The 47,405-nt window shown below is 39.3% G+C and carries 36 protein-coding genes and 1 pseudogene; 4 read left to right on the forward strand and 33 right to left on the reverse strand.

Annotation, left to right across the window (positions count from 1 at the left end; genetic code table 11):
• Window positions 1-235: 235 nt before the first annotated feature.
• Complete coding sequence (ychF, locus tag P9M13_05030) at window positions 236-1,330, forward strand: redox-regulated ATPase YchF (protein MDP8262648.1); 1,095 nt, start codon at window positions 236-238, stop codon at window positions 1,328-1,330.
• A 3-nt stretch (window positions 1,331-1,333) separates the two neighbouring features.
• On the opposite strand, the gene mtaB is transcribed toward ychF, so the two are convergent.
• The 29 genes from mtaB to P9M13_05175 form a co-directional block, all read right to left on the reverse strand.
• Entirely contained in the window at window positions 1,334-2,611 is a 1,278-nt protein-coding gene (gene mtaB / locus P9M13_05035; GenBank protein MDP8262649.1) for a tRNA (N(6)-L-threonylcarbamoyladenosine(37)-C(2))-methylthiotransferase MtaB, read from the reverse strand.
• A 2-nt stretch (window positions 2,612-2,613) separates the two neighbouring features.
• Window positions 2,614-3,360, reverse strand: a complete 747-nt coding sequence (locus tag P9M13_05040) for a 16S rRNA (uracil(1498)-N(3))-methyltransferase (GenBank protein MDP8262650.1) — start codon at window positions 3,358-3,360, stop codon at window positions 2,614-2,616.
• 86 nt (window positions 3,361-3,446) lie between these two features.
• Entirely contained in the window at window positions 3,447-4,622 is a 1,176-nt protein-coding gene (dnaJ, locus tag P9M13_05045; GenBank protein MDP8262651.1) for a molecular chaperone DnaJ, read from the reverse strand.
• An 88-nt stretch (window positions 4,623-4,710) separates the two neighbouring features.
• Window positions 4,711-6,660 (reverse strand): molecular chaperone DnaK, encoded by a 1,950-nt coding sequence (dnaK, locus tag P9M13_05050; GenBank protein ID MDP8262652.1) that lies wholly within the window; start codon window positions 6,658-6,660, stop codon window positions 4,711-4,713.
• Between the two features lie 162 nt (window positions 6,661-6,822).
• A complete protein-coding gene (gene grpE / locus P9M13_05055; GenBank protein MDP8262653.1) occupies window positions 6,823-7,422 on the reverse strand; it encodes a nucleotide exchange factor GrpE in 600 nt (199 codons plus the stop codon).
• A 68-nt stretch (window positions 7,423-7,490) separates the two neighbouring features.
• On the reverse strand, window positions 7,491-8,204 hold the full coding sequence (pyrF, locus tag P9M13_05060; protein ID MDP8262654.1) for an orotidine-5'-phosphate decarboxylase: 714 nt from the start codon (window positions 8,202-8,204) through the stop codon (window positions 7,491-7,493).
• Window positions 8,205-8,348: 144 nt separating this feature from the next.
• Complete coding sequence (locus tag P9M13_05065; GenBank protein MDP8262655.1) at window positions 8,349-9,266, reverse strand: dihydroorotate dehydrogenase; 918 nt, start codon at window positions 9,264-9,266, stop codon at window positions 8,349-8,351.
• Window positions 9,267-9,269: 3 nt separating this feature from the next.
• The gene (locus tag P9M13_05070) at window positions 9,270-10,052 is read right to left on the reverse strand and encodes a dihydroorotate dehydrogenase electron transfer subunit (GenBank protein ID MDP8262656.1); all 783 of its coding nucleotides are present in this window, start codon (window positions 10,050-10,052) and stop codon (window positions 9,270-9,272) included.
• Window positions 10,052-13,345 carry a carbamoyl-phosphate synthase large subunit gene (gene carB, locus P9M13_05075; protein MDP8262657.1) on the reverse strand — a complete coding sequence of 1,098 codons (3,294 nt, stop codon included), beginning with the start codon at window positions 13,343-13,345 and terminating at the stop codon, window positions 10,052-10,054. Before carB ends, P9M13_05070 begins: the two co-directional genes overlap by 1 nt.
• A gap of 23 nt (window positions 13,346-13,368) precedes the next feature.
• Window positions 13,369-14,514 (reverse strand): glutamine-hydrolyzing carbamoyl-phosphate synthase small subunit, encoded by a 1,146-nt coding sequence (carA, locus tag P9M13_05080; GenBank protein ID MDP8262658.1) that lies wholly within the window; start codon window positions 14,512-14,514, stop codon window positions 13,369-13,371.
• A gap of 98 nt (window positions 14,515-14,612) precedes the next feature.
• Entirely contained in the window at window positions 14,613-15,899 is a 1,287-nt protein-coding gene (locus P9M13_05085; protein MDP8262659.1) for a dihydroorotase, read from the reverse strand.
• 11 nt (window positions 15,900-15,910) lie between these two features.
• A complete protein-coding gene (locus tag P9M13_05090; protein ID MDP8262660.1) occupies window positions 15,911-16,864 on the reverse strand; it encodes an aspartate carbamoyltransferase catalytic subunit in 954 nt (317 codons plus the stop codon).
• Window positions 16,865-16,875: 11 nt separating this feature from the next.
• Complete coding sequence (gene pyrR, locus P9M13_05095; protein MDP8262661.1) at window positions 16,876-17,409, reverse strand: bifunctional pyr operon transcriptional regulator/uracil phosphoribosyltransferase PyrR; 534 nt, start codon at window positions 17,407-17,409, stop codon at window positions 16,876-16,878.
• Between the two features lie 217 nt (window positions 17,410-17,626).
• Entirely contained in the window at window positions 17,627-19,339 is a 1,713-nt protein-coding gene (locus tag P9M13_05100) for a proline--tRNA ligase (GenBank protein MDP8262662.1), read from the reverse strand.
• Window positions 19,336-20,388: a flavodoxin-dependent (E)-4-hydroxy-3-methylbut-2-enyl-diphosphate synthase gene (gene ispG, locus P9M13_05105; GenBank protein MDP8262663.1), complete on the reverse strand. Its 1,053-nt coding sequence runs from the start codon at window positions 20,386-20,388 to the stop codon at window positions 19,336-19,338. The genes P9M13_05100 and ispG overlap by 4 nt, the downstream gene beginning before the upstream one ends.
• A gap of 106 nt (window positions 20,389-20,494) precedes the next feature.
• Window positions 20,495-21,556, reverse strand: a complete 1,062-nt coding sequence (gene rseP, locus P9M13_05110; protein ID MDP8262664.1) for an RIP metalloprotease RseP — start codon at window positions 21,554-21,556, stop codon at window positions 20,495-20,497.
• A 52-nt stretch (window positions 21,557-21,608) separates the two neighbouring features.
• The gene (locus tag P9M13_05115) at window positions 21,609-22,811 is read right to left on the reverse strand and encodes a 1-deoxy-D-xylulose-5-phosphate reductoisomerase (GenBank protein ID MDP8262665.1); all 1,203 of its coding nucleotides are present in this window, start codon (window positions 22,809-22,811) and stop codon (window positions 21,609-21,611) included.
• A gap of 17 nt (window positions 22,812-22,828) precedes the next feature.
• On the reverse strand, window positions 22,829-23,653 hold the full coding sequence (locus P9M13_05120; protein ID MDP8262666.1) for a phosphatidate cytidylyltransferase: 825 nt from the start codon (window positions 23,651-23,653) through the stop codon (window positions 22,829-22,831).
• Between the two features lie 84 nt (window positions 23,654-23,737).
• Entirely contained in the window at window positions 23,738-24,502 is a 765-nt protein-coding gene (locus P9M13_05125) for an isoprenyl transferase (GenBank protein ID MDP8262667.1), read from the reverse strand.
• A gap of 80 nt (window positions 24,503-24,582) precedes the next feature.
• Entirely contained in the window at window positions 24,583-25,869 is a 1,287-nt protein-coding gene (locus P9M13_05130) for an adenylosuccinate synthase (GenBank protein MDP8262668.1), read from the reverse strand.
• Between the two features lie 122 nt (window positions 25,870-25,991).
• Window positions 25,992-28,340, reverse strand: coding sequence for an endopeptidase La (gene lon, locus P9M13_05135; protein MDP8262669.1), 2,349 nt, complete (start codon window positions 28,338-28,340; stop codon window positions 25,992-25,994).
• 16 nt (window positions 28,341-28,356) lie between these two features.
• On the reverse strand, window positions 28,357-29,613 hold the full coding sequence (gene clpX, locus P9M13_05140; protein ID MDP8262670.1) for an ATP-dependent Clp protease ATP-binding subunit ClpX: 1,257 nt from the start codon (window positions 29,611-29,613) through the stop codon (window positions 28,357-28,359).
• Between the two features lie 40 nt (window positions 29,614-29,653).
• Window positions 29,654-30,238 carry an ATP-dependent Clp endopeptidase proteolytic subunit ClpP gene (gene clpP, locus P9M13_05145; protein ID MDP8262671.1) on the reverse strand — a complete coding sequence of 195 codons (585 nt, stop codon included), beginning with the start codon at window positions 30,236-30,238 and terminating at the stop codon, window positions 29,654-29,656.
• A 23-nt stretch (window positions 30,239-30,261) separates the two neighbouring features.
• Entirely contained in the window at window positions 30,262-31,530 is a 1,269-nt protein-coding gene (gene tig, locus P9M13_05150; protein MDP8262672.1) for a trigger factor, read from the reverse strand.
• A gap of 228 nt (window positions 31,531-31,758) precedes the next feature.
• Window positions 31,759-33,339 carry a type II secretion system protein GspK gene (locus P9M13_05155; GenBank protein MDP8262673.1) on the reverse strand — a complete coding sequence of 527 codons (1,581 nt, stop codon included), beginning with the start codon at window positions 33,337-33,339 and terminating at the stop codon, window positions 31,759-31,761.
• Window position 33,340: 1 nt separating this feature from the next.
• Window positions 33,341-33,847 (reverse strand): hypothetical protein, encoded by a 507-nt coding sequence (locus P9M13_05160; protein ID MDP8262674.1) that lies wholly within the window; start codon window positions 33,845-33,847, stop codon window positions 33,341-33,343.
• A gap of 17 nt (window positions 33,848-33,864) precedes the next feature.
• A complete protein-coding gene (locus P9M13_05165) occupies window positions 33,865-34,275 on the reverse strand; it encodes a hypothetical protein (GenBank protein MDP8262675.1) in 411 nt (136 codons plus the stop codon).
• Entirely contained in the window at window positions 34,265-34,783 is a 519-nt protein-coding gene (locus P9M13_05170) for a GspH/FimT family protein (protein ID MDP8262676.1), read from the reverse strand. The genes P9M13_05165 and P9M13_05170 overlap by 11 nt, the downstream gene beginning before the upstream one ends.
• Before the next feature lie 11 nt (window positions 34,784-34,794).
• Window positions 34,795-35,172 (reverse strand): hypothetical protein, encoded by a 378-nt coding sequence (locus P9M13_05175; protein ID MDP8262677.1) that lies wholly within the window; start codon window positions 35,170-35,172, stop codon window positions 34,795-34,797.
• Between the two features lie 140 nt (window positions 35,173-35,312).
• On the opposite strand from P9M13_05175, the gene P9M13_05180 reads away from it, so the two are divergent.
• Both P9M13_05180 and P9M13_05185 read left to right on the forward strand, forming a co-directional pair.
• On the forward strand, window positions 35,313-36,239 hold the full coding sequence (locus P9M13_05180; GenBank protein MDP8262678.1) for a DUF362 domain-containing protein: 927 nt from the start codon (window positions 35,313-35,315) through the stop codon (window positions 36,237-36,239).
• 8 nt (window positions 36,240-36,247) lie between these two features.
• On the forward strand, window positions 36,248-37,801 hold the full coding sequence (locus P9M13_05185; protein MDP8262679.1) for a 4Fe-4S binding protein: 1,554 nt from the start codon (window positions 36,248-36,250) through the stop codon (window positions 37,799-37,801).
• 24 nt (window positions 37,802-37,825) lie between these two features.
• On the opposite strand, the gene P9M13_05190 is transcribed toward P9M13_05185, so the two are convergent.
• The 4 genes from P9M13_05190 to P9M13_05205 all read right to left on the reverse strand — a co-directional run bounded on the left by P9M13_05190 (window position 37,826) and on the right by P9M13_05205 (window position 44,848).
• Window positions 37,826-38,728 carry a hypothetical protein gene (locus tag P9M13_05190; GenBank protein MDP8262680.1) on the reverse strand — a complete coding sequence of 301 codons (903 nt, stop codon included), beginning with the start codon at window positions 38,726-38,728 and terminating at the stop codon, window positions 37,826-37,828.
• A 108-nt stretch (window positions 38,729-38,836) separates the two neighbouring features.
• Complete coding sequence (locus tag P9M13_05195; protein MDP8262681.1) at window positions 38,837-40,804, reverse strand: hypothetical protein; 1,968 nt, start codon at window positions 40,802-40,804, stop codon at window positions 38,837-38,839.
• 50 nt (window positions 40,805-40,854) lie between these two features.
• Window positions 40,855-41,133, reverse strand: coding sequence for a hypothetical protein (locus P9M13_05200; protein MDP8262682.1), 279 nt, complete (start codon window positions 41,131-41,133; stop codon window positions 40,855-40,857).
• Window positions 41,134-41,314: 181 nt separating this feature from the next.
• Window positions 41,315-44,848 (reverse strand): HD domain-containing protein, encoded by a 3,534-nt coding sequence (locus P9M13_05205; GenBank protein MDP8262683.1) that lies wholly within the window; start codon window positions 44,846-44,848, stop codon window positions 41,315-41,317.
• 1,400 nt (window positions 44,849-46,248) lie between these two features.
• Here P9M13_05205 and P9M13_05210 point away from each other — a divergent pair.
• A pseudogene (locus tag P9M13_05210) lies at window positions 46,249-47,271 on the forward strand (IS4 family transposase).
• Window positions 47,272-47,405 lie beyond the last annotated feature (134 nt).

Below are 47,405 nucleotides of genomic sequence, written 5' to 3' on the forward strand. Positions count from 1 at the left end.
CTTCTCTCAGGCTTCGCATAATTCGTTGCCTTACTATGCGCTGAGTTCTGTACCGACCTGCTGGTTAGGCTTTAGTCGGGCTGGTTTTCCAGCTTGCTTACATTAGCTTTCTTGGCGCACGGGACAGTATACTTAATTATTTGGTATAGCATTCAATACTTAATGATATAAAATTAAGTATACTGTCCCCTTAATTTTAACTATACTTCTGGGTAACAAAACAAAAAGGATTCCCATGGCTTTGCAATGCGGTATTGTTGGATTACCAAACGTCGGAAAATCTACGCTTTTTAATGCACTCACAAATGCACATGCGGACGTGTCGAATTACCCGTTTTGCACAATTGATCCTAATGTGGGTGTTGTCCACGTTCCCGATACAAGACTTTCACAAATCTTTGAACTCATTAAAACAGATAAAATAATTCCCACAACATTAGGGTTTATTGATATTGCCGGCCTCGTAAAAGATGCTCATAAAGGTGAAGGCCTGGGAAATCAGTTTTTGTCACATATCCGTGAAGTCGATGCACTTCTTCATATTGTCCGTTGTTTTAAGGATGATAATATTGCACATTCTTCCGGATCAATTGATCCAGTGCGTGACATAGATATCGTCTCAACTGAACTCATCTTAGCTGATTTACAAACTATAGAAAAAGTTATTGCGCGTATTGCGCGACTCGCTAAGACCGGAGACAAACATGCACTAGAAGAGCACAAATGTGCAGATAAAATATTACATCACTTAGAAGAAAATAAGCCCGCGTACACGCTTCCTACATCAAAAGAAGAGGACAAAACAGTAAAACAGTTTAATCTATTAACGTCTAAGCGTGTTTTGTATGTTGCAAATGTCAGTGAAGAACAACTTGCTTCTGATGATGATATTGTAACATCATTAAAAACGTATTTAGCAACACAAAACGCCATGCCCGTTAAGATGTGTACAAAAATAGAGGCTGAATTACTTGAACTATCACCTGAAGAACAGTGTCAGTATCGTGAAGAACTTGGTTTATCTTCTTCGGGGCTTGATATCATAATAAAAGAAAGCTACGATTTACTTCATCTGATAAGCTTCTTTACCCACAATGAAAAAGAGCTTCGTTCGTGGACAATACTGAATGGGACGAAAGCGCCACAAGCTGCAGGAAAAATCCACACTGATTTTGAACGAGGGTTTATTCGTGCGGAAGTAACACGCTTTGAGGATTTTATCTCATGCGGAGGTGAACAGAATGCAAAAGCTAAAGGTCTTGGCCGCATCGAAGGAAAAGAATATTGTGTTACCGATGGCGATATAATCTTGTTCAGGTTTAACAGATAGTCACTATTGTTGCAACTCTCCATAAAAGCAATCTACATCATAATCAGTCAGCTTCACTGAAGCAAAAGTGTTTAAGAGCTCGCTTGTCCCCTTCACCTTGACCCGCTGATAATTTTCGGTAAAACCGCTATAGACACCTTCTTCACACTCTTCTTCAAAGAGCACCTGTTTCACTAAACCCAGCTGAGTACGCCTAAACATAAATGCTGTATCATTGGTTATAAAATCAAGAATAAACTCCCTGCTTTGCATCTCTTCCGGAGATACCCTATCCGGGTAATCGCACGCTTTTGTTCCCTTCCGTGCACTAAAGGGAAAAACATGTACTTTTGAAAATAGATTCTCACCTATAGCTTTAACTGAATGGTCAAAATGTTCCATTGTTTCACCGGGAAACCCAATTATGAGGTCAGTACTAATAGCACACTGAGGGAAATATTTCTTAAAGCAATCAATGATCTCTTTGTACTCACTATAGGTATAGTGCCTGCCCATTTTCTGAAGAATTTTATCATCACCGCTTTGAATTGGAATATGAAAATGCGGGCATAGTTTTTGTATCGTTGATAACTGCTCGATAAGAGACGGTGTAATATTCATAGGTTCTATCGAGCTCAAACGTATACGAAAGTCTCCTTCAATATCGGATAATGCTTTTAACACCTCAATGAGAGAGCAGTTTTTATCTGACTCAGCACCATAACTTCCCAGATGTATTCCTGTTAAGACGATCTCTTTATAGCCATTATTTATTATCGCTTGTGCTTCACGGACAACAGCTGATACATCTTTACTCTCAACTTTTCCTCTGACATAGGGCACCTTACAATACGTGCAAAACTCGTTACACCCATCCTGAATTTTTAGAAATGCGCGTGTACGACCCTCAAAACGAGTAATACCGCTTACTCCATCATACTCTTTATCCTTATTAATATATTTTAAGATGTTTGTTTTATACTCATTTTCAGCAATATAATCAACCCCATCTATATCTTCAATTGCCACTCTGTCACCATCAACATAACATCCGGTAACAACAACTTTTGCACTTCCTTTTTGTTTGATCATTTTACGAATCGTGTTACGGCACTTTTGATCCGTTTTACCTGTTACCGTACAGGTGTTTATCACTATAAGACTGCCATCTCCAGCAGGAACATCATTCCCCGAACATTCTTTATACCCGTTCTTTAAAAGCTGTTCACGGATAAGCTGGCTGTCATACTGGTTTACTTTACAGCCAAGTGTTTCAATGCGAAAATACTTAGTGGTTTCCATAGTTAAAACCCCGTTTCATATTTTATAATGAGGGCAGCTGCAATAGCTGCTGTTTCTGTACGAAGAATTGTTTCACCAAATGAGAATTCCTGAAATCCATTTTCCTGCGCCTGCGCAATTTCACTTTTCTCAAATCCCCCTTCAGGACCAACAACGACACAAACGGATCCCGCCACTAAGACCTGCTTCTCTTGCATAATTGATTTGAGCAACGTTTTCCCGCTTTCATATGCAATAAGCTTCATCCCTCCAGCATGTTTGTTATGTACGTAATCACTAAACTCCATTATTTCTGTAATAGCCGGAATATCCGCGCGACCGCACTGTTTGGCAGCCTCTATTGCTACTTTTTTCCATTTTTCTTTTTTTACTTCATCATCCTTAACCTGCACCACGGTTCTTTTCGTAACTAATGGAACAATAACATCCACTCCGATTTCGGTAAGTTTTTGCACTATGAGAGACATCTTCTTGCCCTTAGCTAATGCAACAGCAACAGTGATGTATACCGACTCAGCATTAGTCTCACACTCTCTTTTCTTTACTATTTTCGCGGCAACCGCATTGTCTCCACATTCATCAATATACGCATCGTATTCACAACCTTCTCCATCAAAGACAGTGATACTATCACCCTGCTTTAAACGAAGAACATTAATAAGATAATTTACCTGAGTCGCATCAAGTGGGACCACGAGGGGATGTTCAGAAATAATATCAGCTGGAATGTGAATTCGTTTATGTGACATACTCTTGGCGTAATCTATATTATTAAAATGAATCGATCAACACAAACTCACGTGGCGCTGACCGTAAAACGTCTTTACCATACATATCAATCACTGCAAAACTTAAACCACTTCTTTGCTTTTTTGATAAAGGATTGGCTTATAGGGTGCACTTCCTCACCGCTGATTTCAGCAAACTGAGTTAAAAGAGATTTCTGTTCAGAAGTAAGATTCGTCGGTGTCTCAACAACCACGCGCACAATTTGATCTCCTCTACCATAACCGCGTAAATCGGTAATACCCTTACCTTTTAAACGGAATAATTTTCCTGTTTGTGTCCCTTCAGGGACTTTCAAGGTTGTTTTGCCTTCAAGTGCCGGTATTTCTACAGCGCTCCCTAAAGCTGCTTGCGTAAAACTGATAGGCATTTCACATAAAATATCGTCTCCATGCCGTTCAAATATTTCGTGTTTTTTAACATGTATGACAATATACAGGTCCCCGGCTTCTCCACCGCGAGCTCCATCCTCACCCGCACTGGTCATACGCAAACGAGACCCGGACTCTACACCAGCAGGTACTTGTACTGACAATTCTTTCTTTATATGAATACGGCCATCTCCACGGCACTTTTTACAGGGGTTTTCAATGACTGAACCGATACCGCCACATTTTCCGCATGTTCTCAGAATATTAATAAAACCGGCATTGCTTGTTACTTGCCCTGAACCACCACAACTTTTACAGGTCGTTTTTTCCGTCCCTGGCTCGGCCCCCTCACCTTTACAGCTCTGACAGGTTGTTAGTTTCGGTATTTCAATCGTCTTTTCAGTACCAAATGCGGCTTCTTCAAAATCTATCTCAAGATCATAGCGTATGTCCGAGCCATGTATCGCACCCCTTTTACCTGGTGCCTGCGTATCATCACCAAAGAATGCATCAAAAATCGAACCACCGCCGCCACCACCGCCAAAGTTACCCATAAAAGTACGGAGAGCTTCTTCAAGATCAATCCCAAAACCCCCGCCGCCGCCAAAACCGCCGGCACCACCGCTCACGTACGCATCGTGACCAAACTGGTCATAACGCATTCTTTTTTCAGGATCTCCCAGAACCTCATAGGCAACGGTTATTTCCTTAAACGTTTCTTCTGCTTGATGATCTCCCGGATTCTTATCAGGATGATATTGAACGGCAAGTCTTCGGTATGATTTTTTTATTTCACCATCTGTCGCTTCTGTTGTTACTTCTAAAATCTTATAATATGATCTCTTTATCTGCATAATCTCGATCCTTTACATAAATAAAAATGCAGGAATATATCGATTAGCCTTACGTGTTAAAAGATATATCCCTACACTTGTTTACAACTTATTTTTTATCGCCTTCACCGACATCTTCATAGTCTGCATCAACGACATCATCATCTTTCTTCTTCCCAGCATCCGGACCGGCACCTGCTGCACCTGCACCTTCAGGACCTTGCTGTCCTGGATTTGCCTGCTGGTATTTTTCACTCGCTTCTTTATACATTATTTCAGATATTTTATGTGAAGCTTGCGTCACTTCTTCCATTGCTTTTTTGATATTTTCAACGGAACCGCTTCCCAGAATCGACTTAAGGCTCTCTATCGCCTTTTCTACTTTTTCTTTTTCTTCAGCTTCTACTTTATCTCCGCATTCTTTCACTGTTTTCTCTGTAGTGTAGACAAGCGTATCGGCTTGATTGCGGGTCTCAACTTCTTCTTTCTTTTTCTTGTCTTCATCAGCATGCGATTCAGCTTCTTTAACCATCTTCTGAATCTCCTCATCTGAAAGCCCGCTGGACGCTTCAATCTTAATCTTCTGCTCCTTACCTGTTGCAAGGTCCTTTGCAGACACGTGGACAATGCCATTTGCATCGATATCAAACGTTACCTCAATTTGAGGAACGCCACGCGGTGCGGCAGGAATACCAACAAGATCAAATTTACCAAGTGTTCTGTTATCACCAGCCATTTCGCGTTCACCCTGTAAAACATGAATACTTACTGCAGTTTGACTATCCGCCGCAGTAGAAAAGATCTGGCTTTTGCGTGTCGGAATAGTAGTATTTTTCTCAATGAGACGTGTGCTTACATTGCCGAGTGTTTCGATCCCAAGTGAAAGCGGTGTCACATCAAGAAGCAATACATCTTTTACATGACCGCCTAAAACTGCGCCTTGTATTGCAGCACCGATTGCAACAACTTCATCAGGATTAACACCCCTGTGCGGCTCTTTGCCTTTAAAGATGTCTTTTACGATTTGTTGAACAGCCGGCATACGTGTCATACCACCAACAAGAACCACTTCATCTACATCTTCAGGTTTAAATTTACCGTCTTTCAACACTTGATAAACAGGACCTTTTATCCTTTCAAGCAAATCTTCCGTTAACTGCTCAAGCTTTGCTCGTGATAAAGACATGTTTAAATGTTTTGGTCCGCTTGCATCAGCAGTTACAAACGGCAAACTGATTTCAGTTTGCATAGTAGATGAAAGCTCGATCTTTGCCTTCTCAGCACCTTCTTTTAATCTTTGAAGAGCCATTTTATCACTTCTCAGATCGATTCCCTGTTCCTTTTTAAACTCAGCAGCAAGCCAATCAATAATTTTTTGATCAAAATCATCTCCACCAAGATGAGTATCACCGTTTGTTGCCTTTACCTCAAAAACACCCTCACCCAATTCAAGAACAGAAATATCAAATGTACCGCCACCGAGATCAAATACTGCTATCTTCTCATCTTTTTTCTTTTCAAGCCCGTATGCAAGAGATGCCGCAGTCGGCTCATTGATAATACGTAATACCTCAAGACCAGCAATCTTTCCGGCATCTTTTGTTGCCTGTCTCTGGCTATCATTAAAATACGCAGGAACAGTAACAATTGCTTTATTTACTTTTGTTCCAAGAAAATCTTCAGCAGTTTGTCTCATCTTCTGCAAAATTATCGCAGAAATTTCAGGCGGGGTATACGTCTTACCAGCTGCTTCAATTACCGCATCACCATCGGCCGACGCAACGACTTTATACGGAACAATCTTTTCTTCAGCTTTCACTTCAGATTCTTTGCGCCCCATAAAACGTTTGATCGAGTAAACAGTATTATCCGGATTAGTTACCGCTTGACGTTTTGCTGCAGCACCAACAAGTCTTTCACCAGCCTTAGTGAATGCAACGGTAGAAGGTGTCGTTCTTCCGCCTTCAGCGTTGGGAATAACCACCGGTTCACCGTTTTCAACGATTGCAACACATGAATTTGTAGTTCCTAAATCGATACCAATAATTTTTTCAGACATAGTATTGTCCTCCTTTTTCTTTTATGTTTATAAAAGCAAGTAATATGCCAATAATATCCCAGACCAAAATTTGCATAAACAATTAATAATTAAGCGGATAGGAATAACGGTAATTTGGGATAAACGGCACACAAGAGACATTATGTCTCAACGTTAAGTTTATTACTCGTCTTTGACACTATCTTGAGTAGCAGCTTCCTCTGAAGATGACAGTGGTTTTGCCACTTTTACCATAGAAGGGCGAATCAGTCGATCATTCAGCAAATACCCTTTTTGCATTTCCTCAACAACAACATTTTCAGGATACTCATCGGTTTCTTCGCTCATAACAGCTTCGTGTTTATGCGGATCAAATTCCTCACCAACCGATGTTATAGTCTTCAACCCCACACTTTCCAAATATTTGTGGAATTGCCCATCGATTAGCCCAATGCCTTCTTTAACCTTGAGAACATCAGACGTATCGGTAATATTCATAACTGTACGATCAAAATTATCGAGTATTGGGAATAACCCTTTTATAAAATCTGTATTAGCAAATTTTAAAATATCGCTTTTATCTTTTTGTACACGTTTACGGTAATTTTCAATATCAGCCAAAGATCTCATAAACTTGTCATGATTTTCATCTGCCTTATCGGCTTTATCTTTTAGCGCAGTATACTCATCATGAGTTAAGGTTACATCTTTTTTCTCAGCCTTTTTGTCTTTTATCTCGTCCGGTGCTTTTTCTTCTTCATGTTTTTTCTTATGCTTCATCATTATCATCCCTCAAAAATTGTTAATGTATCGATATTGGAATTGAAATAATAACAGAGGTTATTAATTTGTCAAATAGTTTCAATTTCTGCTATGATCATCTTGAGCGCTTTTTTAGGATCGCTGTGTGCAAGAACAGGGCGCCCGATAACTAGGTAATCGCTCCCTGCCCGTATTGCTTCAATCGGCGTCATGGTTCTTTTCTGATCACCGCTTTGCGACCATTCAGGCCTGATCCCAGGAGTTAAGATAATAAAATCTTTTCCGCATGCACGCCTTATTGTCCGTATCTCTTGAGCGGATGCAACAACACCGTTTAGCCCGGCATTCTTTGCGAGTTTTGCAAGATGAACAACCTGTTTTTTAATTTGTCTTCTTATATTAAGTTCATTCTTTAATATTTCATCATTAAGACTGGTGAGACACGTTACTCCTAAAATGCTCGGCATGGTAACACCCTTTTTGAGTGAAACTATTTCAGCACCGCTTACCGCCTCTCTCATCATGGCAGTGCCACCTGATGTATGAACATTAAATATATCAACACCGAGTGCAGTTGCAGACTCCGAAGCCTTTCTCACGGTATGAGGAATATCATGAAATTTGAGATCGAGAAAAACCTTACAACCATTGTCTTTTACCATCTTAACAACATCCGCTCCCTCTGAAGTAAAGAGCTGACTACCAATCTTAAAGAAAGAAACATCACCTTTAAGCATCTTCACATACTTCTGTGCCGAGCTAATATCCTCAACATCCAGCGCTATAATTATCTCACCCTTCATATTTATCTCCATTTATTACTACTTATTAATCTTTATTATCTTTTATCCCCCCGTTATATCCACCGCGTAGGTGGAACAGAGGCTGTTCCACCTACGCGGTGGATATAAAAAAAAAGGGGGGGGGAGGTGGCGTAGCACAAGTTTTTAGTTGAGTTTTGTTTTTAGTTGGTTGATGTCTTCAATGTCTTTGTCTTGCAAGTACTCTTCCAATCCTTTTATTATTTCATATGGTGCCTTCGGATTATAAAAGTTTGCTGTACCGACGCTAACTGCTGTTGCTCCCGCTAGTAAAAACTCTAATGCACTTTCAGTATCTTCAATACCACCCATACCTATTATTGGTATATCATATTTTTGCGCTAACTGCCATACCATTCTTACCGCGACAGGTCGTACGGCAGGACCACTCAACCCACCGGTAATATTTCCGATCTTTGGTTTCATTGTATTTACATCAATAGACATCCCAAGCAAGGTATTTATTAGACTCACTGCATCCGTTCCGGCTTGAATCGCAACTTTTGCAAATACTTTAATATCTGTTACATTCGGTGAGAGCTTTGTAATAATCGGAAGCTCGGTTACTTTACGAACTCTGTGCACTACATCAAACGTCGCTTTAGGATCCACACCAAATGCTATACCGCCTTTTTTTACATTTGGACACGATATATTAATCTCAAATGCTGATGCGATACCGGTTTCAGCGATCTTCTCAGTGAGTTCAGCATATTCACGTGGCGAGTCACCGGCAATATTTACAATGATCGGCATTCTAAGGGTTTTTAAAAACGGCAGTTTGTTTTTAACAAACATATCAAACCCGGGATTCTGGAGCCCAATAGCATTTAAAATACCTGAGGGTGTTTCAACAATGCGTTGTGGCGGATTTCCTTTTCTCGGATTGAGCGTTATCGTCTTAGTAACTAAAGCACCAAGTTTTTCTATATCAACACATTTAGCATATTCTTCGCCAAACCCGTACGTTCCAGAACTCACCAGTACCGGGTTTTTTAAACTCAGTGACCCAATATTAACTTCCGTGTACGGTTTTCTTGTCATATGCTATTCCCAAATAATTGTGCTGGCCTCAAAAACTGGGCCCTCTTTACAAACTCTCTGATACTCATACCCATCAGGCGCTTCATCGCTGACTACCTTAACAACACATCCCATGCATGCACCAATACCACAGGCCATATATTCTTCAAGTGATACCTGGCACAACACATCGCTATCCTTAGCAATCTCTGATACCGCTTTGAGCATACCTTTAGGGCCGCATGTATATATCACCTTACCGTCACTACCCTCAGCGAGCTCATTTTTTAGCAACTCTGTTACCAATCCTTTTTCACCAATCGAACCATCATCTGTTGCTATGCGCACATCACACCCTATACCAGAAAAAGCGTCCTGACAAACAAGTTCATCTTTATTTTGCGCGCCCAACAACACTGTTACATTCTTGCCGATTTTTTTTGCTAACAAATAAAGTGGCGCAATACCAACTCCACCACCAACAAGAATTGCCTGAGCACCATCCTTTATTTCAAAACTATTTCCTAAAGGCCCCATAACATCTATCGATTCACCCGCTTGGGCAGTAGTCAAAGCTGAGGTACCTTTACCGACAACCTTATATATGATTGAAAGTCGTGTACCGTCAGTATCATACACACTAAACGGACGACGAATCAAAAGACTTCTACCATGCACACGAAGAGATACAAACTGCCCGGGAACAATCTGACTGGCAATATCACGCGCTGAAATCTGCAAATAATAATAATTCTCGTTTATTTGCGCATTTTTTACTATCTCATATTCTTTTTGCACTATATTCATTATGAAGGTATTCCCATATGATATTCTTGCAATGCTTTAACCGTTAGTTTTCTCTTTGCCATTTCATCAATACCGTTAACCACTGCTTGCGCGGCTGATAATGTAGTAATGATCGGAACATTATGCGCAACGGCAGTTGATCGTATCTTTACCTCATCTTCAAGAGGAATTTGCCCTGAAGGAGTATTAATAATAAGATCAATGTCATCGTTCTTAATATAATCCAATATGTTTGGACGTCCCTCACTTACTTTAAAAAGCGGTACAGCATCAATCCCGTTATTCTTGAAAACTTTTGCGGTCCCGCTAGACGCAACTATTTTATACCCAATATCAAGTAATCGTTTAGCAATAAATACTATTTTTCGTTTATCTTGATTTTTTACACTGATAAATACTGTGCCACTCATTGGCAATTTCTGCCCGGTACCCATCTGCGATTTTGCAAATGCAAGCCCCATAACTGAATCGATACCCATTACTTCACCCGTTGATTTCATTTCAGGCCCGAGAAGAATATCGACTCCCGGAAACCGTATAAACGGTAAAACCGCTTCTTTGACAGAAAAATGATCTATCGTAACCTCTTCCGTAAAACCAAGTTCTTTCAATGTTTTTCCTGCCATCACTTTTGCCGCAATTTTTGCAAGCGGCACACCGATCGATTTACTCACAAACGGTATCGTTCGTGATGCACGCGGATTCACTTCAAGTACATATATAACATCATTTCTTACCGCAAACTGAATATTCATCAACCCCTTAACATTCAGCTCAAGAGCTAATACATGCGTGTCCTTTTTGATCTTTGCCGCAATCTCATCTGAAAGAGAAAAATACGGAATTATGCATGCGCTATCACCGGAATGTATTCCCGCTTCTTCAATGTGCTCCATTACCGCACCAACAACAACAGTTTCTCCGTCAGATACTGCATCAACATCTATTTCAACCGCATCTTCAAGAAACTTATCGACCAAGATCGGATGATCAGGTGACACCTTTACTGCATGGGTCATATATTCAACGAGTGACGCCTCATCAAAAACTATTTTCATTGCTCGACCACCCAAAACATATGAAGGTCTCACAACAACAGGATAGCCAATATCCTTTGCAATACTTATCGCTTGATCAGTATTTATCGCGGTACCATTAGCTGGTTGGATCAGACCAAGCTTTTTAAGCATCTTCTGAAATTTCTCTCTGTTCTCAGCGACATCTATACTTTCAGGAGATGTACCAATAATATTTACCCCTGCTTTTTTAAGCCTTAATGCAAGATTAAGCGGGGTCTGCCCACCTAACTGTACAATTGCACCAGAACATTCTTCACGTTCATAAATATTTAATACATCCTCAAACGTAAGCGGCTCAAAATATAATTTATCCGACGAATCATAATCAGTGGATACTGTCTCCGGATTACTGTTAACCATTATTGTTTCATACCCGTCCTCTTTTAAAGCAAATGATGCATGCACACAACAATAATCAAACTCGATACCCTGGCCAATTCTATTTGGCCCGCCACCAAGGATCATAATTTTCTTTTTATCAGTTTTTCGTACTTCATCATCAGTTATCTGGGCTACATTCCCTGCATCATCAACATGATAAAACGGCCGTTGATAAGTAGAATAATAATATGGTGTATACGCCTCAAACTCAGCTGCACAGGTATCAACAAGCTTATATACAGGCTCTATCCCCATCTCTTTTCTCATAGAACGCACTGCAATTTCATCTAACCCTGTTAAGCACGCAATCTGCACATCGGAATAACCGAGTTCTTTTGCCCTAAAAAACAATTCGTGTTCATTTTTTAAAGATTGAGGATCTTTAAACGCCTTTACCTTTTCTTTAAACTCCACCTCAAAATCAATGATATCTTTAATATTATGTAAAAACCACTTATCTATCTTTGTGAGATCAAATATATCTGAGACAGTAAATCCTGTTTTAAACGCTTGAACAATTGCAGATATTCTATCTTCACGCGGCACAAGAAGTTTTTGCCTGAGTTCGTCTCTGCTGGTTGTCGTAAGCTCCATAGCATCGGCAACAAGACCAAACCGCTTTATTTCAAGGGACCGCATCGCTTTTTGCATTGCCTCCTTAAACGTAGACCCGATAGACATCACCTCACCGACAGATTTCATCTGTATCGCTAAAGTAGAATCAGCACCCGGAAACTTTTCAAATGCAAATCGCGGTATCTTAACCACACAATAATCTATTGATGGCTCAAAACATGCAGTTGTTTCTTTCGTAATATCATTGGGTATTTCATCTAAGGTGTATCCTACGGCAAGTTTTGCGGCTATCTTTGCTATAGGAAAACCTGTCGCCTTTGATGCAAGTGCAGAGCTTCTGGATACACGAGGGTTCATTTCAATTATGACCATGCGGCCATTAGCAGGGTTGACTGCAAACTGTATATTCGACCCTCCTGTTTCAACACCAATTGCACGAATAATTTTTTTAGATGCATCACGCATTTCCTGATAACATTTATCAGAAAGTGTTTGTGCAGGCGCTACCGTGATACTGTCACCGGTATGGATCCCCATCGGATCAAAGTTTTCAATAGAGCATATGATAACGACATTATCTTTTTTGTCGCGCATCACCTCAAGTTCAAATTCCTGCCACCCCAATAAACTTTCTTCTATTAACACTTCACTTACCGGACTGTATTCAATACCTTTTGCGACAATAGTTTCATATTCTTCTTTATTGTATGCGATACCGCCACCAGTTCCCCCTAAAGTAAAACTAGGTCTTATGATAAGCGGATAGGTGCCGATGTCGCTGGCAATCTTGCGTGCATCTTCAAGGTTTTTTGCATACCCCGACTTTGGCAGATCAAGACCGATCTCAATCATGGTCTTTTTAAAAAGTTCTCGATCTTCACCTTTTTTAATAACATCAGCTTTCGCGGCAAGCATTTCAACATTGTATTTATCTAATATTCCTTTATCAGCGAGTTCAATCGCAACGTTAAGGCCAGTTTGACCTCCAAGTGTTGGAAGAACTGCATCAGGACGCTCTTTTTTAATGATCATTTCAATAATCTCTGCAGTAATCGGTTCAATATATGTCTTATCGGCAAATTCAGGATCAGTCATAATGGTTGCCGGGTTACTGTTGATCAAAACAACTTCGTATCCTTCTTCGCGTAACGCTTTACATGCCTGCGTTCCCGAATAGTCAAATTCACATGCCTGACCAATAATGATCGGTCCTGATCCTATAAGTAAAATCTTTTTTATGTCTGTACGCTTTGGCATGTACTATTCCTAATTTCTCATGTCTAATTTTTGTGTTTTTCCATTAGTTCTGTAAACATTTCAAATAAATATTCTGAATCATGCGGTCCCGGTGAAGATTCCGGATGATACTGCACACTGAAAAGCGGTTTTTGTGTATGCCGTAATCCTTCACAGGTTTTATCATTTAAATTGATATGTGTCTGGTCAATCTCTTTTGGTAATGTCTTCATATCTATTGCAAACCCATGATTTTGAGAAGTGATTTCAACTCTTTTTGTGGGGATATGCATAACCGGTTGGTTTCCTCCACGGTTACCGAATTTCAACTTATATGTTTTGCCGCCTAACGCTAAACCAAGGAGCTGATGCCCAAGGCAAATCCCAAATATTGGAACCTTACCAATACACTGACTGATTGTTTCTACTGCATACGGTAAGCCTTCAGGGTCTCCGGGACCGTTTGACAAAAATAAGCCGTCAGGTTGTATCTTCATGATCTGGTCATATTTTGTTGATGCCGGAAATACATGACAATCGCATCCACGTTGACGTAACATGCGAAGAATATTCAACTTTATTCCAAAATCCATTACTGCAACCTTGTATTTTTTCTTTGGCAAGGGAACAGTTTTATCTCCCGGCAACCACTGAGGGCTTAATACATTATCTGGGTCCCAATGGTATGTTTCTTTTGAGGTTACTTCCTGCACAAGATCACGTCCAACAAGACCGGGCGATTTTCGCGCTTTTTCAACAAGTGTCTTTAAGTCAGCTTCGACCGTTGTGATAATACCTTTTAACGCGCCATTGATGCGTGTCCGCCTCGTTATTGCACGGGTGTCTACTCCTTCAATACCGATAATATTATTTTTCTTTAAGTAGTCATCTAGAGACATGTTCGAACGATAATTACTAAATATAGTGCTCTTCTCATGAACAACAAAGCCTTCAACCCATGGACGGCATGACTCAACATCAATATCGTTGATACCATAGTTACCTATCAAAGGATAGGTCATGGTAACGATTTGCCCCTTGTAGGAAGGATCGGTAAGAATTTCCTGGTACCCCATCATACTGGTATTAAAAACAACTTCTCCGTCTTTCTCTCCTGTCGCACCAAACGCACGCCCCACAAAAACTGATCCATCTTCTAACGCTAAAAATGCTTTCATGAATTCGTTCATCGCCTTTCGTTCACACCCATAAAATTTATAAATAAATTTTTCTGGGTATTGTCCCCGTAGGGGATCGTTCATCGCAAAAACTTTTTCCTTTTGCCGTTTTACTTATTAATATCATAAACGGTTTTACCGTTTACGATTGTCATATACACTTCACCCTTAAGTTTCCATCCATGAAACGGGGTGTTCCTACTTTTTGATGCAAATGTATTTTTATCCACAACATACTCTTTTTTCGTATCAACAACAGTGATATCGGCAAAACATCCCTTCCCTAAAGATCCTCTTTTATCGAGCTTGAATATTCTTGCCGGGTCAGTAGAAAACTTTTTTACAAGATCAGTTAAACTTAATACCTTCTTTTCAACAAGCTCAGTTATCGCAAGGCCAACTGCTGTTTCAAGACCAATAATACCAAATGGTGCGTAACTAAACTCAAGATCTTTTTCATAATCGGTGTGCGGCGCGTGATCCGTTGCTATAACACCAAGCGTCCCATCTTTTAATCCTTCAATAATACTTTCTCTATCTTTTGCGGTTCTTAGCGGAGGATTCATTTTTAGGTGGGTGTCATATGAAGTTAAAACCTCATCAGTGAGAGAAAAGTAATGTGGCGCTGTCTCAGCAGTTACCTTTACGCCTGCTTTAATTGCATCACGTATCAGCGCAACACTACCCGCAGTACTCGTATGAGCGATATGAATTTGTGCACCGGTATGCTTACTCAATATTAAATCACGTGCAACCATAACGTCTTCTGCAGCATTAGGAATACCGGCAAGACCAAGAACAGTAGACCAATACCCTTCATTCATGGCACCTTTTTTCGCTAAACTCTTATCTTCACAGTGTAAAATGAGCGGTAACCCAAACATCGTCGCATATTCCATTGCGCTGCGCATTAAATCCGAATCATCGACTGAAAAACCGTCATCTGATACCGCTACAACACCGGCATCTTTTAGTTCTGCCATTTCAGAAAGTTCTTTACCCTCCTGTTTCTTTGTAATTGCTCCAACAGGAAAAACATTGACTACTCCTTCGCTTTTAGCTTTTGCATGTATAAATTCTACCGTTTCAGAATTATCAATTACCGGATACGTGTTAGGCATACAAAAGACAGCGGTAAAACCACCTTTTGCCGCGGCTCGAGTACCGCTTGCAATTGTTTCTTTATCTTCCCTACCTGGTTCACGTAAATGGGTATGGACATCAATAAAACCGGGAAACACGTGCTTCCCTGTCAGATCAATTGTTTCCACTCCTTCTCCTACCGTAATATCTTTTGCTACCTCACAAATATTATTTCCTTTAATAAGAATATCACTAATACCATTAATATTATTTGCGGGATCAATCACATGCCCATTTTTTAATAGTTTTTCCATACAGCACCTACCTATTCATCATTATCTGCAAACTTATTCTTTTTTATACTCGACACTAAAAACAAAACTGCCATCCGAGTTGCAAGACCATTAGTCACCTGATCAAGAATCACCGACTGAGGACCATCTGCAACCTCACTTGATATTTCAACCCCTCGATTGATCGGTCCTGGATGCATGACAATAATATCTTCTTTTGCACATGAGAGTTTTTCTTTTGTCAGGCCATATAACCGCGCATATTCACGTATTGAAGGAAACACATTACTCATAAGCCGTTCATTCTGTACACGCAACATGTACACCACATCTACCTCTCGCAAAGCACTCATAAAATCTGTCTGTACCGTTACCCCCATCTGTTCTATACCGGCTGGAATCAATGTCCGCGGCCCAACAACAGTAACTTCTGCACCCAGTTTTGTCAGCCCCCATATATTTGATCGGGCAACCCTACTGTGGGTAATATCGCCAACAATGGCGACTTTTAAGCCTTCAATTTTTCCCTTTTTCTCTTTCAACGTATATAAATCGAGTAAGGCCTGCGTCGGATGTTCGTGAGATCCATCTCCCGCATTAATAATAGATACGTCAGGGAAAGCATTGGCAACAAGCTGTGGCGCACCAGAATCAGAGTGGCGTATAATAATAATGTCTGCCTTGAGCGCTTGAAGGTTACGTATCGTATCTTTGAGTGATTCACCTTTTGTAACACTACTTGTCGGTGATGAAATATTTAAGATGTCTGCGCTTAATCGTTTTGCTGAAAGCTCAAATGATGCCCGTGTACGTGTGCTTGGTTCGAAAAAGAAGTTTACTACAGTCTTACCACGCAAGGCCGGCACTTTTTTGATCGGCCGAAGAGATATCTCTTTAAACGAATCGGCAGTTTCTAAAAGTAGCTCTAGTTCTTCTTTCGACAGATCCCGTATCGTTAAGAAATCTTTTTTTGTCCAGACAGCCATAGCTTTCCCCTCTACTCATCAACAACAATGATTTCTTCTTCATTATCAGTATCTTGCAACTTTACTTTTACACTTTCATCATTTGATGTCGGAATATTTTTTCCTACATAATCCGGTCGAATCGGCAGTTCCCTATGACCCCGGTCAATAAGTACCGCAAGCTGAATTTTTGCCGGCCGACCAATATCAATCAAGGCATCAAGCGCAGCACGTATTGTCCTGCCCGAAAAAACCACATCATCTACAAGAATAATAATTTTGTCGGTAATATCAAAATTAATTTCCGTTTTCTTCACTTCAGGCTGTTTTTGTCTTAGAGCTAAATCATCACGATAAAATGTAATGTCTAATGCACCCATTGGCACTTTGATCTTCTCAATATCATTGATGCATTTTACAATACGTTCAGCAATATACACACCGCGTGTCCTGATCCCCACAATAATAATATCATTTGCGCCTTTATTCTTCTCAAGGATCTCATGACTGATACGGATTATTGCCCGTTCAATCGCCTTATCATCCATTATCAGCTTATCTTTCATCTTTTCTCCACTCCATATATTCTAATTTTATGCAAAAAAAAAGACTGCTATCAGTTATTGATAGAGTCTTCATTGATCTTTTGTATACGTTTTTTCATTTTTTATCCTTTGCCAGTCTCTCAGGACCAGCTTAAAAGGTTCAGTATCTATAATACACTCTACTGAGCTAATGTCAAGGGCAATTTATATTTTCTTATATTACAAAGAAAAAACTGTTTTAAACGTAGAGCTTTTCCTCTCTCAACACCTCTTTAATAGTTGGCACAGCGTCATTTATATCTACGAGTGTTGATTTTGAATCTTTTCTCATTTTTATTTCCACTTTACCGTCTTTAAAGCTATTTTTTCCCAAAATAAGCTTTACCGGATAGCCAATTAAGTCTGCATCTTTGAACTTTACACCGGGCGAGACCTGTCTATCGTCTATAACTACCTCTACCCCCTCCTGCAATAGATACTTATAAATCTCATCAGCTGCCTTAAACAGTTCCTCATCTTTACCTATAGGTAGAACAACAACCTCATATGGAGCTATTGTTGTCGGCCAGATAATGCCATTTTCATCATGGTTTTGCTCAATAATAGCTGCAACCGTACGCGAAACACCTATCCCATAGCACCCCATAACGATTTCTTTTTTTCTCCCGTCCTTATCTAAATACATTGCACCTAACGATTGACTGTATTTTGTGCCTAACTTAAAGACCTGCCCTACTTCAATACCTCTTTTAATCTCTAGCGTACCGGCACATTTTACACACTGATCACCTGTTTTTACCACACCAACATCAAAGTAGTCATCAACGACAAAATCACGCGGGTCATTAACATTTTTAAAATGTTTATCACGTTTATTTGCACCGGTTATAGCATTCGTGATCCCTTTGAGTGACATGTCAGCAATAATACGTATCTGCAATCCGACTGGTCCAGAAAAACCAAGCGGCGCACCGGTTACCTTCTCAATAGTCTCCGGATCAGCCAGAACAACATCATCTGACTGTAAAATCTGTTTTAGTTTAACCTCATTAACATCAACATCACCACGAATAATAACCGCTATCGGTTCACCGCCGACTACATAAATCAGTGTTTTGATAAATTTCACCGGAGCAGACTTAAAAAAGACCGTTAATTCTTCAACTGTTCTGAGATTAGGTGTATCAACCTCTTCCATATCAAGAACACTTTCATCTTCTATGCGTACAGAAGGAATCCTTTCTGCGAGTTCCGCATTTGCCGCGTATCCGCATTGCTCACAGAGTGCAATCCCATCTTCACCGCTTGGTGCAAGCACCATAAACTCATGAGAAATATTTCCGCCCATAACACCAGTATCAGCCTTAACAGGCACAGCCTTCAGTCCACAGCGTTTAAATATCGCTTCATATGATTTGAACATATAATGATATGTATTATCGGCACTTTCATCATCAACGTCAAATGAGTATCCGTCTTTCATGATAAATTCTTTTGCGCGGATCACACCAAAACGCGGTCGTATTTCATCACGAAACTTTGTTTGTATTTGATAAAAGTTTAACGGAAGCTGCTTGTATGAGTTCACTCTCCTCGACACAATATCAGTAATGATCTCTTCGTGTGTCGGGCCGAGAATAAATTCTTTGCCTTCACGATTTTTGCACTTCATCATCAAGTCACCCATAAGATCATACCTTCCGCTTCGATCCCATATTTCACGTGGCTGTAAAACAGGCATCATAAGCTCAATTGCGCCGGCACGATTAAGTTCTTCACGAATAATGCGTTTTACCTTTTCAATAACACGCAGTCCTAAAGGTAAATAGGTATAGAGACCAGATGAAAGTTTCTGTATACATCCTGCACGAATCATCAGCTTATGACTTGCTATTTCAGCATCTTGCGGGTCTTCTTTAATTGTCGGGAAGAAACCGGTTGTATATTTCATTTAAGCCGCTCCAATTCTTTTATAAATTCTGGGACCAAATCTTTTTCTTTAACTTTCTTGACCACTTTACCTTTACGAAAAATAACACCTACTCCTTTACCGCCGGCAATACCGATATCCGCCTCACGCGCTTCCCCTGGTCCATTTACCACGCATCCCATCACAGCAACTTCAATCGGACGAGTGTAACTAGCCATCACTTTATCTATCTTTTTGGCAAGCTCGATCAGGTTCACTTCTGACCTGCCACAGGTCGGACATGCTATTAGTGTAGGACCAAATTCACGTAAATTTAAACATTTTAATATCTCTTTTGCTACTTTCACTTCGTTTATCGGATCAGACGTAAGGCTCACTCGCACCGTATCGCCTATACCGTCCACGAGGAGCGCCCCGATACCTATTGAGGACTTTATTGTTCCGGCAAAAGGAAGTCCACTGGCAGTAACACCGACATGAAACGGATAATCACACTTTTTTGCAAGCACCCTGTATGCCATAACAATATCACGTACATTAGATGCCTTCAGTGATATCTTTATATTCTTAAATCGTTCTTTTTCGAAAATCTTTAAATACGACAAAACACTATTCACTAAATCTGAAGCACCTTTTGACAAACCTGCGATACGTTTTGAATTCTTTTTTACTGATCCCGAGTTTGCACCGATACGGATAGGAATACCTCTGGCTTTACATGTTTTAATAACGCTCACAACCTGCTCACGTTTATATATATTTCCCGGATTAAGACGTACACAATCCGCATATTTCGCGGCTTCTATTGCCAAACGCCAATCAAAATGAATATCAGCAACAAGAGGTATCGTAATACCTTTTTGGATAGCTTCTAATGCGCGGGCACTTTCCTTATCTTTTACGGTCACTCTTACGATCTCACAGCCCTGACGTTCCAATAACTTTATCTGAGCAACTGTTTTACGGACATCTTTTGTATCAGTCGTTGTCATAGACTGTATCGATATTGGCGCAGACCCGCCAATAGGAACCTTCCCAACCATTATCTTTTTTGTCTTTCTTCTCTTCATTAAGGAATCCCTAATAAAAAATTAAAAGTACCGAAGGTACAAAATGCAAACCACCAAAAACACAAAAAAAGTGCCGAAGACGCAAAATTAAAAGTGCCGAAGGCACCTAGAAGAATCTTTTTATATCGTTAAAGGTAACAAACACCATAAGAGCAATTAATACTGTCAGGCCCACACGCTGAGCAATGTCCATTGCCTTAAAACTTATTGGTTTACCTTTAACAAGCTCAAACGTGTAAAACATTATGTGTCCACCGTCAAGGACCGGTATAGGAAGCATATTAATAACCGCAAGACTCACGCTTAATACCGCCATAAAATTAAAGAGATTTAGTATTCCCTTCTTCGCGGTTTCACCAGCTAATTGCGCAATGAATATCGGACCCCCCATACTGCTTGCAGGCAATTGTCGTGTTGCAATCATCCAGATCCCCTTATAAGTAAGCCCTGTAAGCTGCACGGTATGAGTAACACCGTTTTTTATAGCCCCAAAAAATCCCCGCCGTTCTTTTACAACAACCATGGAAGGGGTAATGCCAATAACACCAATATTATGTTCTCTTCCAAAAATATCTTTTATATTTTCTGCACGAGGTATAATCGGTATAACCACTTCAGTTTCACGATCATTCACTTTTCTTGTCACAGTAAATGCAAGTTCTTTTCCCGCGTTTGGATAAATTAACTTTACTAACTCATCCCATTTTTTTACCGGAGTGCCATTAACCGCAATAATATTGTCATCTTGTAGAAGACCTGCAATTTGAGCGGGGTAATCTTTCTTAACGCTACCAACATTTGATGTTAAAACCGGCATGCCGACAAAGAATATTCCGGAAAATATAACACATGCAAGAACAACGTTCATAATCGGCCCAGCCGCAACAATTGCTATTCTCGCAAATGGTTTTTTTGCAAAAAAATCATATGGCTCAGACGTATCTTTTTTACCCGGCTCATCACCTGCCATTTTTACATACCCACCTAATGGTAACGCGCATATTAAATACTCTGTATGTCCCCGTTTAATACTCACGAGTTTAGGCCCAAACCCTAAAGAAAACTTTTCGACACGCACCCCATTTAGTTTAGCAACAATAAAATGTCCCAGTTCATGAATAAAGACAATAACACCTAAAACAAATATTAGTGAAATAACGTATACCATAACTCTCCTTTAAATATAATCTGCTTTTATAAAAATGGGTACAGCCCCCTTTTTAAAACTGTTTTTCGTTTTGAATCTGTAGTCTCTGGTCTGTGGTCTTGCTCATTTCTTTATTTTCTATATACGCATGAGCTTGTTTTCGCGCCCATGCATCAACTTCTAACACAACATCAACCGAGGTACAAGGAATAACTTCGTGAGCGTTCATCACTCCCTCAACGATATAAGGTATATCCATAAAACCGATTTGCCCATCAATAAATTTACTTACAGCTACTTCATTTGCCGCATTAAATACCGCGGGTAATGTCCCCCCTCCGCGAGCTGCCTTATAGGCAAGTTTTAAACCCGGAAATCTTTCGGTATCAGGCTCGTCAAATGACAATGTTTTTAACTGCGTAAAATCAAGGTACTGGGCAATATTATTTTCTCTACCCGGATAAGTCAGTGCATATTGTATAGGTATTTTCATATCCGGCACACTGAGCTGGGCAAGAACAGACCCATCAATATATTCTACCATCGAGTGGATAATGCTCTCTTTATGTATAACTACTTCTATTTTATCAATATCAATACCAAAAAGCCATAGTGCTTCAATAACCTCAAGCCCTTTGTTTATCAGGCCCGCCGAATCGATAGTGACCTTTTTTCCCATTGCCCATTTCGGATGATCAAGCACTTCATCAAGTGTTACCGTTTGCAATTTTTCTCGTGACGTATGCAGGAAAGGCCCCCCTGAAGCGGTAATAATAATCCGCCTTATCGTGTTTGGATCAACACCATCAAGACATTGAAATATTGCGCTGTGTTCACTATCAACAGGCAGTATTCGTGCCCCGGACAATTTGGCAGCATTCATGACAAGCTCACCCGCTATGACAAGCACTTCTTTGTTTGCAAGTGCAATATCAATACCTTGCTCGACTGCTTTCAGTGTCGGCACGAGTCCGGCACTACCAACGACAGCTGAAACGACCATGGTATTATTTTTGTGTGCGGCAACTTCACAAAGGCCTTTAAGTCCGCTTACCACATGTACATTTCCCGCAACCTTCTCTTTGAGAAGTTCTGCAGAAGACTCGTCCCACACAGCAACGATTTCAGGAGAAAACTCATCTATTTGGCGTGCCAATTCATCTACTGCACTTTTTGCGGCAAGACCCACAACCTTAAAACCAGGAGTTTTGCGAATAACCTCAAGGGTACTTTGACCTATTGAGCCAGTTGATCCGAGTATTGATATGTATTTCATAATTCACCATAAAGGTGTCAATTAACAAATATTTTTAAGTACAGATATATCACAGGCGCGCAAAAAAGAAGACCATCAATAAGATCCATCACCCCGCCCATACCGGGGATAAAATGACCCGAATCTTTCACTCCGGCATCTCTTTTTAAAATTGATTCAAAGAGATCACCAATTTGTGAAACAAAACCAATAATGAGTCCAAGATATAACACATGATGCCAGGCAAGGCCCTGAACAAAAAATAATTTTCCTAAAACAGCACCACATACCGCACCAACTATTCCGCCAATGGCACCTTCAACAGTTTTCTTAGGACTGATAACGGGTGCAAGTTTATGCCTGCCAAAAAGATTGCCGAAACCATAGGCAAAAATGTCAGAGAGATACACCATAACAAATATATAAAATATCAACCAGCCGCCACCATTAGGCTGCATATAATTTATTCGCATTAAAAAAGAGAAAAACCAGCTCACATAAAATACGGTACCAATTGATGCAAAAATCCCAAACATCGATCCCTCTATACCGTTTTTTATCCCGTATAATATTAGTAGCCCTACAAAAAACGCTAATATTACTAATGCAGAATAGTCATTAGGGATAAGGTTATGTATAGAAAAGAAAATAGACGATGAAAATACAATACCGGATGAGACAACATACAACTTAAATACAAAAACACCTTTCTTTTCAACCATGCTCAACACTTCATACATTCCAAAACCAACGAAAAGATTAGCCACAGTGAGAAGCAACCACGGCTGTGTATTGCTTGTCAGCAAGGTTACGGCAAAAAGAACCCCTAAAAACGCTGAACTTATCAATCTTTTTGCTAACATAAAAAACCTACATAAGTTAAAAGTTAAAAATATTGAAAATTATAATTTAAAAACAAAATAAATACTAATACTTAAACTGTACTTTTATTTCTTATCTTTATTAAGCCCGCCAAATCTTCGATCTCGCTGTTGATAGACATGTATCGCTTCAAGAAAATCATTTTCACGAAAATCAGGCCATAATGTTTTCGTAACATATAATTCAGTATACGATATTTGCCACAATAAAAAGTTACTCACCCTCATTTCACCGCTTGTACGAATAAGCAGTTCCGGATCAGGAATATTTTGTTTTCCTGTATATAAGCTCTGTGAAATCATCGCTTCATCTATATCTGTGGTCTTTATCTTTTTTTGCACGCATTGATCGGCAATGTCTTTTACCGCATCAACGATTTCCGGCCGCCCCCCATAGTTTAAGCACAACACCACCGTTAACTTATCATTGTCCTTTGTTGCTTGTTCTACATAATGTAGTTCACGCTGCACATCTTCTGGAAATTGTTCCGTCCTACCGATTGTTACAAGCCGCACATTATTATCAAGCATTTCCTTTAATTCCTGTTTTAAAAACTGTTTCAAAAGCTGCATGAGCGCTGCGATCTCCCTCTTTGGGCGCTTCCAATTATCAACAGAAAATGCATAAAGAGATAGGTATTTGACACCAATCTCACGACATGTTCGCACAACGGATCTAATCGAATCTGATCCTTCACGATGCCCTCTAACCCTCAAAAAACCCTTCGATGCGGCCCAGCGACCATTACCGTCCATAATAATAGCAATATGTTGGGGAGGGTTCTTAATGTCAATTTTTTCGAGCAGGCCAAGGGGCGTATTCTTTTTCATTATATTCTACCTATACAAAACGCAAGGCGATTCAATGAATCGCCTCACAACTCTCTTTACTTTATGTCCTCAATTATTCATCAAAAGACTGAATCGAGCAGCAGCGTTTCTCCACGTTCAGCACCAACCGATATTATCTTAATTTTAACACCGGCCAATTTCTCTATTCGAGCCAAATATTTTTGTGCATTAACAGGTAAATCTTCGTACCGTTTAACTTCGTTTGTGGATGTTTGCCATCCTTCGCACTCTTCATACACTGGCTCTGACTCATGTAACACATCTATATTAAGGGGGAAATCATAAATCATCTCACCCTTATATTTATATCCGGTACATATTTTTATTACCGGCAACTTGTCCAAAACATCCATCTTTGTTACCGCAAGGCTATCACAACCGTTGACACTAACCGCATGGCGAACAATAACAGCGTCAAACCATCCGCACCGTCGCGGCCGTTGTGTTGTTGCACCATATTCCAGACCTTCTTTTCTGATTTTTGCTGCTAAATCTTCAGGAAACTCAGTCGGAAACGGTCCTTCACCAACACGTGTTGTATACGCTTTTGCTATACCAATAACATTATCAATGCTTGTTGGCCCGACACCGGTACCGGTACAAGCACCGCCGGCAGTAGGATTCGATGAGGTTACAAAAGGATACGTACCAAAATCAACATCTAAGAGTGTTCCCTGAGCGCCTTCAAACAGGATATTTTTACCTTCTTTAATTGCACGATTAAGTAAAAGAGAAGTATTTGCGCTATACTTTCTTAATTTCTGGGCATAATCTGTATATGTCTCAAATATCTCATCAAAGGAGATTGGCTCCTCACCATATACTTTTTGAAGAACCAGATTTTTTTCCTCAAGATTAGCTTCAAGCTTTCTTTTAAATACGTCTTTATTGAGTAGATCACATAGCCTGATCCCTACACGAGAGAATTTATCCATATAGGCAGGTCCGATCCCCCGTCCAGTTGTGCCAATACGCAGAGAGCCCATTTTCTCTTCTTTAACAAGATCAAGCTTTCTATGATACGGAAAAATAATATGGCATGTTTCACTCACAAAAAGATTATTATCGATCGAGATGCCCTTTGTTGCCAATTCTTCAATTTCCTGTAAAAGCGCAAGCGGATCAACCACTACGCCATTACCGATCATGCATATTTTTCCTTTATGGAGTATTCCTGAAGGAATAAGATGGAGGATAAATTCTTCCGTACCGATCTTAACAGTATGCCCGGCATTATTACCGCCTTGAAAACGTATGACAACATCGGCTTTCTCAGTTAAAACATCTATGATCTTACCCTTACCTTCATCACCCCACTGCGCACCCACTAACACTAAATTTGGCATATTCTTCCTCACTCACGTTCAGCTAATTAATATCTTTAATCTCTATTATACGATAATTACATTTTCGTGCTATTCCAACAAAACAACTGTTGAGATTACTGTTTTTTGCCTACAAAAACAATCTATTTTTTATCAAATACTTCTTTTAACACTTCGTCTACACTCTTCACAAAAACATACTCAATATCATTTTTTACCTGCTTCGGCACAATATCAAGATCATTTTTGTTTGCCAGAGGCATGACTACTTTTTTAATATGTACCCTATGTGCCGCTATGGTCTTTTCCTTTACTCCTCCGATACGCAATATTTTTCCCATAAGAGTAAGCTCTCCGGTCATCGCGACATTCTTTTTCATGGGTTTTTTCAACAATGCTGACACAATAGAAACAGCAATAGCAGCACCTGCTGAAGGACCGTCTTTTGAAATAGCACCTTCCGGGATATGTATGTGCACATCAACTTTACGGTAAAAATCCTTTTCGACACCTAACTTTTTGGCAATAGACCGTATATAGGTCATCGCTGCCTGTGCGCTCTCTTTCATGACATCACCTAATTTACCGGTAAGAATCAATTTACCGCGCCCATCAACGATCGTTGACTCTACATATATAATATCACCACCGGTTGGTGTCCACGCTAAGCCTACGGCAACACCACAAGGCAGATTTTCGTCTACTTTGTTTTGCTGATATTTCGGGTTCCCCAAATATTTTTTCAGTGTCACACCTGATAGTGCTACTGATTTTTTGCTCTTTGACTCAACGATTTCTTTCGCTACTTTACGGGCAACTTTTGCAATCTGACGTTCAAGCCCGCGCACACCAGCTTCGGAAGTGTAATCACGAATAATATTCATGATCGCCTGATCATTAAACCGGAGACGTGTTTTACTCAAGCCGTTTTCCGTTATCTGTTTAGGGGCAAGATACTGTTTAGCGATATTCAGCTTATCGAACTCGGTATAGCTTGATATATCGATTATTTCCATACGATCACATAATGTTGGATGTATATTATCTATCACGTTCGCAGTCGTTATAAACATCACCTCAGATAAATCAAAATCGACTTCAAGAAAATGATCATTGAACATATTATTTTGTTCAGGATCAAGCACCTCTAGAAGCGCACTTGAAGGATCACCATGAAAATCTCTCGATAGCTTATCAATTTCATCAAGCAAAAAAACAGGATTTTTGTATTTTACTTTTCTTAAAGACTGAATAATCCTTCCGGGCAAAGCACCGACATAGGTTCTTCTATGTCCTCTGATCTCAGCTTCATCACGCACACCCCCTAATGATACTTTTACAAACTTACGCCCCAATGTGCGGGCAACTGATCGTGCAAGCGATGTTTTTCCTACTCCCGGGGGCCCAACAAAACAGATAATACTTCCCTTTGCATTGTTAGTCAGTTTTTTCACCGCTAGAAATTCAAGTATACGTTCCTTTGGATCTTCCAACCCATAATGATCTTCATTTAAAATCTTCTTTGCATGCCGCAGATCAAGATTATCTTTTGTTCGTTTATCCCAGGGAAGATCAAGTAATACATCAATATAGTTGCGCACAACCGTAAACTCCGGCGTAAACATATTCATACGAGACAAACGGTTGAGTTCTTTTAACGCTTTTTCTTCAACTTCTTTCGGCATACCGGCTTCAGCAATTCGGTTCTTTACCTCAGCGCCATCGCTCCCAAAACCAGGTTCTCTTCCAAGTTCTCGTTCAATCGCTTTTAACTGTTCATTGAGATAAAAATTCTTCTGGCTGTCTTCAATCTGTTTTTTAACTGAATCACTTAGTTTTTTTTCTATTCCTAATATTTCAAGTTCCAGCGTTAACAGTTCCATTAATTTTCTTAATCGTCCGGAAGATGACAGTAGTGAAAGAAGGTCCTGCTTATCCTGTATCTTAAATATCGCGTGCGCAGCAACAAAATCACTCAGTTTATCAGGGGTATCAGTTTCCTGGATAACACCGAGGATATCTTGAGGGATTTTTTGATTAAGCGTTACATACTGTTCAAAGAGATTCTTGACCGACCGGACAAGCGCCTCATTTTCTGTAGTCTTCTTTTCAGTTACGACAACATCTGATGTTCTAACCGAGAAATATTCTCTTAGATTGTGGTATTTCCGTATCCTTACGCGCCGCAGTCCTTCAGTCAAAAGCTTAATTGACCCATCAGGCAGTCTCATCGTCTGCAGTATGCGTGACAGGGTCCCAATCTCGTATATATCTTTCGGGGTAGGATCTTCTTGGTTAAACACTTTTTGTGTAGCAAATATAATAAGCTTGTTATCAAGCATTGCCTCTTCAACTGCTTTCACTGACCGTAATCTTCCGACAAGAACAGGGATAACGGTATTGGGGAAAACAACGATATCCTTAAGCGGTACAAGAGGAATGATTGCTTCTTTTACTTCTTTAACATCAGTATTATTTATATGTATACTCATTACTACGTTAAACCAATCACGCTGAGCGTTTTTTCTTTGATTCGACCATAAGGGGCGGTATTTTTCCTTCTACCGCTTCTTTTGTGATAACACATTTTTGCACATCTTTACGCGAAGGAACATCATACATAATATGCAGCATCATATCTTCCATTATCGAACGAAGCGCACGTGCACCCATACCTTTTGTAATCGCCTTTTCTACCAGTGCAGTCAATGCATCATCGGTAAACTCAAGGCCAACACCTTCTATTTCAAATAATTTTTTATATTGCTTAATTAAGGCATTTTTCGGTTGTGTGAGAATATGTATTAAATCCTCTTTAGTCAGTTCACCCAATGTAGCAACCACCGGGAATCGTCCAATAAACTCAGGTATTAATCCGAACTTTAAGAGATCTTCAGGTTCAACCATCTCGAGTACTTCGCCCACATTCTTTTTATCAATGCGGGTAAGATCAGTACCAAAACCCATTACTCTTTTACCTAAACGTCGCTTAATAATCTGAGGCAACTCGTTAAACGCACCACCACAGATAAAGAGAATGTGTGAGGTATCCACCTGTATAAATTCCTGATGAGGATGTTTCCTGCCACCTTTTGGCGGAACATTAGCAACTGTCCCCTCAACAAGCTTCAAAAGCGCTTGCTGCACTCCCTCACCCGACACGTCTCTGGTTATAGAAACATTATCAGTTGTTTTTGCTATCTTATCAATCTCATCTATATAGACAATACCGAGTTCAGCTTTTTTAGGATCATAATTAGCACTCTGCAAAAGTTTTAACACAACATTCTCAACATCTTCACCGACATAGCCTGCTTCAGTCAACGTTGTCGCATCAGCTATCGCAAACGGCACCTCAAGATACCTTGCCAGTGTCCGGGCAAGCAGTGTTTTCCCGGTTCCCGTTGGACCGACAAGAAGAATATTGCTTTTTTCTATTTCAACATCGCTTGTATCAACCGTACTATTAATACGTTTATAGTGGTTATGCACTGCAACCGCAAGACGCTTTTTTGCATGTTCCTGGCCGATAACATATTCATCAAGGAATTCTTTAACATTAACAGGTTTAGGAACAACAAACTCTTTACGGGGAGCCTCCGGCTCAACTACTTTCACCTTTTCTTTATCAAGGACATCTTTACACAAATGCACACAATCATTGCATATATAGACACCCGGTCCGGATATCAATTTATTGACTTCTTTTTGACCTTTACCGCAAAATGAACAGCGTGCAGAGTTTTTGTCATTAAATTTTGCCATTTTTGATCCTTACACTCTTACATAATACATATTTAAACTATTACTTTTTCACCGTTTCAACAACAGCATCGACCAACCCATAGTCTTTAGCTTCTTGTGCGGACATGAAGAAATCACGATCAGTATCTCTGGTGATCGCCTCTATATCCTGACCGGTGTCACTTGCCAAAAGCTTATTGAGATCTTCTTTTAAACGGTTAATTTCTCTTGCCTGAATGGTAATGTCCGCGGCAGAACCCTGCGCACCACCCCATGGCTGGTGTATCATAATACGCGCATGAGGAAGCGCATAACGCTTACCTTTTGTGCCGGCAGAGAGCAGTACTGCACCCATGCTTGCCGCCTGCCCCACACAGTATGTGGTCACCGGACATTTTAAAAAATGCATTGTATCGTATATTGCCAACCCTGCTGTGACAGATCCGCCAGGAGAATTAATGTAAACATTAATATCTTTATCCGGGTCTTCCATCTGTAAAAAAAGCATTTGAGCAACAACAAGGTTTGCAACCATGTCATCGATCGCGGTACCAAGGAATATGATCCTATCTTTCAATAATCGTGAATAGATATCATACGCACGTTCACTTCTACCGGTTGTTTCAATAACCATTGGTACGAGCATAATGCCTCCTCTTAACGTTATAATTATTTTTCTTTTACTTGTGCTTGTTCCCCAACGAAACGAATAACTTTATCTTCTCTAATCTTGTCTTTAAGGGTTTCAATTTTCCCATCTGAAACAAAATGTTTTTTTGCATCCATGTAGTTTTTACCCATACGTGCAGCAATTTCTTTTATTCGCTCATCAACATCCTGATCTGTTACACTGATATTTTCTGTTTCAGCCAAAACTTCAAGAACAAAGTAGAGTTTTACCTGACTTTCCGCTTTTTCTTTGAGCGATTCACGGAGCTTAGCTTCATCAGTCACTTCTGCTGCCTGATGCTGCTGATGCCGTTGCTTTTCGTCTTGAACAAGAAAATCAACTTGTTTTTCAACGAGTTCCGGCGGCACTTCGATCGACGTTTTCTTAACAAGGAATTCGCATATTTTGTTTTCCTTATCCATCCGCTTGATATCATCATTATAGCGGGACATCTCTTCACGTATCTTTGTCTTTAAATCATCTACTGAATTGATATCCATGCCAAGCTCTTTAACAAATTCATCGTTCAGTTCAGCAATCTTTTTAACTTTAATTTCTTTTACCGTCGTTTTAATAACCGCTTTTTTATTGCGATACTCTTCCTTCATATACTCTTTAGGTAAAGTAGTATCTATGTCTCTTGCCTCACCGATTTTAGCCCCAACAAGACCTTGAGCGAAGTTTGGATAAAAACCCTTCTCTTCAATAGGCCACAACAGATCTTTTGCGGAATCAATCGACGCACCATCAACAAATATTTCATAGTCAAGCTGTGCAAAATCCCCCATCTCGACACCACGATCACTGATCGGCTCAAAAGTTGCGTTACGTTCAAGCAGATTATTTACGGCACTATCAACATCTTTATCCTGCACATCCATTTTCTTAAGTTCAATATCAATACCCTTATATTTCGGCAGCTTAATCTCCGGACGTACCGTTACTTCCGCTTCAAAGGTAAGGGGGCTATCAGGCTTAAAATCTACTTTATTAATAGTAGGCTGTAATACAGGACGTAAATTATTTTCCTCAACAGCTTGAGAATAAGCAGATGGCAACAAACGTTTTAACACTTCTTGCTCAGCATCAGCCTTATAATGTTTTTTTACAACATCCATAGGAATCTTCCCTTTACGAAAACCGGGCATATTCGCTGAATTGCTTATTTCGCGATACACATCATTAAATACTTTCTGAACATCTTCCAGAGGAACTTCAACGCTCAGTATCTTTTTGTATTTTTTTACTTCTTTTATCTTCACATTCACAAAAATCACTCCTTTTCAATTATATAAGTTCAAATTTCTACATCTATCTATATAAAACCTGCATCAGGCGGACAGTAATAATATGCAAGAACCGTGTTAAAGTCAATATATTTGGGAATTATTTACCAATACGGGCTTCCGGTCGTCCCAGCACGTACAAAAGGGAGAAAAAAGAGCTTAAAATACTTTATAAAACACACATGTTGAGCATCTTAGGGCTTTACCCCCCTATTCTTCTACCCAGTAGCCAGAAAAACCTACCTCACCGGGAATAACACTATTGCGGAGAGACCCAACCTGAGAAAATATCATAGACTCATAATCATAAATATCGCCATATAAGACTCTAACACCCCTTGTTACACCGTCAGCATGCTTTGGGTACATGCCTTTTCCGTTAATAAGAAAACTATTTGAATAAAATGAAAACTGCGCTGTGTTACCTTTCAAGGTATTATGTCCTCGCGAAAAATCAGCACTGAGGACAAGCGCCTCTTTATCCGATATTAAAAGATATGTCCTTTTTGTAATAAAGTCAGCATAACTCATATTTTTGTTTTCGGGATACGTGGCACTAATACATGCAAAGGGAAGATCACCCCTTTTGGCAATAATATCCCGTGCAAGGAGCACTGCTTTATCAGAACCGATTATAGGGGTACATACCGCAGCAAGCACTTCATGAGAGGCTGTGTTGATATTAATCGGTGCACGATTACCCGCAAAACTGTTTATCCACGAATATACGGTAATATCATCAAAAAGTTTTCGTGAACCCCGATCAGGATCAACAACCTCAACATTATAAACACTCGGCGAGATCCCATCAATCAACAGCAATTCCTCAATATGCGTAATCGGCTTTTTATCCCGGTATGCAATAATGTTCTGAGCGCACTGTACTGCAATTTCTTGACTAACACCGTATTGCATAAAAAGCGATGTAATTAGCGCAAGCGGTGCAGTATTCAGATGCACCTTGCCTGATTCAGCTTCAATATGTATTGTATCAATACTCCCGCCCAAACAAACTGCAGGCAAACTAATATATGAAGCAGTACTCCACGGTTCCGTAATCGTATCAATTTCTACCGTAATCAATAAAAAGAGATGATCAACTAAAACTGACGCCTGGCCGCCTTTTTTCGTTATCTTGATGCGCACCTGATCAGGATTATAGAGTGTTTTCCACGATAAATATTTTTGTGATAACGATAGAAAATGAATATCTTCACCTTTTTTTGACCATCCGTCACCCATTTCAATGTCATTAGGAGCATCATGCCACACACGACCGCCATCTTTTGATATAGATACTGTGAGTAACGACCGATCAGTAGGTTTAGTCCGCACTGCACGCACCCCAACCTTTACATCATAGATGCGCGTCCCCAGATAACTACCCAAGCGAGGAAAATCATACACTTCAATAGAGCTTCCAGGGGTACTTAAAACTACATGCTCATCATTATTAGCGGAATATGAACTTACTGCACGTACCATATCGGGCATAGAACACTTCGTCGGATCAATCCCTACCCCAGACACATACCCATAATTATACGGGTTCTTTGTTTGTGGACGAGCACCAACATCGTCACGTATTGAACGCATACCGATATCTGCCGCTGACTCAGCAATAGACAATGCCTGTCTGGACGAATGAGAGAGGTTACTCAGCTTACTTTTCGCGGCAATAAGCGAGGCTAAAAACACAATAACAAAAATGAGTGATACCATGATAAAAAATGATATCAGCACACCTGCACCACGCCGCTCCATTATTTTTTTTCTATAATACCACGTCATACTATTTCCTTAGTGTTCGGGGACAAATCACTGTTTTTAAAGTAAGTGGATTTTTGCCGCTGACTTGCATCTCAATCCCTACAAATCTGAGATCAGTAGGATTTGGCGCTACACTCGGCTCACTGATCTCTTTACCATTACTGTCATAATAAGTGAAACGCCCTCCGGAAATACCTGAAACGAGAACACGTTTATTAAGATAAATAGCATTCTTATTAAAAGTAAATTCAACGAGCTTGTTATGAATATCTTTAAAGGTAAACATATCGCGTGAGGCATAATGCACATCTTTTAACGTAGCAACTTCCCTGATATCTTTTTCAATACGCGTTAATGCGTTGCGCAATGGAGAAAAAGTATTTTCCCGCTTAAGTGTCGCGATATAGCCATTAATACCGGCCGCTAACGCATAGATAATAATACTCCCGACAACGATAAGCGTTACCGACGTAATTAATGCCTCAATAACAGAAAAACCCTGTTTATCTCGCAGAAACTGCTGTTTCATACCTTTTAAATTCCTTATTATTTTCTTTTTGCTCTCACTGTTTCAAATACAACACTGCGAATTTTTTTATGAGAAACAGTAACGGTAACTTTTTTATACATTGTTTTTTCTTTTACCGGCCGAGTAAGATCTTGAGGTCCGTTAACATAACTTACCTTTTTGGACACGGACATTGTTCCATCAGACAAACGAACGTCCCGAGCGGGTTCTTGAACTATCTTGTCAAAGGGCTGAGCGACGACAAACTCTATCTCGGCTTGGGCCAGACTTGTAGCCTGCGCACGAATAATTGCATGAGAACCACTTCGTGCAATAGTTGCAACAAGGCCAAAGACAATAGCTATCGTAACAACAACAAGCACAGTAAACGTAGCTATACCAATGAAGGAAAAACCATTATGTTTATTCTTTGTTTTTTTATTTATCAAAACTTTGAGCTACCCTTCCCGTATCAGGACTAACAATGATCGAGACTGTACCGGACGCGTTTTCTAATGTTACCGATCCATTAGATGCAAGAGGAACATCCCGTTTATCCATTGGTACGCCTCGAGGTGAAAACCGAAGCTCATTACCACCATTAAAATTAATGTCTTTTATTTTAATCCCTTTGGTGCTTCCCGTATAAAAATCGACTTTAAACGGCTCATTCTTTTTAAAAGGGTCTTTAATGTCTACCACGAGGGCATCTTTCACGCGTTTAACGGTATATCCATGATGTTTTTTATCAAACTGCATGAGATAACAACTGTTTTTTTGCATGGCGTATTGCTGACAGATACGTATATCGGAAGCAAATCTGTTTGCAGCGCCTTTCAACTGCAATTTTCTGTAAGGAGATATTGAAAGTGCAATAATAACTACAAATACAGTAAGAACAATTAAGAGTATAAGCGCTTCTAATATGGTAAATCCGCTGTTATATTTTTTTATCATGTAAAATATACTTATTTAAATGTTCCGTCTTGATCGTTATATTTATACAATCTCTCTGTGGGTCCTCTATACAGAAACGGGCCGTCTTTGACCCATCCGTTTGACACCCCGTCTTTAACCAACACACGCGTAAAAAACTGATTCACTATCGAAGCATCACCGCTTTGAGCACCATCTAATGTACCCGGAAAAATACGGTTATGTCCTCTGGCGTAAAACGCAATGCCGTCACGCACATATCCCACATCATCACGTTCCTGGTTTTTTTGCGTCTGCAATACCACGTTAAAGTATACCGGTATAGCGCTTAATGCAAGCACAACCAAAAGCACTATTAACAGTATAAGTTGCACAATACTTAACCCGTCAGATCTCTTAATGGTATTCATACAAACACCCCTATTATAGTCATTCATGTGCGGTCCACCTATAATAACAAAATATAGAGTAAATAAAACATATTTTACGCAGATTTATTAGTACATTTTTGAATTAACAAATAATGGCAAATATGGTATAATGAACGCATATGAATAGAAGAAAATTCCTTAAATTACTTTCTTTAACAGGAGTCGGCACCTACCTTTTTGGCAGCGGCTCTTTGAAGAACATGTCTGTGCAATCACTCTTTGCTGAAAAGACCCCGCCATACGATATCGCACTTGTTAAAAATTCTGATATACCAAAAAATGTAAAAACCGCTATCGACCTCGTGGGAGGCATTAACCGTTTTATAACTAAAGGTGATATCGTAATGATAAAGCCAAACCTTGGATGGGCACGCACACCGGAACAAGCGGCAAACACAAACCCGACAGTCTTAAGAACGATCATAGAACTCTGCTTTCAAGCAGGAGCTAAAAAAGTAAGGATCACTGATAACACCTGTAACGATCCAAGAAAAACATTCGCTTTATCCGGCGCTCACCAGGTTGCAAAAGAAACAGGCGCGGAACTTTTCTACTCTGAGAAATGGGAATTCAAAGAAATGAACATCAACGGCAACGTAATAAAAGATTGGCCGGTTAACAGAGAGATTATCAGTGCCGATAAAATCATCAATGTCCCGATTGCAAAAAATCACGCCCTTGCAAAACTCACTCTTGGCATGAAAAACTGGTTTGGCGCGGTTGGCGGAGCGAGAAACCAGCTCCATCAGGATATTAATGAAACAATCTCTGATCTGGCATGTTATTTCAAGCCGACACTGACGATTATTGATGCGATACGCATACTTGTCCGTAACGGCCCCACAGGCGGAAACTTGAATGATGTTGTTGTAAAAGATACCATCATAGCGTCAACCGACCCTGTTGCAGCAGACAGCTTAGCCGCAACACTGTTTAGCATGAAAGGCTCTGACCTGGGCTATATTGTTAACGCAGAAAAAAGAGGCCTGGGAACTATGGACTACAATAAACTAAGATATAAAGAACTCATTCATACGGTAACATAATATACATTATGATCCATTTAAGACGCATATCACAACTCGTGTTTTTTATAGTATTTCTGGCACTCTTCTTTTTAGCTGAAGATAAATCAGGAATGAACACGCTTGATGAAAACATAAACTTCTTTTTTTATATTGATCCATTGATCGGCCTTGCAAATATTCTCGCGACACATAAGATTGTTTTTGCTACCCTACTATCACTTATCACCGTTATTGCGACCTTATTCTTCGGCAGAGTTTTCTGCGGCTGGGTATGTCCTTTTGGCGCATTAAACCAATTTGTCGGATACCTTAAAAAACGAAAACTGAAAAAACCAGCGCCTGACATCTATTCACCGATACAAAAAATTAAATATCTAATACTCATATTTTTTCTTGCCGGTACAATTTTTTCAGTAAACCAGATAGGGTTACTTGACCCGTTTTCATTTTTTGGACGTTCATTCACCTTAGGAGTTATACCAATCGTACAGTTCGTCACTACCCGCTTTTTCGATCTTTTGTTCGCGATTAACAATGATAGTGTGACAAATCTCGCAGGAAACACCCTGTACGTAATAAAAAATAACGTCTTTTACTTTTTTACGCCCCATTTTTCTTACACATTACTTCTAACAATTATCTTTTTAGCAATAGTATTCCTTAATCTTTACCGTTCACGATACTGGTGCAGAGTCATCTGTCCGCTTGGCGCACTGTTAGGGCTCATATCACACATTTCTTTTCTCCGCCTAAAAATGAATGACAAATGCACACATTGCGCCTCATGCACACATCACTGTGAAGGGGCATGCAATCCGCATATAAAAGACGGATGGATCGCAAGCGAATGCGTTATGTGTCTGAACTGCACCACTGAATGCCCGGAAAAAGCACTCTCTTTTGTAATGGGAAAAAGAAAGGCAACAGAACCAGCACTCGATATCAGCAGAAGACGGATTATTTCAAGCGGATTACTGGGGATTCTTTCAGTCCCTCTTTTAAGACAACAATTTTGGGCAAAAAGAGTAAACCCGAAGCTCATTCGACCACCCGGAGCAATTCCCGAACCGAACTTTTTAGCTGCATGCATCAAATGCGGTAATTGCATGAGAGCATGCCCGACAAATTTTCTCCAGCCGACACTGCTTGAAGCAGGTGTTGAAGGGATGTTCTCACCTACTGGTGTTGGACAAAAAGGATATTGTGAATACAACTGTACCGTGTGCGGCCAAGCATGCCCGACAAAGGCAATTACCGAGTTATCTCTTACAAAAAAACAAACGGTAAAGATCGGTACCGCATGCATTGATAAGTCACGCTGTCTTACCTACGCATATAACAAACCATGCATTGTTTGTGAGGAACACTGCCCCACACCGATAAAAGCGATCTGGACTGAAAAAGTGGAGATAAAAGACAGAAACGGAAAAACGATATTAATCGCTCAACCGCATGTTGACCCGGCACTATGCATTGGATGTTCGATATGTGAAAATGTCTGTCCGGTATTGGATAAACCGGCAATATATGTAACGAGCATTGGAGAAGTACGATCAAAGACAAACCGTCTGCTGCTCTAATGAAAATGTAAAGGTTGAAAACCTTTACTCAGGAATAATATCTTTTAAGAGCGTCCGCTGAGGCCCTACTAATGTATCACCGACTGCACCGCATAGATATGTATCTTTTTTCACAATGATATATTCTTTATTAAAGCGATCGCCATAATAAAAACTTATCTCACCAAACCCTTTGAGCTCCTCATATCGTTTATCTTTATCTTTTGAAACAAAATCACGATACTTGCGAAAAGCGGCAAGTGCCGCTTCGGAGCTCTTGTATTCAGATATAAACATACGCACTTCATTGTCATCACCAAAAGAATATTGCGCGCTATATGTATTATTAATAAACCCGTGCCCAAGAAAACCTTTAGGGAAAAACATTGTTGAGCCGGGTATGATACCCTCTTTATTGAGCCGTAATGCACGCATAGGTAAAGACGTATCACTGGGCATCTTTTTATCTATTGCTTCAGCAAAGGCAAGCAAGACTTTCTTAAGATCTTGAACTCCTGCTAAGGCAAATACCTTTATATAGTATGGTCCTTTCCAGAAATTAAGAATATAGGCGCTCATATACCCCTGGGCACCCACAGCCACTTTTGTTGCAGTACCGTCTTTTTCAGCAGTATATATACCTAACGCATGGTCCTTATCCCCCATATCATATATATCAACAGAGACAATACCTTTATCCCCTTTTTTCTCATAGTCAGCGCTCACCATTATGACAAAACCGTAATCAAGGTACATTTCTGCCTGACCATTAATATGGAGATACAGATTCTGGGCATCAAAATGAGTTACATCTCCATTGAGATTCCAGCCGTGCAGATTTCCTCCCATGGGAACAAGTCTCTGTATTTCTATCGACTCATCAGTCTGGGAAAACGCAACACCTGAACTAAAGATAATCATACATGCTATAGCTAAGACCCGTTTCATGTAAACACCCTACTTTCTGCCGCTTTTTCATTGATGTATTAATGACAACTGTAGAGCAAGGCTTCAGCCTTGCATACTCGCAGGGCTAAAGCCCTGCACAGCTGTATCTTATTCCTCAGGAACATTCCCAATGCTTTTATCAGCAATACCGACAAGTGTTGCATCACCTGAAACACTCATAAGATTAATCATATGTTCTACAAATTCAGGAGAATATTCAGCACCATTCTTGTAGGCATCCCACAATTTCTCAAGAAGCGTGACTGCCTTAGCCCTCAGATCTTCCTCACCGGAGGCAATAAAACGCTCTGCAACAACAAGAGTAACTTCCGGCTCTTGTAAGGATATTGCTTCTTCATACACATCACTAATAATTTCATCCGCACTTTTTTTCAAAACCGGATCATTTACCGCAATGAGCCGCGAAACAATATCAAGGCGCATTAAAGAATCATCATCTTTAATGGCATCAAGGCACGTTAAAATCCCCATCTGTGCACTTTCCTGAAGCTCAGTATCGTTACTTGCCGAAAGCATATCTAATCCATCATTGATAGCCTGCTGCCCATATTCTTTTTTATTCACCAACTCGCCATATGCTTGGCACCATATTTTTTTACCGTTTACCTGTGCATTTTTATTTCCTTCAATGCGTAAAAGATTCTTGCCGACCTGCATAGCATCAATGAAATTACCTTCAGCGATAAGTTTCTTGCCACTATTGGTATATCCTTTTAATCCCACTGTTTTCAATAGCGGTGATTCGCTACCAAGAAACATCCATGACACATACTGCACCATTGTAGGTACTTCTTTTTGTTCGGCCTCCGCAATGATCTTGGGCGCCTCTTTTTCAAGAACCGGATGTGCGTCCGTTCCCAATTCAGTAACTTTTTGCAAAAGCATCATTTTCTTCTCAACACCTATCGTATCCCTCAAAAGAAGGTCCTCGTAGAGGTCAAGAGCAAAAAGACGGGTGTTTTTATCATTGTTTAATGCACAGTAATCGGCGATGAGTTCAATATCATGTGGATTTTTGTCTTTTTGAGCTTGAGCTGCACGGGCACGCCACAGATTCAGGAAACGTTCTTTCACTGCTTTATCATCACTGTGCGCAAGACGCACACTTGCATCAATAATGGTTTTAAGCGGCTTATTTTCATTAATCAGTGTATTTAAATAACTAAAGTTTGCACCAATAGCATTAGCGGGCGTTATATCATAGGCAACATCAAGGAATCTGACAGTTGCATTATCATTACGTGCCTGGAGGGCATTTTGAAGAAGCTCACTTATTTCTTTTCTTGTAAACAGATTGAATCCAAAACTTTCATACTCAAGTGCTATATCTATACGTTTTTTTGGATCCTCTTCGCAAGCCATACAATTTTCAAAACCACCCCGAGCACCATCGAAATCAGCATTATAAAACAATTTACTCGATAAACGAATAAGCTGATCCATATCGTTTTTTTCCTGAGCAGCTTTCATAAGATATCGCATCCCTTTCAGCCACGAACCTCTAGCATCAGGAAGCATCTCAAGCTTATCAACCATACGGATAACCATATCACTGTTATCTGACTGGATAGCATCACTCAAGACTTTGTCGTAAACAATACTCGCGGAAGGATTCAGCATTTCGTCAAGTTTATCTGCAAACAGTTCCTGGTCATAAATATTCCCGGCACTATCAGCTATAACGATAAATGCGCTGTTCGATAAATCCTTTAAACCGTATAAACGTATGGCATTAGCCTGCTTCACCGCTGTATCCACAGCCGCATGCTCTATGGCTTTATTGAGTACTGTGCATGTTTTAAGCACTTCCCGTTTTTCTTCCTCACTCAGGGGATATCCACCCAGATCGTTCATCGTAATCAGCTTTGGAAACCCTTGTAACAGCACAGGAGACAATGGCTGCGGCGCCGTAGATACTGCTTTCTGAGAAGCTTCCTCAGAAACTTTCTTCAGATCATATTGTTCAGAAGTTTCTCTTTTCAGGAGATATGCGCTGAGCACACATATTAAGAGAACAAGCACTGCTATAAGAACAATATATATATTTCGTTTCATACAAATTAGTCCCTTCCATACTACTATACCAATACCAATTTAAATATATTTTAACAAACAAAATCTAGATAATTTTCAGTATTGATCAATGTATATAAAGCCTTTTCATAAGCACTTTTCCATTTAGTCGGCACTTTTACTTTTTTATCACCATATTCTATCTCATATACATACAATTTTCCACATCTTCTTGCACCATAAATAACTATAACTTTATTCGGAATGGCTTGCACCCAGACCTGTCGGGGTCTATTTCTACCCGCAAATTGATTTCCATAGAATTGTGCCTTGTGGGTAGAAGTAGCTCCGATAACTCGGAGGCATGTCATGGATTGTTTATCTTTTCGCGCCCCTGCGCGCCCGCTGTCGCTTCAATAGCGGGTTACAATGGCGCGCTTCCACCCTAACAGGAAGGAATATGGTTTAAAGGAAAAGAAAAGGTATGTCTATGGAAAAGTATGGAGCAAAAATAATCTCCTTTAAGGATTTAGCAGATAAAATAGGAATGAATTATGCTGCACTTTCTACTCCTTTTTTTGATTCACTGTATGAATTTATATCTACCGTCCGTGCCGGCAGCAACTTTTCGGCTTCGGGTGTTAAAACAACAGGTTTTTCTTCCTCAGCTTTGGCAACTTTTGCCGCCAATACGATTACTGCTGTTACTTTGTCTCTGGCACCGGCAGTTTTTGAGACAAACTTGCCATTAACCCGTTTTATGACATCTGGTCCATTTGCTAATAAGAATAATTCCTGTATAGGGTCATTTCTTTTACTGCTTTCTTTTGCAACTATGGCCTGTACTTCTTCTATGGTATAACCAATTTCTTTTCCTTTATCTCCTGTTAGGTTAATCATTACAATATTGCCTCTTTTGGTAATACCTATTAGATTATGAGGATAACGTGACTTTATGAGACGCACATTCAAAAAACGATTATCAACAATACTATACTCTCCTTCTTTTAAAGGTCCTTTTCCTTCCTTTTCCCAATAACCACGATGTTCGGCCTCAAGTCCATACTCCTTAATTTGCTCGAGGGTGTAGCCGTCGTTAAAATATGGCTGTAAATCAATATTTTCTAAAAGACCATCATTATTCAATACATCCAATAATTTTTTTCTGTCTACAGGATGATCTTTTTTAGGCAGCGATAAGAAGAGTTCCGTCCAACCAATCCCGTCCTTCCAGGCCTTATCCTGAACAATTTGCGGAAACAGGTACAAGTGAAACATATCATCAAACTGGTTATATATCTCTTCCCATGAAACGGGTTTACCTTTATGTATCAATCTCTCTCCAAAAAATGCCAGTTCAATATTTCCGGCCTGATCGCCTTCTAAACCTTTTATATATACTTTAACCTCATTAGTTGTTTTTTCTTTTTCAAATGTAACATCTTCAGATGTAATACCTTTTTCTTTATCTTTCCACCTGACAATCATTGTATATTTTTGCTCGGGAGCAAAAACAGGTTCGCCTGCCCGATGAAATATTTTTCTATCCTTAAAAACAACAAACATTGCATTAAACAAATAATTGCCATAAGAATATGTTGATACTTGATCATATTTACTATCCTCTTCTATTGGTGTTACAGTTTCTGCAATATCCAAAACAGGTCTGGGAGCATCTGTTCTTTCAATGCCATCAATAAACACCTTTGCAGGTACTTCTGTGCGGTCTGATACAAAACGTTCTGACATCTCTTCGTTACAAACTATAATCAAATCATTCAGCATAGGATAAAAAATATCCCAAACGATCGGATATACTTCCAGATCAGGACGACTGCCTTTAAGTCTTGTCCACTTAACAACATCGTCATCTGACATCTTGACCATTTGATCTATCGCATGTAAGACTGCGAGACTTTCATCTTTAATCCCCGGGTGATCTTTCCTGTATTGCCTTATATAATTCTCATAAACAGGAACAAGAACCTCTTCAGCCGCTGCTATTGCCTCAGGTGTATTAGACACCTTAAATATCTTTTCTACAATTAAATCGCGTCTGCATGTATTCTTTACTGTGGTTGCTTTGTTAACAAGTGCAGCAATAAATTCTAGGTCTTCTTTTAAAAAAGCACCTAAAGCAACCTCAACAACAACATTGTCAAAATCCTTATCAATGCGTTTTTCCAGCTCAGATTGACCAATTTTATCCAAATGTAAAAGACCTAAAATAGATTTTGGAATATCATTATAAGTAAATAACCCGTATTTCAAACCAAACATAATATCTTCAACAGCGCCTTCAACACTCTCACATGCAATAGCAATTTTTGCCTCATCAGATATTTTAGCTTTTGTGTTTATATCAAAATTCAATAGATCAATCTTTAATGCTTCTGACAATGAGAACCCATCTTGTTCCAATAAATCAATATTATGCTGTTTTGCATTGTAACCTGCTTCTTTTTGCTTTTTTCCCAAGCTTCCCAAATTCATAAAATGGCGAAAAGGTAAAGCAGCATAATCATGTGTTAGTCCTATAAATTCAGCTAACTCAGGTTTTGCTCCAAAACGTTCAGCTATTGTGCGAGATACCTTAGCAACTCTCAAGTCATGCCCTTTTACTGCTAAACTTGTAACGTGTTTTCTTTCCATGTCGGGACCTATACCTGTAAAACCTAAAACCTGACCCAATCTTTTAAAATTGGGCATATTTTTCAATTTATTTATATCTTCAAATGTTATTTTTTCCAAACCAGCAAATTTTGCTTCTTCTTCCTCAGCTTTGGTAGGTTTAGCCATTTTGACTTTTCCCTTAGTAAAATAAGCAGGCTCTACGATATTATTTATGCCATTCACAAAACTCTTACGGATTTTGGCAATTTGAGCAGGTTCACGCTCCTTTGATTTAATCCATACATAATGAGGGCCTACATTTGGCAAATTTAATGGTGTTTTATTTGCAAGTGGTAAATTTAATTCGGATAGTTCACGGAAATCAGCAGTAATATCATGACATAAAAATAAACCATTTTCATCCAATGGCAATAGGCAAGCATTTATAAACTCTTGAGTAAACAGATCGAGTTGAACCCCAAAACCAAAGCAAATATCATAACCGTCTTTTGTCTCTCCTATCTTATCAGGTGTATATTTAGTAAAATCTTCGCGGTATAAAATAATTTTTCTCGGTTTGTTTTTTGATTCGCCTTCAAAATTAAAGCTGAAGATTAACTTGCCGCCGTTTCCGAGAGTGCCTGCTTCGTCAATTGCTATGTTTTTTCCACCCAGGTTTTTAATTTTTGACCCGTATATTTCTATAATGTCCTCTTTGGTTAGGTATTCCAGAGGATCAACGCCTACTATAGTTTGAGCATTAGTACCTAAAAGAACCCTCTCAATATCTTCTCCTATGCCGGGATAGTAGACCGTATTTATATCTTTAGTTTTAAGTTCTTCGACTGTGGCTTTGATAAGATCTATTAGTTGTTCTCTTTCGATTTCCATCTCTTCAGATGTTAGTTTCGTGTGCGGATCTGCTTCGGCTGTTAATGAATCTTCAACTTTGGCGCGGGGTAATTCTCTGTAACCGCAGGCAATCCCATTGTCATCAATAATGACCATTGCAACGGAATTCTCATTTTTCATTTTTTTCAAATAATCCTTAGTGGTATCTATATCCAGACTGGTTAAAAAATCCCTTACCATAGAGACCTTGATTTCATCCTTATCTCTTGACCAAGATCTAAAGGCTTCTTTCAGGATAGGTATATTTTCTTGATTGCATACGATTACACGTAGTTTGTGAACATTTCCGCCGGCATCTTTGCTGTCCATGACGGAATCCAGTGGATCTGAAACACGTTTTAGTTTGCCTCTTTCATATTTAACAAAGTGATACTGGCGCCCGATAGCAAATTCAAAACCATGCTTGCATTCAAACCAGCAGATATTAGGTAATTTTTCCTTAAGTTTTCTCTGTATTCCCTCAAGCCTTTTGGCTGTCAGCCGCTTACCACCCAATTCATCCAAATAGCCATTAATAGCAGTTAATACAAATCCGTATTGAATCTCTATCTGATCATCCAAATCCTGAACCTTTGAAGAAGGAGCAAGTTTATTTCTTTCGATCTGCAGTCTATGGTTCCCGAATGGAGAATCCCACTGGGGTTTTGCTTCGGGATCCCGAAGATATTCTACTTTGGACACATCATTCGGGACTGTAGTCTGTGGACTGTAGTCTGGGATTGCCCAGGCAATATTCTGGCATAGAAAAGATATCATTACCGCGAGGGCGATAACCTTTATGAACAACTTTTTACTTGTTACTTTACTTTTCATTCTTTCCTCAAAATCCATTTCATTTAGGGAAAACACAACGTACCTCCGTGGTATCTAAACCTTTTAGTTTTTAGACCCTTCCTTAATAATGCACAGGAAGGTTTAGCCTTTAGGGTTAGACACAAAAACATTTTCTTTTCTGGCATTCTCGCAAGAAAAATTTCCTTTTTATAAAAATAATATCAGGACATAGGATAAAAATATAAAAACTAATATAAATATCCTACTCCTAACACATTACTTATCATTATTGATATTATAAACTATAAAATCTGTTTTGTCAATAGGGATATTGCTAAGTATCTGCGTAGCAGTAGGATAAAAAAACAAATACTAAGAAAATTGGAAAAAACTTCAATCTGAAAGAATCCGAGAAACATCACGCGTAGAAAGAGAATTGAATGAGTTAAAACAAATGGACACAAGAGTATTCGAACTCATGGTAAAAGGCACTATCAGCGAAGAAGTATACAAACAAAAAGTTGGTGGAATCAAGAATCAAATTTTTGTCAAAAGATCGAACTTAATGAAAACAACATAGAGAGAAACGATATTGAAGCTTGCCTAAATTACTGTGCACAATTCTTATCTAATATGGCAAAACTTTGGGAAGGTTCAGATTTAAATCAAAAACAACGATTGCAAACGGTAATATTTCCCGAGGGCGTAAAATACGACGGAAAAGCTTATCGAACTCCCGTAACCGCCCGAATATTCAAGCAGTTACATGCGAATAACTCCCCTGAATCACATTTGGTAGCCCCAACGGATAGCAGTTTGAACTCTGTAATAACAGATTTAATGAATATATATAAGCTTAAAGATTTACTACCAGACATCTAACATGTTGATTATTAAGTTTTTTTTAAATGCTTTTTTCTCCGAACTCCAAACTAAATGACATAGCGTATAGCGGACAGCGTATAGTTAAAAATATTTCTTTCCTAAACGCTATACGCTAAAAAGAACGCTCTACGCTGTAAATATCCCGACTCCGAACTAAATAAATAGGTATGACCCCACTAGTGTCCGGTTAAAAATATATCATTTTTCATAGTTCTTTGAAATATATATAGTTATAGAACAAATATCATTTTTCGATTTGAATGATGTTGTATACTTTGGTCATAATTAGAAAGAGATGACCAATGAATTCCGGGAAAATGGTATTTTCACAGATCATGGATTTTTTACCGATTTACGAATTTAAAAAATGCGTTAAACGTTATCAAGGTAATTACAAAGTAAGAAATTTTTCATGTTTAGATCAATTTATTTGCATGGCTTTTGCTCAATTAACGTTCCGTGAAAGTTTACGTGACATTGAAGCATGTTTGCGTTCTATGAAAAATAAACTTTATCACATAGGTATTCGCGGTAATGTTTCTCGCAGCACATTAGCAGATGCAAATAACACTAGAGATTGTCTTATTTATGCCGATTTTGCTCAAGTATTAATTCATAGAGCTAGATGTTTATACTCAAAAGACGATCTTAGTATTAATCTTAAAGAAACTGTTTATGCCTTAGATTCAACTACTATTGAACTATGCTTATCCCTTTTTCCATGGGCAAGCTATTGCAAAAAACAAGCTGGTATTAAGTTAAATACATTACTAGACCTTAGAGGATCTATACCATCTGTTGTCGATATTACAAGCGTTAAAAATCATGATGTAAATTTTATTGATTTTTTAATTCCGGAACCAGGATCTTTCTATATCATGGATAGAGCATATCTCTCTTTTAAACGTCTTTATTCTTTAAATCAAGCTCATTCATTTTTTGTAGTTCGATCAAAAAAGAATATTCATTATAAAAGGCTTTATTCCCATAATGTTGATAGATCAACTGGATTACGATGTGATCAAACAATAGTTCTAACAGGTAAATACTCTACAAATGATTATCCAGACAAACTCAGAAAAATCGTTTTTTATGATAAAGATAACAACAATCGTTTAACTTTTTTTACAAATAACTTTATGCTTTCAGCTCAAACTATCGCGGATCTTTACAAGCAACGTTGGAAAATTGAATTATTTTTTAAATGGATTAAGCAGCATTTAAGAATTAAAAAGTTCTTTGGTATTTCAAAAAACGCAGTTAAAACACAAATCTGGATTGCTATATCAGTTTATGTTTTAATAGCAATTATAAAAAAACAGCTTAAATTAGGTAACTACTCAGGTACCCTGTATAGTGTTGCCATAAAGGGTTTGCCGGCGATGGCGTTGGAGAGAACTCCAATGGGATTGACAGAGTTCTTTTTTGCAGTTGATATATAGCTGCGGATACGGCAAAA

Source organism: Candidatus Ancaeobacter aquaticus (assembly GCA_030765405.1).
In the GTDB taxonomy this organism is placed as follows: domain Bacteria; phylum Auribacterota; class Ancaeobacteria; order Ancaeobacterales; family Ancaeobacteraceae; genus Ancaeobacter; species Ancaeobacter aquaticus.

What these genes read in the sequence shown, in the direction of transcription:
- ychF (MDP8262648.1), top strand. Translation starts at nt 236, where the DNA reads ATGGCTTTGCAATGCGGTATTGTTGGATTACCAAACGTCGGAAAATCT.
- mtaB (MDP8262649.1), bottom strand. Translation starts at nt 2,611, where the DNA reads ATGGAAACCACTAAGTATTTTCGCATTGAAACACTTGGCTGTAAAGTA.
- P9M13_05040 (MDP8262650.1), bottom strand. Translation starts at nt 3,360, where the DNA reads ATGTCACATAAACGAATTCACATTCCAGCTGATATTATTTCTGAACAT.
- dnaJ (MDP8262651.1), bottom strand. Translation starts at nt 4,622, where the DNA reads ATGCAGATAAAGAGATCATATTATAAGATTTTAGAAGTAACAACAGAA.
- dnaK (MDP8262652.1), bottom strand. Translation starts at nt 6,660, where the DNA reads ATGTCTGAAAAAATTATTGGTATCGATTTAGGAACTACAAATTCATGT.
- grpE (MDP8262653.1), bottom strand. Translation starts at nt 7,422, where the DNA reads ATGATGAAGCATAAGAAAAAACATGAAGAAGAAAAAGCACCGGACGAG.
- pyrF (MDP8262654.1), bottom strand. Translation starts at nt 8,204, where the DNA reads ATGAAGGGTGAGATAATTATAGCGCTGGATGTTGAGGATATTAGCTCG.
- P9M13_05065 (MDP8262655.1), bottom strand. Translation starts at nt 9,266, where the DNA reads ATGACAAGAAAACCGTACACGGAAGTTAATATTGGGTCACTGAGTTTA.
- P9M13_05070 (MDP8262656.1), bottom strand. Translation starts at nt 10,052, where the DNA reads ATGAATATAGTGCAAAAAGAATATGAGATAGTAAAAAATGCGCAAATA.
- carB (MDP8262657.1), bottom strand. Translation starts at nt 13,345, where the DNA reads ATGCCAAAGCGTACAGACATAAAAAAGATTTTACTTATAGGATCAGGA.
- carA (MDP8262658.1), bottom strand. Translation starts at nt 14,514, where the DNA reads ATGAACGAATTCATGAAAGCATTTTTAGCGTTAGAAGATGGATCAGTT.
- P9M13_05085 (MDP8262659.1), bottom strand. Translation starts at nt 15,899, where the DNA reads ATGGAAAAACTATTAAAAAATGGGCATGTGATTGATCCCGCAAATAAT.
- P9M13_05090 (MDP8262660.1), bottom strand. Translation starts at nt 16,864, where the DNA reads ATGGCTGTCTGGACAAAAAAAGATTTCTTAACGATACGGGATCTGTCG.
- pyrR (MDP8262661.1), bottom strand. Translation starts at nt 17,409, where the DNA reads ATGAAAGATAAGCTGATAATGGATGATAAGGCGATTGAACGGGCAATA.
- P9M13_05100 (MDP8262662.1), bottom strand. Translation starts at nt 19,339, where the DNA reads ATGAAATATACAACCGGTTTCTTCCCGACAATTAAAGAAGACCCGCAA.
- ispG (MDP8262663.1), bottom strand. Translation starts at nt 20,388, where the DNA reads ATGAAGAGAAGAAAGACAAAAAAGATAATGGTTGGGAAGGTTCCTATT.
- rseP (MDP8262664.1), bottom strand. Translation starts at nt 21,556, where the DNA reads ATGGTATACGTTATTTCACTAATATTTGTTTTAGGTGTTATTGTCTTT.
- P9M13_05115 (MDP8262665.1), bottom strand. Translation starts at nt 22,811, where the DNA reads ATGAAATACATATCAATACTCGGATCAACTGGCTCAATAGGTCAAAGT.
- P9M13_05120 (MDP8262666.1), bottom strand. Translation starts at nt 23,653, where the DNA reads ATGTTAGCAAAAAGATTGATAAGTTCAGCGTTTTTAGGGGTTCTTTTT.
- P9M13_05125 (MDP8262667.1), bottom strand. Translation starts at nt 24,502, where the DNA reads ATGAAAAAGAATACGCCCCTTGGCCTGCTCGAAAAAATTGACATTAAG.
- P9M13_05130 (MDP8262668.1), bottom strand. Translation starts at nt 25,869, where the DNA reads ATGCCAAATTTAGTGTTAGTGGGTGCGCAGTGGGGTGATGAAGGTAAG.
- lon (MDP8262669.1), bottom strand. Translation starts at nt 28,340, where the DNA reads ATGAGTATACATATAAATAATACTGATGTTAAAGAAGTAAAAGAAGCA.
- clpX (MDP8262670.1), bottom strand. Translation starts at nt 29,613, where the DNA reads ATGGCAAAATTTAATGACAAAAACTCTGCACGCTGTTCATTTTGCGGT.
- clpP (MDP8262671.1), bottom strand. Translation starts at nt 30,238, where the DNA reads ATGCTCGTACCAATGGTTATTGAAACAACCGGTAGAAGTGAACGTGCG.
- P9M13_05155 (MDP8262673.1), bottom strand. Translation starts at nt 33,339, where the DNA reads ATGACGTGGTATTATAGAAAAAAAATAATGGAGCGGCGTGGTGCAGGT.
- P9M13_05160 (MDP8262674.1), bottom strand. Translation starts at nt 33,847, where the DNA reads ATGAAACAGCAGTTTCTGCGAGATAAACAGGGTTTTTCTGTTATTGAG.
- P9M13_05170 (MDP8262676.1), bottom strand. Translation starts at nt 34,783, where the DNA reads ATGATAAAAAAATATAACAGCGGATTTACCATATTAGAAGCGCTTATA.
- P9M13_05175 (MDP8262677.1), bottom strand. Translation starts at nt 35,172, where the DNA reads ATGAATACCATTAAGAGATCTGACGGGTTAAGTATTGTGCAACTTATA.
- P9M13_05180 (MDP8262678.1), top strand. Translation starts at nt 35,313, where the DNA reads ATGAATAGAAGAAAATTCCTTAAATTACTTTCTTTAACAGGAGTCGGC.
- P9M13_05185 (MDP8262679.1), top strand. Translation starts at nt 36,248, where the DNA reads ATGATCCATTTAAGACGCATATCACAACTCGTGTTTTTTATAGTATTT.
- P9M13_05190 (MDP8262680.1), bottom strand. Translation starts at nt 38,728, where the DNA reads ATGAAACGGGTCTTAGCTATAGCATGTATGATTATCTTTAGTTCAGGT.
- P9M13_05195 (MDP8262681.1), bottom strand. Translation starts at nt 40,804, where the DNA reads ATGAAACGAAATATATATATTGTTCTTATAGCAGTGCTTGTTCTCTTA.
- P9M13_05200 (MDP8262682.1), bottom strand. Translation starts at nt 41,133, where the DNA reads ATGACATGCCTCCGAGTTATCGGAGCTACTTCTACCCACAAGGCACAA.